Annotated in this window: 41 protein-coding genes, 1 tRNA gene and 1 other RNA gene (1 of these 43 running past the window's edge); 20 read left to right on the top strand and 23 right to left on the bottom strand. The window is 39.0% G+C overall.

Going from position 1 to position 57,671, the window contains the following annotated elements; genetic code table 11:
- From CFPU101_RS17195 to CFPU101_RS17175, 5 genes are all read right to left on the bottom strand, one after another.
- On the bottom strand, nt 1-806 hold the 5' portion of the coding sequence (locus CFPU101_RS17195; protein WP_206816562.1) for an efflux RND transporter periplasmic adaptor subunit. 664 nt of this gene lie to the left of the window's left edge; 806 of the gene's 1,470 nt are visible here — the first part of the coding sequence; the start codon lies at nt 804-806; its stop codon lies off the left edge, out of view.
- Nucleotides 807-925: 119 nt separating this feature from the next.
- Nucleotides 926-2,530: a ShlB/FhaC/HecB family hemolysin secretion/activation protein gene (locus CFPU101_RS17190; protein WP_206816561.1), complete on the bottom strand. Its 1,605-nt coding sequence runs from the start codon at nt 2,528-2,530 to the stop codon at nt 926-928.
- Between the two features lie 14 nt (nt 2,531-2,544).
- Nucleotides 2,545-6,474, bottom strand: a complete 3,930-nt coding sequence (locus tag CFPU101_RS17185; protein ID WP_206816560.1) for a filamentous hemagglutinin N-terminal domain-containing protein — start codon at nt 6,472-6,474, stop codon at nt 2,545-2,547.
- Nucleotides 6,475-6,641: 167 nt separating this feature from the next.
- Complete coding sequence (locus CFPU101_RS17180) at nt 6,642-8,912, bottom strand: filamentous hemagglutinin N-terminal domain-containing protein (RefSeq protein WP_206816559.1); 2,271 nt, start codon at nt 8,910-8,912, stop codon at nt 6,642-6,644.
- Nucleotides 8,913-9,034: 122 nt separating this feature from the next.
- On the bottom strand, nt 9,035-15,295 hold the full coding sequence (locus CFPU101_RS17175; RefSeq protein ID WP_206816558.1) for a filamentous hemagglutinin N-terminal domain-containing protein: 6,261 nt from the start codon (nt 15,293-15,295) through the stop codon (nt 9,035-9,037).
- 167 nt (nt 15,296-15,462) lie between these two features.
- On the opposite strand from CFPU101_RS17175, the gene CFPU101_RS17170 reads away from it, so the two are divergent.
- Both CFPU101_RS17170 and CFPU101_RS17165 read left to right on the top strand, forming a co-directional pair.
- Nucleotides 15,463-18,075 (top strand): CHAT domain-containing protein, encoded by a 2,613-nt coding sequence (locus CFPU101_RS17170; protein WP_206816557.1) that lies wholly within the window; start codon nt 15,463-15,465, stop codon nt 18,073-18,075.
- 168 nt (nt 18,076-18,243) lie between these two features.
- Nucleotides 18,244-18,906 carry a response regulator transcription factor gene (locus CFPU101_RS17165; protein WP_242578055.1) on the top strand — a complete coding sequence of 221 codons (663 nt, stop codon included), beginning with the start codon at nt 18,244-18,246 and terminating at the stop codon, nt 18,904-18,906.
- Here CFPU101_RS17165 and CFPU101_RS17160 read toward each other — a convergent pair.
- From CFPU101_RS17160 to CFPU101_RS17140, 5 genes are all read right to left on the bottom strand, one after another.
- A complete protein-coding gene (locus CFPU101_RS17160) occupies nt 18,903-19,061 on the bottom strand; it encodes a hypothetical protein (protein WP_206816556.1) in 159 nt (52 codons plus the stop codon). The genes CFPU101_RS17165 and CFPU101_RS17160 overlap by 4 nt on opposite strands.
- A 42-nt stretch (nt 19,062-19,103) precedes the next feature.
- Entirely contained in the window at nt 19,104-19,352 is a 249-nt protein-coding gene (locus CFPU101_RS17155) for a hypothetical protein (protein ID WP_206816555.1), read from the bottom strand.
- A gap of 205 nt (nt 19,353-19,557) precedes the next feature.
- Nucleotides 19,558-20,310 (bottom strand): peptidylprolyl isomerase, encoded by a 753-nt coding sequence (locus CFPU101_RS17150; RefSeq protein WP_206816554.1) that lies wholly within the window; start codon nt 20,308-20,310, stop codon nt 19,558-19,560.
- A gap of 107 nt (nt 20,311-20,417) precedes the next feature.
- The gene (locus CFPU101_RS17145) at nt 20,418-21,155 is read right to left on the bottom strand and encodes a pre-peptidase C-terminal domain-containing protein (RefSeq protein WP_206816553.1); all 738 of its coding nucleotides are present in this window, start codon (nt 21,153-21,155) and stop codon (nt 20,418-20,420) included.
- A 316-nt stretch (nt 21,156-21,471) separates the two neighbouring features.
- Nucleotides 21,472-22,209 carry a hypothetical protein gene (locus tag CFPU101_RS17140; RefSeq protein WP_206816552.1) on the bottom strand — a complete coding sequence of 246 codons (738 nt, stop codon included), beginning with the start codon at nt 22,207-22,209 and terminating at the stop codon, nt 21,472-21,474.
- 275 nt (nt 22,210-22,484) lie between these two features.
- Here CFPU101_RS17140 and CFPU101_RS17135 point away from each other — a divergent pair, with 275 nt between their 5' ends.
- The 3 genes from CFPU101_RS17135 (at nt 22,485) to CFPU101_RS17125 (ending at nt 26,029) form a co-directional block, all read left to right on the top strand.
- Nucleotides 22,485-24,365: a CHASE2 domain-containing protein gene (locus CFPU101_RS17135; RefSeq protein WP_206816551.1), complete on the top strand. Its 1,881-nt coding sequence runs from the start codon at nt 22,485-22,487 to the stop codon at nt 24,363-24,365.
- 15 nt (nt 24,366-24,380) lie between these two features.
- Nucleotides 24,381-25,034, top strand: a complete 654-nt coding sequence (locus CFPU101_RS17130) for a DUF928 domain-containing protein (protein ID WP_206816550.1) — start codon at nt 24,381-24,383, stop codon at nt 25,032-25,034.
- A 158-nt stretch (nt 25,035-25,192) separates the two neighbouring features.
- Nucleotides 25,193-26,029, top strand: a complete 837-nt coding sequence (locus tag CFPU101_RS17125; RefSeq protein ID WP_206816578.1) for a tetratricopeptide repeat protein — start codon at nt 25,193-25,195, stop codon at nt 26,027-26,029.
- 117 nt (nt 26,030-26,146) lie between these two features.
- On the opposite strand, the gene CFPU101_RS17120 is transcribed toward CFPU101_RS17125, so the two are convergent.
- The 7 genes from CFPU101_RS17120 to CFPU101_RS17090 all read right to left on the bottom strand — a co-directional run bounded on the left by CFPU101_RS17120 (nt 26,147) and on the right by CFPU101_RS17090 (nt 36,121).
- Nucleotides 26,147-27,538, bottom strand: a complete 1,392-nt coding sequence (locus CFPU101_RS17120) for a (Fe-S)-binding protein (protein ID WP_206816549.1) — start codon at nt 27,536-27,538, stop codon at nt 26,147-26,149.
- 51 nt (nt 27,539-27,589) lie between these two features.
- The gene (locus CFPU101_RS17115; protein ID WP_206816548.1) at nt 27,590-29,302 is read right to left on the bottom strand and encodes a diflavin flavoprotein; all 1,713 of its coding nucleotides are present in this window, start codon (nt 29,300-29,302) and stop codon (nt 27,590-27,592) included.
- 20 nt (nt 29,303-29,322) lie between these two features.
- Nucleotides 29,323-29,829: a phosphate-starvation-inducible PsiE family protein gene (locus CFPU101_RS17110; protein WP_206816547.1), complete on the bottom strand. Its 507-nt coding sequence runs from the start codon at nt 29,827-29,829 to the stop codon at nt 29,323-29,325.
- A gap of 27 nt (nt 29,830-29,856) precedes the next feature.
- The gene (locus tag CFPU101_RS17105; RefSeq protein ID WP_206816546.1) at nt 29,857-31,587 is read right to left on the bottom strand and encodes a diflavin flavoprotein; all 1,731 of its coding nucleotides are present in this window, start codon (nt 31,585-31,587) and stop codon (nt 29,857-29,859) included.
- 333 nt (nt 31,588-31,920) lie between these two features.
- The gene (locus CFPU101_RS17100) at nt 31,921-33,822 is read right to left on the bottom strand and encodes a GTPase family protein (protein ID WP_206816545.1); all 1,902 of its coding nucleotides are present in this window, start codon (nt 33,820-33,822) and stop codon (nt 31,921-31,923) included.
- 67 nt (nt 33,823-33,889) lie between these two features.
- Nucleotides 33,890-35,704 carry a fatty acyl-AMP ligase gene (locus CFPU101_RS17095; RefSeq protein WP_206816544.1) on the bottom strand — a complete coding sequence of 605 codons (1,815 nt, stop codon included), beginning with the start codon at nt 35,702-35,704 and terminating at the stop codon, nt 33,890-33,892.
- A gap of 225 nt (nt 35,705-35,929) precedes the next feature.
- Entirely contained in the window at nt 35,930-36,121 is a 192-nt protein-coding gene (locus CFPU101_RS17090; RefSeq protein ID WP_206816543.1) for a hypothetical protein, read from the bottom strand.
- A gap of 219 nt (nt 36,122-36,340) precedes the next feature.
- Here CFPU101_RS17090 and corA point away from each other — a divergent pair, with 219 nt between their 5' ends.
- From corA to crtO, 6 genes are all read left to right on the top strand, one after another.
- Complete coding sequence (corA, locus tag CFPU101_RS17085; RefSeq protein ID WP_206816542.1) at nt 36,341-37,474, top strand: magnesium/cobalt transporter CorA; 1,134 nt, start codon at nt 36,341-36,343, stop codon at nt 37,472-37,474.
- Between the two features lie 67 nt (nt 37,475-37,541).
- An RNA gene (gene rnpB / locus CFPU101_RS17080) (RNase P RNA component class A) lies at nt 37,542-37,920 on the top strand.
- A gap of 38 nt (nt 37,921-37,958) precedes the next feature.
- On the top strand, nt 37,959-38,669 hold the full coding sequence (gene rnc / locus CFPU101_RS17075) for a ribonuclease III (RefSeq protein ID WP_206816541.1): 711 nt from the start codon (nt 37,959-37,961) through the stop codon (nt 38,667-38,669).
- 260 nt (nt 38,670-38,929) lie between these two features.
- Nucleotides 38,930-41,728 (top strand): cation-translocating P-type ATPase, encoded by a 2,799-nt coding sequence (locus CFPU101_RS17070; RefSeq protein WP_206816540.1) that lies wholly within the window; start codon nt 38,930-38,932, stop codon nt 41,726-41,728.
- A gap of 318 nt (nt 41,729-42,046) precedes the next feature.
- Nucleotides 42,047-43,066: an SDR family oxidoreductase gene (locus CFPU101_RS17065; RefSeq protein WP_206816539.1), complete on the top strand. Its 1,020-nt coding sequence runs from the start codon at nt 42,047-42,049 to the stop codon at nt 43,064-43,066.
- Between the two features lie 44 nt (nt 43,067-43,110).
- Entirely contained in the window at nt 43,111-44,805 is a 1,695-nt protein-coding gene (gene crtO, locus CFPU101_RS17060; protein ID WP_206816538.1) for a beta-carotene ketolase CrtO, read from the top strand.
- Nucleotides 44,806-45,056: 251 nt separating this feature from the next.
- On the opposite strand, the gene CFPU101_RS17055 is transcribed toward crtO, so the two are convergent.
- Nucleotides 45,057-45,773, bottom strand: coding sequence for a DUF2993 domain-containing protein (locus CFPU101_RS17055; protein ID WP_206816537.1), 717 nt, complete (start codon nt 45,771-45,773; stop codon nt 45,057-45,059).
- Between the two features lie 68 nt (nt 45,774-45,841).
- Nucleotides 45,842-46,708: a rhodanese-related sulfurtransferase gene (locus CFPU101_RS17050; RefSeq protein ID WP_206816536.1), complete on the bottom strand. Its 867-nt coding sequence runs from the start codon at nt 46,706-46,708 to the stop codon at nt 45,842-45,844.
- A 75-nt stretch (nt 46,709-46,783) separates the two neighbouring features.
- Here CFPU101_RS17050 and CFPU101_RS17045 point away from each other — a divergent pair.
- A tRNA-Ala gene (locus CFPU101_RS17045) sits at nt 46,784-46,856 on the top strand.
- On the opposite strand, the gene CFPU101_RS17040 is transcribed toward CFPU101_RS17045, so the two are convergent.
- A complete protein-coding gene (locus tag CFPU101_RS17040) occupies nt 46,847-47,968 on the bottom strand; it encodes a precorrin-8X methylmutase (RefSeq protein WP_206816535.1) in 1,122 nt (373 codons plus the stop codon). The two genes, CFPU101_RS17045 and CFPU101_RS17040, sit on opposite strands and share 10 nt — an antisense overlap.
- Before the next feature lie 76 nt (nt 47,969-48,044).
- On the opposite strand from CFPU101_RS17040, the gene CFPU101_RS17035 reads away from it, so the two are divergent.
- A complete protein-coding gene (locus CFPU101_RS17035; RefSeq protein WP_206816534.1) occupies nt 48,045-49,955 on the top strand; it encodes a heavy metal translocating P-type ATPase in 1,911 nt (636 codons plus the stop codon).
- Between the two features lie 48 nt (nt 49,956-50,003).
- Here the strand turns inward: CFPU101_RS17035 and CFPU101_RS17030 are convergent, their stop codons facing one another.
- The gene (locus CFPU101_RS17030; protein ID WP_206816533.1) at nt 50,004-51,692 is read right to left on the bottom strand and encodes a CTP synthase; all 1,689 of its coding nucleotides are present in this window, start codon (nt 51,690-51,692) and stop codon (nt 50,004-50,006) included.
- Nucleotides 51,693-51,880: 188 nt separating this feature from the next.
- Here CFPU101_RS17030 and CFPU101_RS17025 point away from each other — a divergent pair, with 188 nt between their 5' ends.
- Both CFPU101_RS17025 and tatC read left to right on the top strand, forming a co-directional pair.
- On the top strand, nt 51,881-52,438 hold the full coding sequence (locus CFPU101_RS17025) for a Uma2 family endonuclease (RefSeq protein WP_206816532.1): 558 nt from the start codon (nt 51,881-51,883) through the stop codon (nt 52,436-52,438).
- A gap of 191 nt (nt 52,439-52,629) precedes the next feature.
- Nucleotides 52,630-53,394, top strand: a complete 765-nt coding sequence (tatC, locus tag CFPU101_RS17020) for a twin-arginine translocase subunit TatC (protein ID WP_206816531.1) — start codon at nt 52,630-52,632, stop codon at nt 53,392-53,394.
- Here the strand turns inward: tatC and CFPU101_RS17015 are convergent.
- Both CFPU101_RS17015 and CFPU101_RS17010 read right to left on the bottom strand, forming a co-directional pair.
- The gene (locus CFPU101_RS17015; RefSeq protein ID WP_206816530.1) at nt 53,391-53,708 is read right to left on the bottom strand and encodes a DUF3067 family protein; all 318 of its coding nucleotides are present in this window, start codon (nt 53,706-53,708) and stop codon (nt 53,391-53,393) included. The two genes, tatC and CFPU101_RS17015, sit on opposite strands and share 4 nt — an antisense overlap.
- Before the next feature lie 57 nt (nt 53,709-53,765).
- Nucleotides 53,766-54,014 carry a Ycf34 family protein gene (locus CFPU101_RS17010; protein ID WP_206816529.1) on the bottom strand — a complete coding sequence of 83 codons (249 nt, stop codon included), beginning with the start codon at nt 54,012-54,014 and terminating at the stop codon, nt 53,766-53,768.
- 86 nt (nt 54,015-54,100) lie between these two features.
- Between CFPU101_RS17010 and CFPU101_RS17005 the strand changes: the two genes are divergently transcribed.
- The 5 genes from CFPU101_RS17005 to CFPU101_RS16985 form a co-directional block, all read left to right on the top strand.
- A complete protein-coding gene (locus CFPU101_RS17005) occupies nt 54,101-55,333 on the top strand; it encodes a CCA tRNA nucleotidyltransferase (RefSeq protein ID WP_206816528.1) in 1,233 nt (410 codons plus the stop codon).
- A 6-nt stretch (nt 55,334-55,339) separates the two neighbouring features.
- Nucleotides 55,340-56,215: a hypothetical protein gene (locus CFPU101_RS17000; RefSeq protein ID WP_206816527.1), complete on the top strand. Its 876-nt coding sequence runs from the start codon at nt 55,340-55,342 to the stop codon at nt 56,213-56,215.
- A 248-nt stretch (nt 56,216-56,463) separates the two neighbouring features.
- A complete protein-coding gene (locus tag CFPU101_RS16995) occupies nt 56,464-56,730 on the top strand; it encodes a UPF0175 family protein (protein ID WP_206816526.1) in 267 nt (88 codons plus the stop codon).
- Nucleotides 56,727-57,206 (top strand): DUF3368 domain-containing protein, encoded by a 480-nt coding sequence (locus CFPU101_RS16990; protein WP_206816525.1) that lies wholly within the window; start codon nt 56,727-56,729, stop codon nt 57,204-57,206. The genes CFPU101_RS16995 and CFPU101_RS16990 overlap by 4 nt, the downstream gene beginning before the upstream one ends.
- A 69-nt stretch (nt 57,207-57,275) precedes the next feature.
- Nucleotides 57,276-57,671: Uma2 family endonuclease (locus CFPU101_RS16985; protein WP_206816524.1), on the top strand; the 396-nt coding region annotated here is incomplete at its 3' end.

Here is a 57,671-nt window from a genome sequence, read left to right as displayed (position 1 = left end):
TCAGTAGCTTGAGTTTTCGTCCGTTCATCGAGAGCAAACCTAGCTTCTGCGATCGCTGCTTGGGCTTCTATTCCTTGTTGTTTAATTCCTTCGACTTCGGGGGAGGCTGTATTACTGACTTGTGCTAGACGCTGTACCGCCTCATCTAAATTGGCTCTAGCATTAAGATACTCATTGAGAACCTCATCAAACTGATCTTGTGAAATTGCTCCCTCTTTCACAAGTGCCTCATTGCGTTTGACCCGATTTTCGGCTAGGCGAAAACGAGACTGTGCGCCTTGAACTTGAGCGTTTGCTTGATCAACATCTTTAGGTATTCTTTGTTGCGCTTGTTGAAATTGAGATTCAATTTCTTTAAAACGGGCTTGTGCTTGAACTAAACGGGTTTGATACTGACGAATTTCTTCGGGAATTCTGCGTTTTCCTGCTTCAAGATTTGCTAAGGCTTCTTTAAATTTAGCTTCGGCTTGAATTCCTTGGGCATAAACTTCTAGATTATCCATAACGGCTAGGGTTTGCCCCTGTTTGACCTGCATTCCCTGTTCTACTAACAATCTTTTTAATACGCCTGGATTTTTCGGGCTAATATTGACACTCTGAATGGGTTGAACTTTGCCGCTTGCTTCAATTTCGACGGCTATAGTTTGTCGTTGCGCTAGAACTGTCATTTTTTCTAACTCGACTAAGGGCGAAGGAGTCTGTACCATGCGATAAGTCATGACACCTAGCACAGTTAAACCAGTTGCGACCACTCCACTGATCCATATTAGAGGGCGATTAGATTTGTCGAACACAGTATAAGCCATTAGGTTATAAATTTTTCTAACTTAGTTTATACTAACGTTTACTCTTATCCAATCGTCTAGAGTCTTTAGGTTAATGTCACTAAAAACTTGTTTTTCGACTAAAGAATTCAATAAATCGTTTAAAACGGCTGATAACGAACGGAAAAGTAAAAACCATTGTCTTGTAAGCTATTTCCCTTATTTTGCTTAGAAATTAAAGGAACACCATAATCTAAACGAACACTTAATCCATTGGTAATTAACCAACGAACACCTAAACCAATACCGACTAATGTAGCATTTTCAGGATCGGGTAATAAATTATTCCATCCTGTTCCTGCTTCGATGAATGGGGTAATCTGAAATATACTGGGATCTCTGGTTAATGGTATCCGAAATTCTAAAGATGCAATCAAGGCATTATCTGTGACGAGTTGGTTCTGTACATATCCCCTAACAGTATCAATCCCACCGATGCTAAACTGTTCGATAATGGGGAGTGCATCGGGCGTTAGTTGAGCATAACCACGACCTACAACTAAGACTCTTGATGTGATTCTTTGCACCCATTGAAATTGACCTAACCAGCTAAAAAATTCGCTATCGGGTTCGATATCGATTTCTGTGGAATCAAAAGCGGCTATGCCAAAATTAAATTGCGAACGAGCCGCGATAATTCGGTTAGGATTACGATTGAGCCATTCTTGGGAAAAACGTAAGATTGATAGTTTGGTTGAACCGTTTTCACACGGAAGGGAAAGACAAAATGATTCACCTTCAAGGGTACTGCGACTACGCCTTAGATCAAAATCTAAGCCAACAGCCCATTCATTTTGAGGAGAACGGAATAAAGGTTGACGAATTCCGACGGTAAAGGTTTCGCTCTCATTACGGATATCAAATTCTCGAAACAGTGATTCAGTAATTACGGTCTGACTGTTGTAGTAACGAACGCTGATGGTTCCATCATAGGCGTTAATTGGAACAGTGTATCGTACATCATACAGATCGAGTCCTTCTGAAATCGAATATTCTCCGTAAATGCGATCGCCAAATCCCAATAAGTTATTATGTTCTAAAGAGATCGTACCTTGTTCGGAACCAATACTCGGAGGTCGATAGTTATTCCCTTCGATTCCTGCATGGAAGGCGTTTGCTTCTTTAAGTTGTAATTTTAAGATATTGCGTCCTGGTGCGCTTCCAACGGTTAATTCTGCGTTAACTTGTTCGAGAAGAGGATCGAGTTGCAGGAGTTCTAAAGATCTTTGTAAGTCTGCTTGATTAAAGGGTGTATCAATACCAATGGCTAAACGAGAACGGATGTAACCTTGTCTGAGTCGTCTTAGTCCACTAATTTCGACGTTTTCAATCTCTCCTTCAATGACTTGAATTTGGACGGTTCCGCTAGTAATATCTTGGTTATTGGGGAGAAAGGCACCTGATGTAATGTAGCCTCTTTGAACATAAAGTTGGGTAATTTCTGTCCGTAAACACAGCAATTCTTCAAAAGTAACATCGCGGTTTTCATAGCGGCTAACGAGGTCAGTAATTTCTTGATGTAAGATGGTATTTCCAACTATTTCTATTTTTTGAATCGAAATTTTTTCACTATTTTCGGCTACGGGACAATTTAAATTTGTCGTTGGAGATAATTCAAACGTTTGAGCGAGTGCTATTTCAGCATTTCCAAACCAAAAAAGACTATTAAATAAACCAAAAATCAGCCATTTATTATTAATTTTCATGATTTTTTTATTAATTAATTACATTTTGTGCTTAAAACCATCTTTCCATCATTAAGACGGTAAAACCCCTGCGGTTCATCAATTTTGGGTAGGGGAGATGGTTTGGGAATTGTAAGAATTGTTCCCGTCGGGTAGGGTGATGTTAAATTGTGGTTAGGGCGCGTTGGTAATCCATCTGGGCCAGTCAGAACAAATGTACCTGCTTGTTGTTGATGGGGAACAACGCAGCTATTAGCTAATAAATTTTCTGTATTAATTAGGGTTTCTGGGAACTCAAACAGACTATTTTGAATAAAGGTTAAATCTGGAACACTGATTACACCTGAAACGGCACCACTAGCATTGATATCGACTCGGTTGTTATTATCTAAGTTATCAGGATTTTGATTATTTTGCTCAGTTGGAGAATAGCCATTGCCGAAGAAAACAGGAGTATTGAGCGTAATATTACCGCCGATGCCGTCTTGAGCAAAAGCTAAGATATCGCTATCATTGAAAGCTAAAATCGAATCAGCATTTAGGTTTATATCACCACCACCACCTGCACCACTTGAAACATTGGTACGGATGTCGCTGTTACCTCGCAAACGGATGTCTTGTGCAGAGATAGTAATACTACCTCCCGATGCTTGCGTTGCTGAGGTAGAGATAGTGCTATTGTTGCTAGTCAGGGTATTTTGAACACGTATTGTGAGATTACCTGCATTTCCCGTTCCAATAGAACTAGCAGTAATATTAGAGTTGTCGGTTAGGGTGAGTGTATTCGTATTTAGTTGGAGGTTACCCGCAAGTCCTGCACCAGAAGCCGCCGCCGATACTCTGCTAAAATTGCTTAAATTGACTGTTTCTGCTTGGATTTTGAGGGTACCGCCTTCACCTTGATTGAGGGTAGCGATCGAAATTTCAGCACCAGCACTAAGGGATAACTCGCCAGTTTTAATCTCGATCCCACCACTGTTTCCAGTTGCTTGAGATGGATCTACTCCGAGTACTTGAACCAGAGATGATAAACCTTCGATCCCAGATCCTGCGGCTAAACCACTGGGTCGGCCATTTGGTGCTTGTCCACTCGCTTCAATCCGTCCCCTAGAGGTATTAACGATCAAGTTGCCACCATTCCCAGTCGCGTAGGTTGCTGCTGTAACTAATGCTCCATTACTAATGATTAAGCTTGGTGTGTTGATGGTTAAATCTTTGCCATGACCACTTCCTGCGGTTCCAGTTGAAAGACCACTGGGTATATTATCGCTTGCGGTTGAAAGCAGTTCGATTTCTCCAGTTGCATTAACCGTTAAATTCCCGCTATCTCCACTACCAGAGGTGGCTGTTAAGATTAGTGCGCCATTGTCTACACGCAAAGAATGAGTATCGATGTGCATATTCCCCGCATCACCACTACCTGTAGTTGCTGTGAGAAATGAACTGCGATTATCTAAAGAGGGGGATGTTCCTGTTAAAATAATTGTCTCACTTTCGATCAATAGATCTCCACCCTGTCCCTGAGTAAGTTCACCCGTTCCCGTTGAAATAATTCCGCCATCTTTGAGTAACAAAAAGGGCGATCGGATCGTGATATCTCCACCATTTCCTAGCGCGTTATCGAGTATTTCCGAAGCAATTAGACTCGGTAAAGGATCATACACGCTTTTCTGTGGCTCACCAAGCGTTAGATTATTTTCAGTAGTACCGATGATCTCAATTTTTTCAGTAGCAAGGATCGTAATTGAACCACCTTGGCCTTTTAGAAAAGTAGAAGCACTGATCGCCGCACCGTTTTGCAGGCTTAATCTTCCCGTGTTCAGGTTGATATTTCCTGCATCGCCATCCGATTGAGAGAAAGAAACTAAACCAAGTGGTGCTAGAATTGGTTCTTCGGCAAGGGGAAATGGAATTTCAATAACGGCATCGGGTAGGGTGTTAATCAATGTAATGGACTCTGTAGCCTCAATGTTCAAATTTCCTGCCAAACCTCCGCTTACGATCCCTGTTTCAAGATCGATCTCTTCACTGTCGAGTGTAGATGTTGCTCCGAGAGAGTTTTCTAAGATAACCTGTCTAGCATTGATTGAAAGATCGCCCGCGTTGCCTGTTCCTAGAGATAAGGTAGCTATAATACTTTGATCTTGTACGTTTAATCTTCCAGTGTTAATCAAAATCGTGCCACTTTTTCCAGCACCTGCGGTTATCGAAATGATTTGACCTTTTGTAATATTAATAGTGTCTGTTGCGTTCAGGGTAATATTTCCTGCATCACCCATCCCGAATGTCGAGGCGGAAATTGATGTATTTGGTTGAATTTCAATGTTTGCGGCTTGAAAATTGATCGCTCCACCTGTTCCAGATGCGGATAGATCGCTGTTGAGTTGTCCCTGTTCTAAGATAGTAATTGTTCCCGTTTGGCTTTTTAATGTAATATCACCTGAATTGCTGGCTCGTTCAATTCCAGGAAAACCGACTGGATTGAAGCTAGAAGTATTAATCGCACGGATAGTCAGATTTTCTTGTGCTAATAGCTTTACATCGCCTCCATTACCTAATATTTTGGATGTTTGCACAGTGTCAAGGGAAATAGCACCACGAGAATCGATTAACGCTGCACCTGCATTTCCTTGATAGATAGGAAGTCTGGGAGGAGAGATCGAAAAACCATCATCAAGTGCGATCAAACCTATTTCGATCTTGCCTCCATTTAGTGTGGTGTTAGGTTGATATTGATTGGTTATAAATACTAACCCATTGGCGTTACGATTGAAGACTGAGCCGATTGTAATATCTGCACTTGTCGGCACTTCTGAACTTCCAATACTGTTAGCATTAACTCCAGCGCGAATATCTAGGGTTGGCTGAAGATTACCGTTAATTTGAAGACTCGATCCATCGGATAAGGTGACGGTTTCTTGTATAGAATTAGCTGTTGTGTCTGCTCCAGTAATGACGATCGTTTCTGAGATTGTGACGCTACCACCCGCTATGATATGAAGGGATGCCCCACGATAGCTATTTAATAATACATCTCCAGATGATCGGATGGCTGGATCTTTTAAACTAACTAGATCTCCAATGCTTCCATCTAGTCTCTCTATACGAAAATGTCCGCCACTCCAGAAATGAGCATCACCTTCGATGGGGAATGCCGATCGCAAAATTAAATTACCACCCGCAAATAAGCCACTATCAGAATGGTTTAAAATATTTATCTTGACATTTTTTTCAGATTGTGCTTCAAATTGACCTCCCGCATAGGCAATAAAGGGATGAGTGATACTATCAGTAATTAAAATCGTGTTGAGGGCTTTTAGGGTTAGGTTACCACCTGCTGATAGTTGTCCATGTAAATCTAAATTTCCTGCACTGAGGGTTAAATCTTGCCCGACGACTAAATTACCGCGATTAATCAGTGTTGCATTGTTATTATCTGTTTGTAGACCAAGAGGTACACTAATGGTTAATAAAGCATTATTTTGCGGATTGATTGCACTAAAAACTGTCCCATCAGCAAACTTTACTGTGTCTGCTGTTGTCCCAACAAATGAGCCACGAATATCTAAACTAGAATGGGGGCCGAAAATAATCCCATAAGGGTTAAGAAAATATAAATTTGATTGACCCAATACGCCAAGGGTACCTAAGATCTGTGAAGGATTACCCCCAGTCACGCGAGAAAAAATATTCATCACTCCAGATGGATTGGCAAAATAAATGCCAAATCCTTCATTGATATTAAAGTTTTGAAAACTATGAAATAAGTTACCGCCACGTCTGGCACCTCCATCAATTCTTTCATTGAGTGCATCTATCTGATTAACTTTTGATTTTTCATTCCCCAAAGTTGAGTCAGGGATGACTTGTGCTTGAGTTTTTGCTGAATATAAGCTTTCTGTGAGCAGTAACGAGCCAAGTAATACAAATGTATTTAAGTAAAAGATATTGATTTTCCGTTTCATTTAATTAAAATTATGAGTATTAAAAGCAAAATTTTTAAAAATCAGGATAATGCGCTCAATTATAAAGCTGTTATTGAGAATACCAAATGAATAATAATATTTCTTTATTTTTTAAGTTGATCAACTGCTTCATATAGCTTATTTGATTAAATAAGACAATTTATTCATTAAAAACACTTTCTACTTAAAACCATTTTTCCATCATTAAGACGATAAAACCCTTGCGGTTCGTCGATTTTTGGTGGAGATGGTTCGGGAATGGTTTCTATTGTTCCAGTTGGGTAGGGTGATGTTAAATTATGGTTAGGGCGCGTTGGTAATCCATCTGGCCCCGTTAGAATAAATGTACCCGTTTGTTGTTGATTAGGAACAACGCAGCTAGAAGCAATCAGATTTTCTGTATTAATCAGAGTTTCTGGGAACTCAAACAGACTATTTTGAATAAAGGTTAAATCGGGAACATTGATTACCCCTGAGACGGCACCACTGGCATTAAGATCAACGCGATCGTTATTATTTAAGTTATCAGGATTTTGATTCATTTGATCAGTTGCTTGATAACCATTGCCGAAGAAAATCGGAGTATTGAGAGTAATATTACCTCCGATTCCATCTTTAGCAGAAGCTATAATATCGCTATCGTTAAAGGCTAAGATTGAATCAGCAGTCAGAGTAATATCGCCACCACCACCAGCACCACTAGCGACTGAGGTACGGAGATCGCTGTTACCTCGTAAACGAATATCTTTTGCAGATATCGTGATAATCCCTCCAGATGCTTCATTTGCTAAGGTAGAGATAGTGCCATTATTACTTTGTAGGGTATTTTGAACACGTATTGTGAGATTACCTGCATTTCCTGTTTCTTGAGAACTAGAGGTAGAGATTTCCGCACTATTTTGAATCGTTAAGTTTTGAGAATCAATTGATATATTACCGCCATTTCCTGTACCAATTAAAGGGTCTGGAAGATCATTGACTTTTAATTCTTGTCCTGTCTCTGCTACAATTCTGCTGCGGATGGGGTTATTGGGATTGTTGTTAGATACAGTACCATCCAAATATATTAAATCAGAAGCATTAATTATAATATCTCCTCCATCTCCAGTTCCAAAAGTAGAAGCGACAATCTCTGCACCCTCTTGAATTTCTAGCCGTTGTGTGTTGATGGTAATATCGCCAGCTTTTCCTTCTCCTCTGGTTTGTACTGATATTGCACTGGCACGATCTCTATCGTTTGCTCGTCCTCTCTGACTTGCCACCCCAATTAGTTCGACAGTTTCAGAAGCATTAATTAAAATACTACCGCCATCCGATCGCTTAATCGTTGAAGATGTGATCTTTCCGCCATCTTCTAAGCTTAAATGTCTGGTGTTGATGATTAAACCGCCCGCGCTACCTTCTCCTTGTGCATCACTCGAAAGTTTACTGGGTTTTGAATCTTGCTCATTTTTAGAGCTTCCAATCACTTCGACTCTCTCTGTGACATTAACGGTAATACCACCGCTATTTCCTTGACTTTTTTCTTTAGCTGTGCTAGTAATCTGTGAGCCATCTTGAATACTTAAATGAGAGGCATTAATGATCATGCGCTGACCATTTTTGTTATCTTGGATATCTGCAGCAATAGTTGAACTATCGGTGAGGGTGATTTTTTGTCCTGCTAAAATGACTGTACCGCTTGCTGTATCTACTTTAGCTTTTTGAGTTAGCGTAATATTGGCGAGTTGGATCTCGTTAGGTACACTCAGATGAAATTTTTCATCTAAACCAATTGTTCCTAAATCAAGAATTCCTACAAGTTCAACTCTGCCATCTAATGCGATCGCACTTCCTCCCATCATTTTAATTTCCCCACCTACGATTAACAAGCTTTTTTGATTGGGGACTTTCAAACTCGCTTGATTGACAATTGTTGCGCTCGGTTGTTGTGTAAATACTAAGGCATCTGGTTGAATCGTCAATAATGGCGGTGTTTCTGGATTTGTTGCGCTAAAAAAACCTTGATCGCCAAATTTAATACTATTTGCTGATGTTGTTAAAAATGAGCCATTAATATCGAGTTTTGCATTTTTACCAAAAATAATACCGTAAGGATTAAGCAAAAATAAATTTGATTGACCATTAACACCTAATTTCCCTAAAATTTGAGAAGGATTACCCCCAGTTACCCGCGTAAATATATTCATCACCCCTTGAGGGTTAGCAAATAAAACGCCTTTTCCTTCTTTAATATTAAATTCTTGGAAACTATGAAATAAATTTCCTCCTCGTCTAGCACCTCCATCTATTCTGTCATTGAGTGTATCTATTGGGTTGACGCTTGATTTTTCGTTACCCAGAGTTTGATCGGGAATGACTTGTGCTTGAGTATTGGCTGAAATTAAGCTTTCTATCAGTAGCAGAAATGCCAATATAACCAAGTTTTGAGGCTTCATTGTATTTAAGTGTTTTTGTTAAAAGATAAAAAGTCTAAAATTGAGAAGATGTCATTGATTATAGAGCCGTCATCAATCAAATTTAGACAAATAATCATAATTCTTGATTTTTGCTTTTTTCATTAATTACACTTTTTACTTAAAACCATCATACCATTAGAAAGACGATAAAACCCTTGCGGTTCATCGATTTTTGGTAGAGATGATTTGGGAATTGTTTCAACTGTTCCAGTGGGGTAGGGAGATGATAGATTATTGTTCGGACGAGTGGGTAATCCTTCTGCACCTGTTAGGATAAATGTACCTGTTTGTTGTTGATTGGGAACGACACAGCTAGAAGCAATCAGATTTTCTGTATTAATTAGGGTTTCTGGTAGTTCAAACAGGCTATTTTGAATAAATGTTAAATCGGGAACACTGATAACACCAGAGACGGCACCACTAGCATTAATATCGACTCGGTTATTATTCTCTAAGGTGTCGGGATTTTGTGTTTCATCGGTTAAGATATAACCACTACCGAAGAAAACAGGAGTATTAAGACTAATATTACCTCCGATTCCGTCTTTGGCAGAAGCTAAGATATCACTATCGTTGAAAGCTAGAATTGAATCAGCAGTTAGGGTAATATCGCCACCACCACCTGCACCAGTTGAAACATTGGTACGGAGATCGCTGTCATTTCGTAAACGGATATCTTGTGCAGAGACAGTGATGTTACCTCCAGATGCTTGCTCTGCTGAGGTAGAAATAGTGCTGTTGTTGCTGGTGAGAGAATTTTGGACACGTATTGTTAGATTTCCTGCATCTCCAGTTCCTATCGAACTAGCGGTAATATTTGAGTTGTTGAGGTTTAATGTATTTGTTTTGAGTGTAATATTACTCGCTTGTGTTGCTACTCCTTTTTCTTGAATTTCTGTAGAAATGGTGCTGTTATCGAGTGTAATCATTTGAGCATCTGGTACAGTGATACTTCCTGCATTTCCTGTGCCATCGGTACTAGAACTAATGCTTGAATTGTGTAAACTTAATTGAGGAGTCTTGAGTGTAATCGTTTGAGCATTTCCTGTTCCGTTTGTAAGGACGGCGTTACTAATTTCACTATTATTTGTTAATGTGATATTTTCGGTTCCTGTAAGATTGATGATTCCTGTGTCGCCAACTCCAGATGTAGAAGCTGTAATTTTGGATTGATTGAGACTAATATTTTGTGCGGTTGGTACGGTAATACTTCCTGCGTTTCCTTCAGCTGTAGTACTAACGCTAATGACTGATTGATTCAAACTGAGGTGTTGTGTAGAGGGTAGACTGATACTTCCTGCATTTCCTACTCCTGTGCTGATGGCATTGACAAAAGAGTTATTTAATTCTAGTTGTTGATTAATGAGTGTAATTTCTCCTGCATTACCTGTTCCATCTGTACTTGCACTGATGCTAGAGTTATCTAAGGTAAGTGTCTTTGATGTTAAGGTGATGTTACTCGGTTTGGTGGCGGTTCCTTGTGCTTGAATTTCTGTAGAAATACGGCTGTTATTGAGGTTAATCGTTTGAGCATTCGGTATATTTATACTTCCTGCATTGCCTCCACCATTTGTCAAAGCGGTGACGGTAGCTTGTTGCAAGTTGATTTGATTGGCATCTAAGTTGATGTCTCCTGCATTGCCTGTTCCTGTTGTACTAGCTGTAACCGTGACTCCTGATGTTAAAGAAAGTTGATTGGTTGTAAGATTGATTGTTCCTGCATTGCCTGTTCCAGATGTAGAGGTTGCAATAGTACCAATTCCTCTAAGATCTATATGATTGGGCGCACTGATGTTAATATTACCGCCATTTCCACTTGCTGATGTAGACGCTGAAATCAGTCCTTGTTCGATAAAACGGATGTTTAGGTTAGGATTAGTGTTATCAGGATTTAGTGTTAGGGTACCTGCGGGTGCTTGACTTTGTGTTTCTGCGAAAATTCCCAGTTTTCCAGCAATATTGAGGTTAGAGGCGTTAATGTTGATGCTGCCACCGTCAGATGTATTGGTAGCTGTGTTAGTAGCAGTAGCACTAATTTGTGCATCTTTACCAATGGTAACGGTATGAGATGTAATTTCGATGTTTCCTGCTTTACCTGCATCACTGGTTTCGACATTGAGTTGACTATTTTCGCCCAAGATTACGGATATAGGTGCATTAACGATGATGCTGCCTCCATTTCCACCCCCTGAGGTTGAAGCTTGTATTTTGGCTCCATCTGCTAAAGTAAATTGTAGAGAGTTAATAATTATATTTCCTGCTTGTCCACTGCTAGAGGTTTGAGCAAATAATCCGCTATTAGCATTCGTAATAGTGATTTGTTCGTTAGCATTAATCGTAATACTACCCGCATTGGCTGAACTTTGGGTTAGTGTTTCAATTTGCGAGTTTTGAGAAAGATTTAGGGTATTACTGTTAATATTGACGGAGCCTGCTGCTAAATTAGCTTCGGTTCTAGCACTGAGGAGAGAATTATTAGTCAGTGTAATGGTATCTGCATATATGCTAATATTACTCGGAGTTGCTTCAATGTTTGGATTAAGTTGTGCATTTTGTCGTATTTCCGTCGAAATCGTGCTGTGATCTAGATTAATTCTATTTGCGTTATTTCCTTGATAGGAAAGGTTGATACTACCTGCACTTCCAAGACCATTGGTATAAGCGTTAATGATGGCACCTTGTAGGTTAATTTGATTGGCGTTAAGGTTAATGCTACCTGCGTTATTAGTTCCAGTTGTAGAAGCTGTGATTTCGGTTTGATTGCCGATGTTTAATTGCTCAGTTGTAATGTTAATATTACCTGCAAGTCCGCTTCCTGTAGTTTCGACAGTAATTTTACCCTCCCCTGCAATATTAATAATTTGGGGTGAACGAATGTTGATGCTGCCTCCTGTTCCTTGATTGGTAGTTCGTGCAGAGATGAGGGCAGTATCGGTAAATTGTATATTTAGATTAGGTTGATTTCCATCTGGTTTTAGGGTGAGGTTACCTGCGGGTGATTGTCCTTGTGTTTCGGCGAAAATACCCAGTTTTCCCGATAAATTAAGGTTAGAGGCATTAATTGTGATGCTACCACCTCCAGTTGTGTTGGTAGCTGTTTCTGTGGCTGTGGCACTAATTTCGGCGTTTTTTTCAATGGTAACGGTATGCGATGTGATTTCGATGTTTCCTGCTTGACCTACGTTACTGGTTTCGACGTTGAGTTGACTGTTTTCGCCTAATGTTAGAGAGATGGGTGCATTAACGGTGATGCTGCCTCCGTTTCCTGATGCGGATGTTTGGGCTGTGATGATTGCTCCTTGTGTTAAATTAAGTTGAGGAGTATTTATTGTGATATTTCCTGCTTTTCCTTCTCCTGTGGTTTGAGCAATTAGGCTTGAATTGGATAAGGTTAAGGTATCAGCAATATTTAGGGTAATATCACCTGCATCGAAATTAGTTTCTGTATTGGTTTGAATTTGACTGCCATCAGTGCTTTCTAGAGTATTAGCGGTGATAGTAATGTTGCCTGCTGTTCCTATCCCCAAGGTTTTAGCCGATATTGTTGCTTTGTCGGTGAGGAAAAGAGAATTGGTGGTAATTTCAATTCCTCCTGCATCTCCTTCGGCTGTTGATGTTCTTACTTGAGAGTAAACGCCACTGTCATCACTCTCACTATCCTTACCAGTAATAGAGATCGTCTCAGTGGCTGTAATCCTAACGGCTCCTGAGTTCCCCTTACCTAAAGTACTAGCACTTACTACCCCCCCATCAGATAAGAAAAGAGAACCTGTCGTAATCTCAATTCCTCCTGAGTTTCCTTCACCTGTTGATGCTACTCGATTGAAAATGCCACCATCAAGGCCTTGATTATCTTCACCGACAGCAGAGATCGTCTCAGTGGCTGTAATCCTAACGGCTCCTGAGTTCCCCTTACCTAAAGTACTAGCACTTACTACTCCCCCATCAGATAAGAAAAGAGAACCTGTCGTAATCTCAATTCCTCCTGAGTTTCCTTCACCTGCTGATCCTACTTGAATGAAAATGCCACTAACAAAGCCATTACTTCTTTCACCTACGGCAGAGATAGCATCAGAAGCTGTAATTTTAATTGCACCTGCGTTCCCTCTACCAAAAGTACTAGCATCTACTACTGCTCCATCTATTAAAGAAAGAGAGCCTGTCGTAATCTCAATTCCTCCTGAGTTTCCTTCGGCTGTAGGTGCTACTTGACTGAAAATGCCACTAGCAAATCTTTTACTATCCTCACCCACTGCAGAGATAGTATCACTGGCTGTAATTCGAATGGCTCCTGCATTTCCCTTTCCAAAAGTACTCGCATTTACAACTGCTCCATCGGTTAGAGAAAAAGAACCTGTGAATATCTCAATGCCTCCAGAGTTCCCTTCGGCTGTGGAGCCTACTGTACTAAAAATGCCACTACCCAATCCTTGACTATCCTCACCCATTGTAGAGATAGTATCACTGGCTGTAATTCGAATGGCTCCTGCATTTCCCTTTCCAAAAGTACTCGCATCTACAACTGCTCCATCGGTTAGAGAAAGAGAACCTGTAGTAATCTCTATGCCTCCAGAGTTCCCTTCGGCTGTAAGTGCTACTTGACTGGCAATGTTACTAACATGGCTATTCTCACCTGTTAGAGAGATAGTATCACTTGCTGTAAGCTTGATCGCTCCCGAATTTCCCTTGCCAAGAGTATTAGTTGCTACACTTGCCCCATCGATTAAGGAAATAGTTTTAGCTGTAATAATGATGTCACCGCCTGTTGTATTTGCTACTTCGGTGTAAGTATTACTTCTAATAAAACCTTCAGTTATTGAGATTGCTTCATTACTACTTAGGAGAATGTTTCCTCCGAGTAAACCATTTGAGTTAATGCCAGAATCTACACTAAGTACAATATCTCCTTGAGAGAGTAGCCTGACATCTCCTCCATTCCCCAAATAACTCAGTACATCTGAATCCGATAAATCTAAAGCGGAAACATTGACCTGTCCAGTTAAATTAATGCCACCACGAGCATCGATAACGAGATAACCACCGCCATGTACATCTCTAGTGTCAATCGCTCCGATGGTAATTCCATTTATACTGGATAAAGCTGTATTAGGTTGATATTGGTTGGTTAAAAAGACTTGACCTCCCGTCCCATTAACAACATCAGTGTAGATTTCACCAATACTAATATCTGCACTCGTCGGTGTTCCTGTATCTATAGCATTCCCAACGGCTAATGTTCCTGCTCTAATATCAAGAGTCGGTTCTGCACTTCCATCAATAACGACTGTTGTACCATTAGAAAGGGTTACTGTCTCTGTGATGCTATTTTCGACATTTTCTACCTCTGTAATCAATACTGTACCGGGAATCGTCACACTGCCACCCGCAAAGATATGCAAGGATACTCCACTATAAGAATCTAAACTAACATCACCACTAGCACGAATCACAGGATCATTATTACTCGATAAACTCCCTAAACTTCCATCTAGCTTTTCTATTCTGAAACTTCCACCACTCGAATAATGTGCATCTCCCGCAATGGGAAAATCTGAGCGCAAAATCAAATCACCACCCGAAAACAAGCCACTATTCGGATGATTTAAGATAGATATCTTGACAAGTTGATTACCTTGTGCTATCAACTGTCCACCGGCAAAGGCGACAAAAGGATTAGTGATACTATCAGTAATAAGAAGAGTGTTAAAGGCTTCTAGAGAGAGATTACCACCTGCTATAATTTGTCCCTGTAAATCTAAATTTCCTGCACTAAGAGTAAAATCTTTCCCGACGACTAGATTACCGCGATTACTCAATGTTGATTCTAGATTTCCTGTTTGTAAACCGATGGGGACACTAATCGTTAATAAAGCGTTACTTTGCGGATTAATAGCACTAAAAACTGTCTCATCAGCAAACTTTACTGCGTTGGCTGTTGAAGAGACAAATGAGCCACGAATATCTAAACTAGAATTAGGGCCGAAAATAATTCCATAGGGATTAAGAAAAAATAAATTTGATTGACCAAGTACACCTAATCTTCCTAATATCTGTGAAGCATTTCCCCCTGTGACACGCGAAAAAATATTCATTATCCCTTGAGGATTAGCAAAATAAACGCCATTTCCTTGATTGATATTAAATTCTTGGAAACTGTGGAATAAATTGCCGCCTCGTCTAGCACCGCCATCAATTCTTTCATTGAGTGCATCTATCTGATTAACGCTTGATTTTTCGTTCCCCAAAGTTGAGTCAGGAATGACTTGTGCTTGAATAGGTCTTGAAAATAAGCTTTCTATGAGCAGCAGAAATATTAGTAAAACAAGGTTTTTAGACTGAAATGAATATTTTTTAGGTTCCATTCAATTTAAGTGTTCTTGTCAAAAGTTAAAAATTCCCTAAGATGCCATCGATTATAGAATCACCATCAGCGTAAATTCGATAAATAATAATATTTCTTTATTTTTTCTAGTTCAGGTTCTAGATCAGCTAAATTAGGTTATGGGAACGTTTAACAGCATTTTTGATTATGGCTAAAATTCGTTTACTAAGATATCTCGGACTATTATTGATTAGTTTACTTCTGAGTTTAGGATTAAATTTTGCTACATCTGCTTATTCAGTTGAACCAGAACAATTAGTCATACAGGGAGTTAACCGCTATCAAACTGGAGATTATCACGGAGCGATCACCGACTGGCAAAGTGCGTTAAAAGTTTACAAAAGCTCAAATAATTCCGAAAATATTGCGATTGTTTCCGAAAATATTGCCAGAACCTATCAACAATTGGGCGATCCGTCCACAGCTATTGCTTATTGGCAAGATGCGATTAATCATTATTCTAGAACGGGTAATCTGCAAAAAGTCGGACGCAATCTCACAGAACAAGCGCAAAGTTATGCAGCTTTGGGTCAATCTCGTAATAGTATTAATTTATTATGCGGCAATTCTGATGATTTAGATTCCTTAATGTCTTGTCTTCCGAATAGTGCTTTAGAAATTGCTCGACAACAACAAGACAAAAGCGGAGAAGTAGCAGCATTAGGGAGTTTAGGGGAAGCTTATCGAGCGATCGGACAATATCCACAAAGTATTATCATTTTAGAAAAAGCCGAGCAAATTTCTGATTCTTCCCATCAAGCAGCAATTTTAAATAGTTTGGGAAATACTTATACTAAACAAGCTGATCGCATGATGATCCAAGCTAATTCAGCCTTATTGCGTGGTTCAAGTCAAGGGAATATCTTTAAAGAACAGGCTAACCAATATTATCAAAAAGCGCAAGAATTTTTTAATAAAAGTATTGAAATTGCTCAACAACAAAATAATACAACAGGGCAACTGAAAGGACAACTCAATTTAATTCAATTGGGTAAGCAAATTTCAGCAACACAAAGGGATGCAGTCATTCAAGAAAGCTTAGAATTGTTAGAAAAAGTGTCGAATTCACCAGATAAAATTTATGCAGCAATCACTTTAGCGAATTTACCCGATGATGGCATCCCTCTAACTGAACCTTTAGCACAATGTCCGACAAAAAGAAAGTTATCTCAAAGTGAGGCGGAAAATTTATTAAAAACTGCCGAAGAAAATGCTAAACAATTACAAGATCCACGCTCACATTCTTTTGCTTTAGGTGCATTAGGACATTTTTATGAGTGCAACCAAGATTATGCTCAAGCTCTAGAATATACCAGACAAGCGAAATGGAATGCAGATCAAAATCAAGCAAATAAGGATAGTTTGTACTTGTGGGAATGGCAAACGGGAAGAATTCAAGAGACAAAAGGAGAAACTGAACCTGCGATCGCAGCTTACCAAAATGCAGTAACATCATTAGAACAGATTCGGAGCGATATTCTTTCATCCGAGCGAGATGTACAATTCGATTTCCGTGATCAAATTGAACCTGTTTACCGTCAATTAGCTAGATTAAGACTCCAAAAAGCCACTCAAGAGACGTTGAGTCTACCACAAAAAGAACAGGAATTAACCCAAGGTTTAGATACGATTGATCGTCTGAGATTAGCAGAATTACAAAATTATTTAGGAAATGATTGTTTTTTGGGTGATTCTCAAATTAATCAACAGACAGAACTCAATAACCCCAATACAGCGATTTTTAATTCAATTATTTTAGACGAAGAAACAGCAATTATTGTCAGTTTACCCAATGGAGAAAAAAAGATTCATTGGATTTTTAAACCCCGTTCCGAAGTGAACAGCACACTATCTCGTTTTCGTCAAGGACTAATTGAGAGCCGATTAGCAATTGATGATTATGATCTAACCCAAGCTAGGAATCTTTATGATTGGTTGATCCATCCTTTTGAAACCGATTTACAAAAACAACAAATTAATACACTTGTATTTGTTCAAGATGGACTGTTTAGAACAATTCCGATGTCTGCTCTCTATGATGGAGAAAAATTTCTAGTAGAAAATTATGCACTCGCTCTAACTCCTAGTTTAAGTTTAGTCTTACCTGAATCAGAGCAAAAACAAGAACGCGCTCTGATTTTGGGAGTGACTCAACCCACTGTAATCGATCAACAAAATTTCGAGAAATTAACAAATGTACCTTTAGAAGTCGCTCAGGTACAACTTAATTTTGCAAGTAATACACTATTGTTAGATGAGGCTTTTAATCGTGAAAACTTAGAAAAAGAACTCAATCAATCTAACTATAAAGTGATTCATGTAGCAACTCATGCCCAATTTGGCACAATTCCAGATGATACTTTTCTTGTTATTGGAAACAACAATAAATTAACCATCAAAGAATTAGAAAAAGTTTTACGGCAATTGGGAGGAGATTCTGAATCAATTGAACTATTAGCCTTAACAGCTTGTCAAACCGCAGAAGGTGATGAACGCTCAACATTAGGATTAGCGGGAGTAGCCGTTCAAGCGGGGGTTAAAAGCGTTTTAGCCTCATTATGGTCAATTCCAGATGAATCTACTTTACAACTCATTACCAATTTTTATCAAAACTTAGCCCAAAATAATGTTACTAAAGCCGAAGCTCTCCGCACTGCCCAAATAGCTTTAATTAAAGCTAAACAAAATGCTCAGATTAATGATCAATATGATAATCCTGCGTATTGGGCCCCTTTTATCTTAATTGGAAATTGGAATTAAACTTCACATTTTTGAAATTAAAGTCACCAAAAAATGGAAAAATTAGGCCAAAAAGTCACAATTTTAACCGAGTTTTAGAAAAATGAAAAAATTTTGTTAAGATTTTTGTCATGCTACTCAAAATCCTGCTATATCAAAGATACAGCAGAATAACACTAGGATTAGAACATGATTCCTGATACACGATCGCAAATGAGAATTTTAATCATCGATGACCATACATTAATACTCGATGGAACAGTTGAATTACTAAAGAAACAGCATCCTGAGGCAACAATTTTGACTGTACAAACGGCTCAAGAAGCACGTCAAGAAATCGAAGTATTTCAGCCAACTTTAGTTATTATGGATCTTTCTTTACCCGAAACGCTCGGCAAAACAGCTACAGTTGAAGTGGGACTACACTTATTACAAAACTTGATGAAAAAATATCCTTGTCTTAATTTGATGGTACAAAGTAGTTATGTTAAAGCCTTAGTTCGTCTTAAACATGAAATTGATGCTCATCAAGGAGGTTTTACAATTGCAGATAAAAGTCTATCAGAAAAAGAAATGTTAATGCGACTGAATTGGGCGATGCAAGGAGTAACTCACACAAAAGATTTAAAAAATGGTCTTGAAGTGAAGCCAGAATGGCTAGAGGTGTTGCGTTTAGCCTTTGAAGAGGGATTACAAGATAAAGCGATCGCAAAACAAATTAATGTTTCTGAACGGATGGTACGTCACTACTGGACAAAGTTGCAAGATATTCTAGGCATTTATCCCGAAGATGATAAAAATTTACGGGTACTAACTTTAAAACGTTCTCGTGAAGAAGGGTTGATCGATTAATGAATTTTTGCAATATTAATTACTGTAGAGGCATGATGAGATAAGATAAATTCTCCGTAATCTGCTAGATTGTCTAAACCTGAAAAATTTAAAACAATCTCGGATGCTAACCACATAAGACTCATTGTTACTAACTTTTTCCATTTAACTTTCATTGTCGTCACCTCATAAAATTCCCTAACTTTATCTTTTTTCTTTTATCTGTTGTTTGTTGTAATCTGAGGATTAATCTTTTGTATTTCATGTTGTGTTTGATTGAGAACAGAAAGAATTAAACCTTGTTTTAGTGCAGGATGTGGTAATAGATCAGCACAGAGAAAGACTACAAAAAGGGTTTTTAGAAACTCAATTAAAATTGATTTAATTGAAACTTGAGGATTTTCTACATCAAACAGATCATAAGTGGCAATTTTTTTATTTAGATATTTATTAAGTATTTTTAACATTGTTCTTACCTTCTAACTTGTATCTTTAGAATAGGAGAACTGAACAAACTAAACGTTAGTCATAGTAGTAATCATCAATACTTGATCCAGTTAACCTAATTGCACAAAAGTGAAATGTCCCCAAAAGAAAATTTCTAAGTAAACTCAAGAGCTTACCTAGAAAATCTGTTTCTCAAACTTAAAAAAACTGAATGTTAAATCCTGATTACTGAGGTGTTGGAACACCGAGCCAAATTCTTTCCTCGCCAGAAAGTTTTTCCATTTCAGAGCGAAACCAAAGTTCAAACTGTTCATTTAATAAACGTTGATACAGCGATCGATCTAGCTCGACTCCTATCCATTGTTCAAGTCGCACAATCACCCAATGTTGACCAAGACGAACGGGTAAATTGATTTGACCAACTGTACAACCTCGAAGCATATATGCAAAGCCTTCAGGAAGCGTACCCACTTCAACAGGCCCAACTAAACCACCAGTGATTGCCTCTGAGCCTTCAGAATAAAGGCGGGCTAATTCATCAAAAGATTGTTCCCCTTCCACTAAGCGAAAATATAATTCATGGGCAACCCCTTCATCAGCAAGACGTATCCAAGAGTAGATCACCCGATCTAGAAAACCTTTCCGTTTCAAGAAATAGCTAGGAATAAGCGTACCCCATCGGCTTTCTTTGTATTTTTCGATGCGTAACTTGCGAGTTGCCATTGCTTCTAGCTGTTCTGCACTCAACTGATATCGTTGTTGCCATGCTTGTTGTTGTGTTTCTTCCGTTAAACCCCAAAATTGATAGAAGCTAATGATGGCTTGTGCTGTTTCTTCTGGACTACACTGAATTGTGGCAATCTCTCGATCTAGGATTTGCTCGCCCAACAAATGAGGAATGAGTTGATAACTTGTTAATAAAGGAATGATGTTGGTATCGGTGAAAGTAAAAGAATCGAGAGAAAGTAGTGTAGTCATTTTAGGTACAGATTTTAATAATTATGGGAATATAATCTAGAGAAAAAGCGAGGGAATGGAAATAGGAGTAGGACACAACACCTATTTCCAGTAGCCGTTGAGGAAGATTAGGCAAAAGAAGTCGGGTAATGATCGAAGGTGACGGCATAACTCGTATTGCCACTGTATTGATAGACTTGTAGGAAGTAGTTGCCAGAATCATTAAAGTTATTAATGCTATCCGAGCTAGTACCGCCCAAGGTTGAGCTACGCAATACTTCACCACTATCAACGATACGGTTATTGTTGGAGTCTCTAATCAGACGAATATCTGCATCGCTGCTCAATCCAGTGAGTCGAATATTGACTCCTTCATAAAAACTCAGAGAGAAAGAATAAGTATCGGTGGTGTCTGTGCTGCCGACGTAATCATAAAAAGTGCGATCGTAATTTAAGTTACCAACACTTGTTTCATTGGGTAGTTGATTACTGGCTCCGTATGCCGCAGATAGGTTAATGCGATAGGGAAGGTATTGATCAGATCCTAGAGCATAACGATCAACGACTGCTAAATAATTACCCGCTCCTGCTTGATAGTTAATCGAGTCTTCGCCATTGCCACCTCTAGAAGAAGAAGATAAGAATTGATCGGAAGAATCTAGGTAGCCGTTGTTATTAGAATCGCGATATAATCTCAAGTCAGCATCATCACCATCTGCACTCATTCCAAAAAGATGTAAGTTAATATTGCTAGTACCACTGATGCTAAAGCGGCGTACATCTTGATGATAGGTGGTGTTGAGATAGTCACTTCTTTGAACGACTGTAGAACCAATATTTCCTAAGTTGTATGTTGTAGTAACCATTTGTTTTAATCTCCTGAACTGGTTTGTTTCTATGTTTTTAGAATAAAAAAAAATCAACAAGTAAACATTAGGTGTTTGTGTAGACCTGATTACGTTAATTAGCCGTTTCTTTTTCCGAAAACTGAAATGTCTGACTACTTTCTAACCTTTTAACCCAATTGACACAAATAATAGAGGCACTTCAGTCCGAAATGTCTCTACCACTACAACTATTGAAAATTGATATAAGAATTAGGGGGATATATTACAGAAAAAAAGCCAGAGAAGGAAATAGGAGTAGGACAAAACACCTATTTCCAATAGCAGTTAAGAATGATTAGACATCAAAAGTCGCGTAATGATCGAAGGTGACGGCATAACTGGTGTTGCCAGTGTATTGATAGACTTGTAAAAAGTAATTGCCTGAAAGATCATAGCTATTAATGCTATCGGAGCTAGTACCGCCCAAGGTTGAGCTACGCAACACTTCATCACTATCAACAATATGGTTATTGTTATAGTCTTGAATCAGACGGAGATCGGCATCGCTGCTCAATCCCGTGAGTTGAATATTGACTCCTTCATAAAAACCGAGGGAGAAAGAATAAGTATCGGTGGTGTCGGTGCTGCCAACGCTATCCCAAAAAGTCTGGTCATAATCTAAGTTACCAACATTGATTTCATTGGGAAGTAAATTACTGGTACCGTATGTCGATGATAGGTTGAGGTTATAGGGAAGGTATTGATCAGATCCTAGTGCGTAACGATCGACTACTGCTAAATAACTCCCGGTTCCTGCTTGATAGTTAATCGAGTCTTCGCCATTACCTCCTCTATTAGAAGATTGTAACCATTGGTCAGAAGCGTCTAGAATACCGTTGTTATTAGCATTCCAATATAAACTTAAGTCAGCATCATCGCCATCTGCACTCATGCCGAACAATTGTAAGTTAATGTTGCTCGTCCCACTGATGCTAAAGCTATAGGTATCTTGACTGAAATATGAGCTAAGAAAGGTACTTTCTTGAACGACGGTAGAACTTAGATTTCCTACGGTGTATGGAGTAGTAACCATTTATTTTTATCTCTAGAACTTGTTTATTTTTATATTTTTAGAATAAAAAAATATCCCTAAGTAAATATTAGTTATTTAAGCAAAATACATTTCTATAATTAACAAAATAATCTGTTAAAAAAATGAATTTATGAATTAATATATCATCGTTTTTATTCATTAAATAAAATCATCATTGCAGAAAAGTGTAATGAGTATTACAGAAAAGTTTATACTTGATTGACTTAAAGTTGAAGTATGATTTGAGATAAGACATCAATAGCTTGAATTAATGAATGATGTGGGAAATTCAGACAAGGTTTAAATTATGTCCATTCGGGATAATCCCTGGATTGACTTTAACGGGTTTAATCTTGCTCACTCGTTCTCTAGGACTATTTCAACTATTTGAATGGTCTGCTTTAGATATTTTTCTCCGCTCTCGTCCTTTTGAAAAGCTCGATCAACGGATTCTGATTGTGGGAATTAATGAAGAAGATATTAGACAACTTGGAAAATATCCGATTACTGATGCAGAACTCAGTACCCTGATTACAACATTACAACAGTATAAACCAAGAGCGATCGGTGTAGATATCGTCAGAGATCTGCCCGTTGAACCAGGATACTTAGAACGACAAAAAATCTTTCAAAATAGCAAAAATTTAATCGTCATCGAAAAAGTCTTAAAACCCTCTATTGCTCCCCCTCAAAACATTGACACTACACAAATTGGCTTTTCTGATGCTATACCTGATACTGATGGGCAATATCGACGCATTTTATTAGGAATGTATCACGGAGAAAACTATAAATTTTCCCTAAACTTACGTCTAGCTGAACTCTATTTAGCCAAAGAAAAAAAAACCTTAAAAAATGGTATTCATGATCCTGAAGCCATGCGTTTTGGTCAAACTGAATTACCTCGTTTTTATCCACATACAGGAGGCTATGTCGGAACTAAGGCGGGTGGTGTACAAATGCTGCTGAATTATCGCAATAGCCTAAACCCATTTCGGATCTTATCACTTCATGACATTAAAGCCCGTAAATTTGAGCCAAAGTGGTTAGAGGATAAAATTATTTTAATAGGGATTATGTCACCTAGTGTACCTGATATAGTTAATACAAATGCTCTGGCTTATTCAAAACTGAACGGACAAATTTACGGTATAGAATTTCAAGCACATGGTATCAGTCAAATTTTAAGCGTGGTTTTAGACAATAGACCGCTTTTACGAACCATGTCCGAAGGTTGGGAATATTTGTGGATCATTTTTTGGGGAATACTCGGTATTTATCTGAGTAGCGTCACTTCATTACCTTTTAAAAATTTACTGATGATTGTTTTGAGTAGTTTTAATCTGCTATTTGTTTGTTATTTAGTATTACTAGGTGGTTGGTGGCTGCCAGTCGTCCCGTCTGTACTCGCTCTTATAATTAATGGAGTCATTTTAACAGCGTTTTATCAGTATGAACAAAAAATACAAGTTCAGATCGAAGAACATCAACGAACCATAGAACATACTTTTACAGTAATTCATAATGGGCCATTACAAACTTTAGCCGTTGTTTTACGTTCCTTACGAGAAAAAGACGTACGTCAAGCTGAATTACTTCAACAACTTGAAACCCTAAATCAAGAAATTCGAGACATTGGGGACTATCTAAAACAAGAATCGATTACTCAAAATGATAGTATCAGACTTGGTAATGGCTTAAATCTTAATTTAATACGTCCGCTTCATGAACTTTTATATGAAGTTTTTAGTAATACACTAGAACGCGATTTTCCTTGTTTTGCTACTCTAAAAGTCAAAGTTCGCTCATTTGAACCAATTGAACCCGCTAAATTATCGAATGAGCAAAAACGACAAATCTGCCAATTTTTAGAGGAGGCTATTTGTAATGTCGGTAAACACGCATCTGGAGTTAAACGAATTAGTGCGATCGGCAGTTTAAAAAATGGCTGGTATACCCTCAGTATTCAAGATAACGGTCAAAACAGTCAAAACACGACGATGGGACGAGGTACCAAACAATGTCAACATCTGGCTAAACAACTTGGTGGAACCTTTAAGCGAGAATTTATTACACCAAACGGAATGTATTGCGAATTAAGCTGGCCTCTCAAAAGCAAGCGTTTATCCCAGTTTTTTCCCAAAAAACCTCATTAATTAGGAGTTTATGCTATGCACACTAAAAGCATTTTGTCAATTAGTTTAGGTGTTTTTCTAAGTTTATCTAATGTCGTTTGGGCGGGTTATGTACCACCTGCCAAACAAGAGCCACCGAGTGACTATTCTAGTTCTACTGGAATCCGTTCTGGATGCCCGAATCAAGAAATTAATAGCGAAATGTTGGTCATTCTGGCACCTCAGACCTATGTTGGAGAAACAACATCGGTGCGACCTCAGTTTACTTGGTGGACAGCAGTTCCATCCGATCTTGATTTTCGTTTATTTGAGTTTACTGCGAATGGTCAAGTCAAACAAAAAGGCAATCCGATTTCAATAAAAAGTTCTGCTGGCATTAATCAGCTATCCTTACCCACAGAACACCCCCCACTCACAGTAGGTCAAAAATATCTCTGGCAAGTGGCTCTGCGTTGTCCTAATGGCAATTATGTTTTAGAAAGGGCAGAATTTAAAGTAGTGACCGCCCCTTCTAATATCAATCCTAATCTCAATAGCTCAGAAAAAGTCAAACAGTATGCTCAAGATGGATTTTGGTATGATGCTTTGTCAGAAAGTTTACAAGAGTCATCTGGAAAACTAGGGAAATTAGGATCTGATCTTATATCATCATTAGCGATGTCGGAAAACCTTCTGATATCAGCACTTTGACGGACAATCAGCAAAAAATCATTTTAAAACGTATAGAAAGTTTAGAAGAGATTTCTAGCAATTGGCGTTAAGATGCTTGTAGAGACTGATCTGAATAAACATTTTTTGAGACTTTCATCGTGTCTAAACATTCTTGGTTATTCTTATTGTTAACTTGTATGGGCTTGTGGAGTGGTGGACAAGCCGTACAAGCACAAGCCTTATTACCTTATAATCCACAACTCAATTCTGAACAACTCGAACAAGCAGGTTTAGAAATGGCAGAAGAAGCCATTCAACTGATGCGCTTTGAGCGTCCCGATGCCGCCCTTTCGCGGGCAGAATTATCGACTCAACTAGCCCCAGAACGTTTTCAAACTTGGTTTATTTTGGGCAGTTTGTATCTACAGAGTGAAAAAGTTGATCAAGGTATTGAAGCCCTTAAAAAAGCTCAAACTCTAGCCCCAGAAGAAGCTGTAATTCGTTTTACCCTCGGTAGTGCTTATTTTGAGAAAGAGGATTATCAAACCGCAATCAATGAGATTAACGAAGGATTAAAATTAAAATCGGATGTTCCAACGGCTTATTTTGATCTAGGCAATTCTCACCTAAAATTAGGACAGTATGGGGAAGCTATTAACGCTTATAAAAAAGCCGTTACTATTGAAAAAAATTTTTGGCCAGCGATTAATAATATCGGTTTAGTTAAATACGAACAGGGGGATCTCACGGGCGCGTTAACTGAGTGGCAAGCCGCCCTAAAAATTGATCCTGAACAAGCAGAACCTAAACTAGCCCAAGCTGTAGCTATTTATACTCAAGGCAAAAAAGCTGAGGGTTTAAAATTAGGTGAAGCGGCTTTAATGATCGATGGTCGCTATGGAGATTTAGAATTTTTAAGAAAAAATCTTTGGGGAGAAAAACTTTTAGCCAATACAAAAAACTTTTTAGAAACCCCTGAAATGAACGCAGTTTTAACAAGGGTTCAAACTCAACCAACAGAGGAACAACCATAATCGATTTTTGTTTTGTTGTAGGGGTTTGGTTCAGTAAACAGTAAAACAGTCAAATCAATTTTAATACTGATTACTGGTCACTGATGACTGTCATGGGTTTGGTCGCCAAACCCTATTTTAATGATCTATCTTGATTCCCTGAATTGCATAATCTAACAATTCCATTGGATGATATAGAGGTATTTCTTTTTCTTGTATTGAAAGATGTTTTTTAATCTGTAATGAACAACCAGGGTTAGCGGAAGCAATTAAGTCTGCTCCAGTGTTGTACAGATTTTGTACTTTTGAACGTCCTAATTCGTCGGCGATTTCGGGCTGTAGCATATTATAAACCCCTGCACTGCCACAGCATAAAGCCGCATCAATCGGTTCTTTTAATTTCACATTGGGAATTTGTTGTAATAGCTGACGAGGTTGTAAACTGATTTTCTGTCCATGTAACAAATGGCACGCATCTTGATACACAATTGCCAATAGAGATTTATTACTAATTGGCGACAGGTTTGCGGTTAATCCGACTTCGGCTAAAAATTCTTGGACATCTCGGACTTTTGCGGAAAAATCTTTTGCTTTGGCTTGATATTCTAGATCATCTTCTAAAATATGGTCATAAATTTTGAGCGTATGCCCACAGCCTGCCGCATTGATAATAATATAATCGACATCCGTATCGGCAAAACTATCAATCATCTGACGGGCTAATGCTTTTGCTTGTTCTTCTTGTCCTTGGTGTGCGGGGAGTGCAGCGCAACAACCTTGAGTTTTTGGGATGACGACTTCACAACCATTCGCGGTTAAAACCCTTACTGTTGCTTCATTGACGGGTGAGAAAAATAAGCGTTGCACACAGCCTAAGATTACACCGACGCGATATCTTTTTTCTCCTTGTGCGGGAATCACATCAGGATAGTTTTTATTGATTGATGATAAATTGATTTCGGGTAAAATCGATTCCATTGCAGCTAAACGCGGGGAAATCAGTTTTAGTATACCTGTTGCTCTAACTAATTTCTGTAAGCCAATTTTTTGATAAATCCAAAATAAAGGTAATAAAAGCTTGAGACGGACGGGATAGGGAAAAAGATTAAAAATTAACCATCTAATCAGTTTATCGCCTAAACTACGGGGTTGATTTCGTTCAACTTGGGGACGAGTTGCATCGATTAATTGATCATATTTTACCCCCGATGGACAAGTGGTTACACAGGCCAAACACCCTAAACACGTATCAAAATGCTGTGTTGTCGTTTCATCGAGTGAAGCTTGTCCTGTTTTGATCGCATTCATCAGATAAATTCGGCCTCGTGGGGAGTCCATTTCTTTACCTATGACGCGATAACTTGGACAGGTAGATAAACAAAAACCACAGTGAACACAACTATCGATGATTTCTTGTTTGGGTGGTTTTCTCGTATCAAAACCTTTGATTTCTCGTTCTAGTTGTTCTTGATAATTAAAAGTGTTCAATGGTTCAGGGTTTGTGGTATTTGGATTATCTGAAAGTTGCATAGTCTAGGCTATCGATGAGCGACATATCTCTAAGATAGCCTAGTTCAGTTCTTAATAACCTGCGGACTTACGATGTTCAATAGCACTCACTCCCTCAGTTTCTAAGAGTTCTCCTTTTTCGACTATGGCATAAATTAACCAACGATCGCCACAAGCCATAATGTTTTCTACACGACATTCTAGATAGGCTAAGGCTTCTGAGAGGACAAGACAACCATTTTCAGCCGTTTTTGTCGGAATTTCGCTAAAAGGATTATCTAATGTACTATGACGGGAAAAATAACGGCGAACATTGCGACCTTCTTTGAGTATATTTAAAACAAAGCGATTTCCAGGGTGTCTCATCAGATCAGCGTTTTGGTCTTCGGCAATAGCAATCATTAAGCTAGGGGGATTGAAACTTGCTTGGCTGACCCACGATGTTAAAATTCCTTTGGGAGTATTATCGTTTTGGGTGGTAATAACGCATAGTGATCCAATAATACGACCGACTGCTTGTTCAGTGCGATTAATTTGAGCGTCTGTTACTGAACTTCGAGGGGTTCTGATTTTTTTGTTTTTCTTTAAGGCTTGAACAAAATCGGCACCCGCTTGATAACATTGTTCTATGTCTTCTAAAGTGGGACTAAAACGAACCCGAATCGCATCAAAACCGAATCGATAATTAGCATCCTGTAGTTTAGTTTCTAGAAGATCAACTGCTTCACCACTCCAACCATAGGAACCAAAGACCCCCGCTAATTTGGTTTTAGCAGCACTAGATAAGATCATACCGAGTGCGGTTTGAATTTGGACTGGTGCATGACCTCCCAGTGTCGGAGAACCGATAATAAAACCATCACAGGTTTCTATTGCTTTAAGAATTTGATTAACGTCGGCAAGTTCACAGTTAATTGATTCTATTTCTACACCATTATTGATCAATCCCTGTGCGATCGCATTAGCCAGTGTTGCCGTATTGCCATAAGCTGAAGCATACAACAAAGCAACCTTATAATCTTGGCGTTTTTGTTGTCCACACCAATAACGATAATCATAAGTGAGACGACTAACACTATGACGCACTAGACAACCATGACACGGTGCATAGCCTTTGACCGAAAAACGCGCTAATTTATCTAAAGCATCTTCAACTTGTTTCGCCTGGGGTGCGTGTAAACAGTCAAAATAGTAAAGACGATCACTATCTAAGGTTTTCCAGTCTTCATCCGTAATCGAATCTTCACAGACATGAACCCCAAATAATTTATCAGTGTATAACAGTTCCGTTACTGGATCGTAAGTACATCTTGCATCAGGCCAGCGTGGAGTCGGTACATTAATAAATTGTAAGTGATGACCTTGACCTAAATCTAGGGTGTCGGGACAACTGATTAATTGAGTTTCATTCAAGGTTGTTTTTAAAATATTAGCAGCAGGACGCGAACAAATCACGATCGCTTGTGGTGCTTTTGTGAGTAAAGCTTTGAGGGTAATTAAACGGTTAGGATTAACATGACTCAGAATAATATAGTTAATCTGGTTTAAATCGATGGTTTTACTCAGTTCATCGATAAAAATCTCCGTAAATGAGACCCCTGGGGGATCAATTAAGGCAACTTGGTCGCTTTGAATAAGATAAGAATTAGCCGTTGTACCGCGTTGACGAGAGTATTCTACTTCAAATTTCAGACGTTCCCATGTTCTTGAACGAAACATGATTGTATTTTTGGCGATCGCTGCAATTTGAACATCTCTGGTACGAGTGGGAGTTAATGTCATCATGGTAAAAATTCCTTTATTATTTAAAATTCTTCTTCATTTTTGGGGTGTCTGCTTTTATAGCGTTGTGTGATCGCTTGTTCTGGATCAATTCCTTCAAAAGTGGGTGGCAACCAAACCCGAATTACAAGGAGAAAACCTAAGACCATCAGAAAAGCACATGAGGCTAAAACTTGATGCCAATTGGTTTCTAGGACTCCGCGTACAATAACTTCTCGCAAGACGGAAACAATAGAAACTTCTACCGCGACTCCAATAGATACGCGATGTTCTTGGAGATAAATAATAAGTAGGCGAAATAATTCAACTAAAATCAGGAGGAATAAAAAGTCAGCCGTAACGATGTGATAATCAAGAGGTGGTAGCAAAGATAGAAACATATGCCATGTTTGGAGTACCATTAGGCTAAATAGACCCATACAAAGCAAAATAACGATTAAATCTTGAATCAATTCTAAGCTACGCACGATGAGAACTCGGTTTAATTGACTTCCAGATAGAGGTGTCTTGTCGTCAAGAGGTTTGTACATGATTTTTTTCTCTTTGGGGTGAATTAATTAATAATGATTTCCGACTTTGCGATGATGAATTGCAGTTAAAGCATTAACATCCGCGACTCTACCTGCTTCAACGGTGCTATAAATAACCCAATGATCGTTACAATCGAGACGGCTAGTCACTTCACATTCGAGATAAGCTAAAGCATCGGCTAGAATAGGTGAACCGTTATTTGCGGAATAGGTTTTAATACCAGCAAAACGATCGTCACCTGGTGCAAACCGTTTCAGGAAATGCTTCATCAAATGTTGATAGTTGCCTTCCCCTAAAATATTGAGAATAAAACGATCTCCAATTTGGAGTAAGTCAATAATGGCGCGATCTTTAGAGACTGCGATCGCAATACCCAACGGACTTAAGCTTGCTTGTGTCACCCAAGACGCTAACATCGCACTGCTGAGATCTTCTTTTTGGGTGGTTAGAATATAAAGTCCACTGCTAATACGTCCTAATGCTTTTTCTAAGTCTGGATTAATCGATTTAATTTGTTTTATATTACGATCGCGGGTTAATTCTTGTCCTAAGTCGGTTCCTGCTTCATGACACCGTTGTTCAATCGCTAAAGTCGGCGGTTCTTTGATTAAAATGGGGGGAAACGCTTCCATGAGTCCATTACTAAAAAACTGACTCCGTAAAGGGAACAGGGGTTCATCTTCTCCACCACCCGACTCGAATAAACCCATCACTTGTTTAGGGTGTGTCGCGGCAATAATCGTTTTGAGGGCGGCTTGTGCTTGTGATGCTGACTGGGGCGGCATTCCAACTACTATCCCCTTGGCATCGATCACCCATTCACGAACTTCTGAGAGATCAACGCTAGCGAGATCAATCTTTTCGACGATGACACCAGTACGACTAATTCCTTCGGCGATGGCTGTTGCGATCGCGTTACTATAGCCATAGTCTTCGGCGTAAAATAGAGCAACTAGCGTTTCGGTTTTAGTCTGTTCTTCACTCCAAACTCGATAGCAATCCATCCATTGTGGGATATGATGTTTGAGTAAAGGCCCGTGTCCAGTCGCAATAATATTAAACTCTAATCCTTCAATTCGTTTTAAAGCACTGAGAACCGATCGCGCATTTGGCCCCATTAAGCAATCATAGTAATATTTAAAATCTGCTTCGAGTCGTCCTGTGTCTTCATCATACGTATGATCATCACAGTAGTGCATCCCAAAGGCATCACAAGTATACAGAATTTGGGTTTTCGCATCATAGGTAAAAATCGTATCAGGCCAGTGGAGATTCGGCGCAGAATAAAAGCTTAATTCGTGTCCATTTCCTAGATCCAGTTTATCCCCATTTTTGACCTGCATCGATTTAAAGGGACGATGCACCATATTTTCTAAAAACTGAATCGCTACTTTCGCCCCAACAATTATAATATCGGGTGCGAGATCTAAGATATCTGCAACTAAACCACTATGATCGGGTTCGGTATGGCTGATGATTAAATAATCGATTGATTTAGGATCAACGAGTTTTGTTAAAGTTTCTTTATATAAAGTTTCAAATTTACGATGAGAGGTATCGACTAAAGCAATCTTTTCACCTTGAATGAGAAAAGAGTTATAAGTTGTGCCATTGCGTAAACCGAATTCGATATCAAAGCGATCGCGATCCCAGTCTAATGAACGCATCGCCGTTGTTTCAGCTGCAATACCAACTGTTTGTAAGGTTAGACGTTTAACCTCAGAAGTTGAATTAAGACGATTTGTGATAGCAACCATAGTTTCTTGCTCGTTGAGACATCAGTGGTACTGATCTGTATAGTCGCCTAGTAATTAAATTTTGTAAAATGTCAATGTTTTAAGCCTTATATAAGAAATTTATATTAATTTTTGATAATTATAATATTTTATTTAATATATTTACTATAGTCTATGTATAATTAAATTTACATTTAAAAAAGTGTATATAAATTCAGCTTTTTTTGCCTCATTTTAATCTTCTTCTGTCTAGGAGAGGATGAAGACGCACTTAAACGAATGTAGCCCGTTTAAACGGAATTTAAGTTTAAAATGCGATAATTTATTCTAGATTCGGGATTAATTACGATTAAATCAAACCTTAGCTTGTTTTAGATAATACTCATACCGTCCTTTAAGCTGATCAATGGTTAGATCTTGTGACCAATATTCGACTAAAGCATGACCAAACGCCCAAGCATTAAGATCTGGCGCAACGGGATTTTCTAATAGTAAGGGCCAAAGCGATCGCAAATCAAAATAGGCATCAGTTTGATCCGAAGTCAGTAGCGAAAACAAATCATATGCCATTTGCAGTTTACCAATCACTACGGGTAATTGCTCAATGGGGATTTGTTGGGCTAAGATATATGCTGCCGTTGGGGTACCTGTGGTCAAAGTAGCAATAAAAGAAAGAATTGGACTTTTAAGAAAAGTGGCGAGTCCCTGTGTTGTTGCCATTTGGAGGGTATAGCGATCAATAATTTTAGCCGCCCCCACAATGCGAGATTCTTGATCTTTAAGAAAACGCGCTAGACGAATTTGTTTACTCGGTGCGATCGCTTCAATTAAGGTTAAAGATAAGATATCGATATTCCAAGGGGAACGATCTGAATTTACATCACTTGTAACAATTGGTACAGTTTTGTTGACAAATTCACCAAGTAGTCGATTTCGATATTCAGTGGCTTCTCGAATTGAAACTTCTTTTGGACGATCTCCCCATTGCCAGTCATAAGGGGGTTGCCATTCTCGAAGGGGGCGCAGTCGATCTACTTGAGTCACGACTGCAATCATCGGTATTGTCTCATTTTCGGCTTTCATTTCTTTAAGAAAATCCACATCCATCTGTAGGGCTGGATCGAGGGCTGGAGTGACTAAAATGAGTAAATCTGCATTAGTGGCGTAGTCTATGACGATATTGCGTAAATCTTGGCGGTTTACTTGTTCGTACCCTGGCGTATCCCAAAGCGTTAGGGTTTCACCAGTAGCCGTTCGATAATGATAACTTTTAATCTGATCTGTGCTGGGTAGGACATCGACTTCGGCTTTATCTGCTTGAAAGAGGGTATTAATCAGACTACTTTTTCCCGCCCCAGTTCGCCCAATAAGTAGAATATTAACGGGCTTTTGCTGAACTTCTGTCACGGGTTCGGCTTGAATAATAATATCTCGTAAGGTTTGGGTTCTTGCTTCGGGTACAGTATCTTGAGTAACCGCAATTTTTTTACCGCTATAAAGTGCGATCGCTTGTTGTGCTAAATTTTTTAAAGCCGCTTCCCGTAGGACTTGCCCTAAATTGACGATCAGTTGTTGAGTTGCCTTATCACTGGTTTTTTTGGTCGCTTGTTTAGCAACAGCAGCAGCAGGGTTGAGTAACCATTGCGCCCAGTTCCATACTTGCCACAGTTTACGCGCCGATGGTTCTAATTTTTGATAAACTTCATAGGCTTCGTACGCTTGTCCTACTGTAACTTGATTTAATGCGGGGCCTAATTTTTGCATCCATTGATCGAGATCATCAACGGTTCCTCTAATTAAAGTGTAGGCTTGAGGAACATAAATATTCAGTAACGGATATTTAACTTCAGGATAATAGATTTGTGAGATCGCTGTAACAATTTCCTGACAGCGTTTCCAGAAAGTTGTCCAGTCTTGCCAAAAAGGTTGATCGTTTTTCGCTTTTTCTAAAATATCTTTGAGGATCGATGATGCTTTTTGACTTGGATCATCATTTGTGGTTAACTGATTCGATTCTAGACTTGATTCTAACTCTTGATTAACTTCAGCAATAGCCGCTTCAATCTGTTTAACAGCAGGATTCGTCCATTGTACGATTAACCAACGCCAACCAACAAAAACTAACGTAAAAATCGCCCAGATCCAGCTTAATCCCCATTCGTGAATCTGCCATCCCGCAGCAAACAGGATAAATAGAATTATAGAAGCGATCGGAAGGGCTAAGATTACCCACTGCCAAGGTTTTAATCGTACCATTGCTCAAGTTTTCCTCTGTATCAAAGTAGAGTGAGTCTCAATTAGCCCACTCTATCTCTGATTTTAATTATTCCTCGTCTTCTACATCACTAGAACCAAATTTACTGACTAATTCAGGATTTTCACTCCAAGCACTTACAATATTAATCGTGCCATCGAGGAAGTTTTGCCGACAAGCGCGACGCTGGATCTTACCACTGGCTGTTTTAAGAATGGTTCCAGGTTTGGCTAAAACGATCGCATAAGTCATAATTTCGTGTTGTTCGGCGATTTCTTGGCGAATATCTCCTAAAAGTTTCTCCGCATCAATCTCACCGCTACGACGTTCGACTTCTTGGACAATTACTAATTGTTCTTCTCCATTATCTTCAATGGAAAAAGCCGCACCATAGTCGGGACGGAAAACCGAGTTAAGATGTTGGACAGACCATTCTAAATCTTGGGGATAGTGATTTGTACCGCGAACGATGATTAAATCTTTAATACGACCTGTAATAAATAATTCCCCATCTTTAAGGAAACCTAGATCACCCGTTCGTAAAAATGGGCCTTCGTTAGTATCTTGAAGATAAGCTTGAAAGGTTTCTTTGGTTTCTTCTCTACGTTGCCAGTAACCTTGTGCCATACTCGGATCAGATGCCCAAACTTCTCCCACTTCATCAGGCGCACAACGGGACAAACTAACAGGATTAACGATCGCAATATTCGTTTCACAAACACGTTGACCACAACCTGCTATATATCTTACACCAGTCGTTTGATCGGGTTTTGCATCAACAATTTTATTGCGTTCAATAGAAGCAGCATCAACCGCAGCAATAACGGGTTTAGTCCCTCTCGGTGAAGTAGAAACCAGTAATGTATATTCCGCTAAACCATAAGAGGGGGCGAATGCTTCCCAAGAGAAACCACACTGACTAAAAATCTCAACAAACCTTTCCATCACTCTAGGGTTAATCGGTTCGGCGGCGTTTCCTGCGGCCTGCCAACTGCTAAGATCTAATTCAGCAAGATCTTTTTCTTTAACCCGACGAATACACAGATCATAAGCAAAGTTAGGGGCTTGGCTATGGGTTCCGCCATATTTCGTCATATTCCGTAGCCATTGTACAGGACGTTTAATAAAAGCGAAGGGCGACATCAAATAACAAGGTGTTCCATTGTATAAAGGAACCATCATCCCTTCCACTAAACCGTAATCGTGAAAATAGGGCATCCAGGTTACAGATACGCTATCAGCATCATAACCGCAGGCTTTTTTAAGATATTTACAGTGGTGCATCAGATTAAAATGACTGAGCATCACCCCTTTAGGAATTGCGGTCGAACCAGATGTATACTGTAGGTAAGCTAGGATATCTTTATCCACTTCTGGATCTACCCACTGCTCGGCTAAAGATAGATCAACTGTATCAGTATCGATCCAGCGCATCTGATCGAATTCTGGAAATTCATCTTTAACAGTTTCAATGAGTCCTAAGATACTCGCTGTCGTTAGTGCAAAGGTAGCATTTGCATCTTTAACAATTGAACGAAGTCGAGGTAATGTCCTTTTCAGTCGCCCTGACTCTGGAGGAGGAACGGGAATTGCTATCACACCTGCATATAAACAGCCACAGAAAGCCGCTAAAACTTCTAACCCTTGGGGATATAGAAGTAGGACGCGTTCTCCTTTTGCGTTATATTTCTGGAATAGAGCAGCGATCGCTCTTGCTTGTCGATCCAGTTCCCCATAGGTTAACGGTTCGCTAGGAGTCTTGCCATCAATTAAAAACGTGTATGCGTGTCCATCACTTTGATGTTGCGCCCGATATCGTAATAATTCGACTATTGTAGAAAATTCAACAGGATTCGCAGAGTTTTGTATTAAGGCTTGAGTCATCTTTATATCTAGGTTTTTACGCTATTAAAACAATATATTGAGAAAGATTACAATATACTCTCTGGCGATAGGATAAATCTAGAACAAAGATTGGTCAAGTTAGATTATTTTTCAGGTTTTTCTTAGCCAAAACACAATTACATATATTATTCTGTATAATATAATACATTTAATTAATAAACTTAAAACTGCCTGAGATTCAGACAGTTTCAGGTTTAGACTATACTACACGTTAGATGAAGGGTTTTCTTCTTGAGACATTTGACGCTCCATCGTTTCGATCGCTGCATTTAAGCCCGCTAATCTTGTTTCTAGTTCATCACGCATCGATTTAAGGAACCGTAGCTTTTGTTGACGATATTCCCGACGCGAAACAGTTTGACCACCCCAACAAGGATTACCAAAGAAAGGAAACATAAAAATCGTCCTCCACGCTTGTAATTACTATTGTGCCGAAATTCCAGAAACTCTGGCTATCGAGATTACCGAACCTTGAATGACGACTCAATCCAATCAAAAATAGATCAGCGCGTTTTATTGCAATCAACTATACAATTAACAGTATCTTCTCCTTTGAAACAAGAGAAAACACCAAGAATGATCGCTTAAATTTTTCTTAACCTTTTGACCTTGTTTATGATTCCATTTCAGCCTTATTCCTTTGCTGCCCCAACGACTGAAGAAACGGATTATTTTGATTATTTTTATGATGAACCTGGAAGTGAGCCTGGCACACTAAACATTGAACCGACGGCTAAACCTTCTCGGATTATTTTAATCGATTATGACGAAAATGATGCGATCCGAAAAGTTGATATGACTCCTAATGCTTTGTTGCCTTATTTGGGTAAAAATAGCATTTCTTGGATGGATGTTCAGGGTTTAGGGAGTGAAGATGTTCTGCGAGAAGTTGGGGATATTTTTGATTTACATCCACTTTTATTAGAAGATATTGTTAATGTTCCGCAACGCCCTAAATTAGATGAGTATCAAGATAAATTGATGTTTATTGCTCATATGGTTCGACGGCATGAAGAAGAAGATGGATTTGTCACGGAGCAAGTTAGTTTTATCTTAGGAAAAAATTATTTAGTCACCTTTCAAGAAGAAGAGTTAGAAGATTGTTTTGATATTGTTCGAGAACGAATACGGAACAATCAAGGAAAAGTCCGTCAACAGAAAGTAGATTATTTAGCTTATCTTCTTTTAGATTCATTAATTGATGGTTATTTCCCCATTTTAGAACACTATGAAGAAAGAATAGAAGATTTAGAAGAAAAAATTCTGGCTACTCCTGAGCGAAAGTTAATGCAGGAAATTTACAGTATTCGTCGAGAATTACTGGCTTTAAGACGTTTACTTTGGCCTTTAAGGAATGTTTTAAATTTAATGATTAGAGATGATAGTGATCTTCTAACACAAGAGGTACAAATCTATTTTAGAGATTGCTATGACCACGTTATACAGTTACTTGATATTTTAGAAGCTTATCGAGAATTAGCATCAAGCTTAATGGATGTTTATATGTCCGCCGTTGGTAATAAAATGAATGAAATAATGAAATTTCTAACCGTTTTTACCGCTATTTTTAATCCTTTAACTTTTATTGTTGGCGTTTATGGGATGAACTTTGAAAATATGCCCGAATTACAGACACGTTGGGGATATTATATTGTCTGGGTGGTGATGCTCTTCATCGCAGTTACCATGATTTTGATCTTTTGGAAAAAAGGTTGGTTTAAAACAACTTATTCTCTTGATGAGAAATAGCCCTGTAGGTCATTGTTTAATTATTTTGAAGAATTGACCCAAGGACTGTGTACTATAGAAACAGAAGAGAGTTAGCGAGAAGGTTGCGGGTTGAAAAGATCCGAGGAAAGTCCGGGCTTCCGAAAGACCAAACTTGCTGGATAACGCCCAGTGCGTGTGAACGCGAGGAAAGTGCCACAGAAAAATACCGCCAGTGAGTGAAAGTTCATCTGGTAAGGGTGCAAAGGTGTGGTAAGAGCGCACCAGCAGTATTGTGAAATACTGGCTCGGTAAACCCCGGTTGGAAGCAAGGTGGAGGAACAAAGGTTGGTCTTTTTCCTGTTCCGTTGATAGAACCGCTTGAGATGTTTGGTAACAAATGTCCTAGATAGATAACCTTCCTCTCCAAGTTTAGTCATTGACTAATCTTGGTTAGAACAGAACCCGGCTTATGTCTAACTCTCTTCTGTTAAGCTTTAAAAATAGGTCAATAGATCAAGTACCGATGTTAGATGATGTGCGGCGGCAAAAAGAGTTACAAACTTTAGTACAAAAATTAGGACTAGCAAAAACAGATCGAGTTAATTGGTCGCTACTTAATTTAGCCTTAATTCATCCGAGTTTTTCAAGGGAAAAAAACTATCAACAATTAGAATTTGTTGGGGATGCAGTGGTGAGGTTAGCGGCGGCTGAAGTGTTGCTAGAATCTTATCCTAACGCGATGGTTGGGGAATTTGCCGCGTTACGATCCATTATGGTTAGCGATCGTAGTCTAGCAGAAATTGCCGAACGCTATGGCATCGAACGCTATCTACTCGCCTCAAGTAGTGCCGCCCTAGATAAAGAAGGAAAAATATCTCGTTTAGCAGATGCGTTTGAAGCTATTTTAGGTGCATTATATCTTAGCACCCATACTATGGAATTAGTCCGCCCTTGGTTGGATGAGCATTTACAAATTAAAGCAACCGAAATTTTGCAAGATCCAGCCCGACAAAATTATAAAGATGCACTGCAAGAATGGACGCAAGCACAATACAAAAAGTTGCCAATTTATCAGGTACAAGAAGTCGTAAATTTTATCCATGAAGAAGAACGATTTATCGCTGAAGTTTGGATGAATAATCAAAAATTGGGAGCAGGTAAAGGTCGTTCTAAAAAAGCCGCAGAACAAGCTGCTGCTAAAGAAGCTTTTATCTTAATTCTTCAGGCTCAATAATTATTATTTTCTATTTCAAATGTTCCTTAAGATAACATAATAAGTATAAATTACTAAAATAAAGTAACCTTAAGATAAATTTACTTTTAAATTTTGTAAAATAAATCTAAATTGATTAAATATACAGTTAAAATAGCTAAAGCAAGTACTATCTATAAAAGATTTTTAAATTCTAAAAGAATAGAAGAATTAAGTCTAACATTTATAGAATAATTAGCTAAATTCCTGTAAAAACCTGCTGCTAACTGTTAAATATTGCTATGACCTTTCCGATAACTTCTAATCCTTCCCATCAGTTCCCAAATTCCCTACAAGCGTGGCATAATTTGACGGCTGAACAGGCCATAGATAGTCTAGAAAGTGATTCAGAAAAAGGCTTATCATCAGAAAAAATTGTATCTAGACAACAGTATTATGGGTTAAATGAACTTCAAGAAGGAAAAGGCAGAACAACTTTAGAAATTTTGTGGGAGCAGTTCACTAACATTATGCTAGTGATGCTGATCCTAGTAGCGGTTGTCTCAGCCGTATTGGATCTAAAAAAAGCTGTTTTTCCCAAAGATGCAGTAGCTATTTTTGCCATTGTTATTCTAAATGGGATTTTGGGATATTTACAAGAAAGTAGAGCAGAAAAAGCTTTAGCCGCCCTGAAAAAGCTCTCCTCTCCCAAAGTGCGAGTGATTCGCAATGGAAACCCCTTAGAAGTAGCAGCCAAAGAACTGGTACCAGGCGATATTATGTTGCTAGAAGCAGGCGTACAAATAGCGGCTGATGGACGGTTAATCGAAGCACAAAACCTACAAGTTAGAGAAGCAGCTTTAACAGGGGAAGCAGAAGCAGTCACCAAACAAGCAAACCGTTTACTCGAAGAAGATGCCTCATTAGGCGATCGCGTTAATCTCGTTTATCAAGGAACCGAAGTAGTACAAGGTAGAGGAAAAGTTGTTGTTACTAAAACAGCAATGGAAACCGAGATCGGAAAGATCGCCGCCATGCTGCAAGCCGTCGAAACTGAACCCACTCCTCTACAACAAAGAATGAGTCAGTTAGGTAATGTTTTAGTATCGGGAGCCTTGCTTTTAGTCGCAGTAGTAGTATTAGGTGGTGTACTGAGATCGGGTTGGGGTCAGTTTGAAAATCTATTAGAAACTTCTTTGAGTATGGCAGTCGCCGTCGTTCCAGAAGGTTTACCCGCCGTCGTCACCGTCACCCTAGCCATCGGTACACAGCGCATGGTAAGACGAAACGCCCTCATCCGTAAACTTCCTGCCGTAGAAACATTAGGATCGGTTACGAACATTTGTTCTGATAAAACAGGAACCCTGACTCAGAATAAAATGGTCGTGCAGCAGATCGAAACCCTCAGTTTTAGCCTAAAAGTCACGGGGGATGGATACGCACCCGTCGGAGAATTTCAGAGTGCTACTACCCCCTATAATGCCACTGCACAACTCGAAGTTGATCGACTCCTCAAAGAGTGTGTTCTGTGTAATGACGCGATTTTACAGCAACAGCAGGGAGACTGGACGATTTTAGGCGATCCAACAGAAGGCGCGTTACTGACCCTCGCAGGAAAAGGCGGTTTTTATCGAGAAACTTTAAATCAAACGATGCCCCGTGTCGGTGAAATTCCTTTTTCTTCAGAACGCAAGCGAATGAGTGTCATTTGTCAAGACTCAGAAGATTGGGATAAAGGCGTAGACTATATTCTGTTTAGTAAAGGTTCACCAGAATTAGTTTTAGAACGGTGTACATCCATCCAACAAGGCGAGAAACTCGTTCCAATAACAGACGCACAACGCAACCAAATTTTAGAGCAGAATAATCAAATGGCGGGAAATGGCTTACGGGTGTTGGGTTTTGCCTATCGTCCAGTGGCAAACATTCCAGACATTGAAACCGCAGAAGAAGCAGAAAGTCAACTCGTTTGGTTAGGTTTAATAGGAATGCTCGATGCACCCCGCAAAGAAGTTAGGGAGGCGGTCTTGCGCTGTCGTGAAGCGGGAATTCGTCCAATTATGATCACTGGAGATCACCAATTAACCGCTAAAGCGATCGCTTATGATTTAGGAATTGCTCAACCTAGCGACCTTGTTCTAACAGGGCAAGAATTAGAAAAACTCTCTCAAACCGACTTAGAAAAAGAAGTAGATCATGTTAGCGTCTATGCGCGAGTATCTCCAGAACACAAACTCCGCATCGTCCAAGCTTTACAAAAACAGGGAAAATTTGTAGCGATGACGGGAGATGGGGTTAATGATGCACCTGCACTTAAACAAGCCGATATCGGTATTGCAATGGGTATTACAGGAACTGATGTCAGTAAAGAAGCCAGTGACATGATTTTACTCGATGATAACTTTGCAACGATCGTAGCTGCAACTGAAGAAGGTCGGGTTGTTTATGATAATATTCGACGCTTTATTAAATATATTCTCGGTAGTAATATTGGTGAAGTTCTAGTAATTGCAGCAGCACCCATCTTAGGCTTAGGTGGCGTTCCCCTGTCTCCTCTACAAATCTTGTGGATGAACTTAGTTACGGATGGTTTACCCGCTTTAGCCCTAGCGATGGAACCCGCCGAACCGAATGTCATGCAGCGTCTGCCTTACAGTCCTAAAGAAAGTATTTTTTCGAGGGGCTTAGGCTTATACATGGTGCGTATTGGCATTGTGTTCGCCATTTTAACGATTATTTTGATGGAATGGGCTTACTTTCACGCTCAAAATACACCAGGTAACGACCAACGTTGGAAAACGATGGTTTTCACGACATTATGTTTAGCTCAAATGGGCCATGCTTTAGCCATTCGCTCGGATACTCGGCTTACCATCCAAATGAATCCATTTTCTAATCCCTATGTTTTGGCAGCAGTGGTATTTACAACAGTCTTACAGTTACTTCTAATTTATGTTGAACCCTTACGGAATTTCTTTGGGACTCATGTTCTCGATGGAACAGAATTAGCCATTTGTTTTGGTTTTAGTGCTTTGATGTTTGTCTGGATCGAGGCAGAAAAGCTAGTCTATCGATTATTTCTCGCCAAACGAGCGCAATAATATTTAAACTTTGGACATTTTCTACCGTTTCCAGTTGCTTCCTTTAGTGGCTGGAAATTTTGTTTGATTAACACAAAACAAATTATTAATCAATTGATCAGTCGCAACTTTACTTTAACTTCGGTATTTGGTACTAAAAATGACCACAACTTCTTAATTTACCTCTTGAGAAAGATAAAAAAATTGTCAACTTATTTTTAATAGAAGAAGGAGCGCAAAATCACAGATAGTGGACGATCGCTTTGTCATGAATAATCCAGACATCGCCGCACAAGTAAGAAACCGCTAATCAAGATCACCACAAGAAGGAGTTATCGAATGCAGCTAAAATCAATTGACCAGCAGGTAGTCGCCGTCGTCGGTGCTTCCAGTGGTATTGGGCGCGAAACAGCCCTGAAATTTGGTCAGCGCGGCGCAAAATTGGTGGTTGCTGCTCGTTCTGAATCTGGATTAAACTCTTTAGTAGAGGAGATCCGACAGGGTGGGGGTGAAGCAATTTCCATCGTTGCTGATGTCTCGAACTTTGAATCAGTAAAAGCGATCGCAGATCTAGTAGTAACTCAATACGGACGACTCGATACTTGGGTACACGCAGCCGCTACCAGTATTTTGGCCCCATTTGATCAAATCACACCCCAAGAGTTTGAGCGCGTGATTCAAGTTGACTTGATGGGACAAGTTTACGGAGCAATGGCTGCACTACCTTATTTAAAACAAACTGGACGTGGCGCATTAATTCACGTCTCTTCTGTGGAAGGTCGGCGCAGTCTTCCCCTACAAAGTGCCTATTCTTCTGCAAAACACGGTATTGAGGGCTTTCTGGACTCTTTACGGGTTGAGCTACAGCATGAGGGCATCCCGATTAGTGTAACGAGTATCCTACCTGCTGTCATTAATACTCCTTTTTACAACAAAGCTCTGACTAAACTAGGCGTAAAACCGACTGGAGTACCACCGTACTATTCACCAAGTCTGGTCGCCGATGCGATTCTTTATGTCGCTCAACATCCAACTCGTAACTACATCGTGGGTGATGTTGGCAGAGTATTAGATTTACTGCAACGTATTTCGCCGTCTCTAGTCGATAACTTATTACTGCTCATCGGCTTTGCAGGACAACGTACCAATGAGCCAAAATCAGAGGACGCACCAAATAACCTTTATGCCCCAATTCAAGGCTATGACCACGTTGAAGGTGATTTTAGTCATTTGACAATACCCAGTTTTACAGACTGGTTGACCAAAAATCCTAAAGCCCAGTGGAGTGCGATCGCATTAGGGTCTCTAGCATTAGGAATACTGGCAGTACAAGCCTTTAAAAATGGGGTACGAACTTAGATCGAGATTGTTCTGGTGTGATTTACGAACTTTAAGGAAAAAAAATGGAAGATTATGATGTAGTGATTATCGGTGCAGGACATAATGGACTTGTATGTGCTGCCTATTTGCTCAAAGCAGGGTATCGGGTGTTGTTACTTGAAAGACGAAGTATTCCAGGGGGTGCAGCAACAACAGAAGAATTGATGCCTGATGCGGCTCCCAATTTTAAATTTAGTCCTTGTGCGATCGATCATGTATTTATTCATCTTGGCCCAGTCGTTCAAGAGCTAGAGTTAAATAAATACGGGTTAGAATATCTTTTCTGTGACCCCGTTGTGTTTTGTCCTAACCCCAATGGTCAATATTTTTTAGCCCATCGCTCAGTGGAAAAAACCTGTGCTGAAATTGCCCGCTACAATGCTCGTGATGCTAAAAAATACCAAGAATTTAACGACTTTTGGCAACGGCTAATTAGTGCAGTCGCACCCGTGTTTAATGCTCCGCCAAAATCGATCTTAGATATGGCAGGCAATTATAAGTTCTCTCAACTAAAAGATCTCTTTTCTTTAGTGGGGTCAAGTGATGAAACACTGGACTTAGTACGGACAATGTTGACCAGTCCACTTGATTTAATTAACGAGTACTTTGATTCAGAATTTCTCAAAGCTCCTTTAGCTAGACTCGCATCAGAACTAAGCTCACCACCCTCTCAAAAAACCATGACCGTTGGCTCAATGATGATGAGCTTGCGTCATCATCCAGGGATGGCACGTCCAAAAGGAGGAACAGGGGCTTTATCCGCCGCTTTGGTTAGGTGTGTCCAAAGTTTAGGCGGAGTGATCCTGACGGAGCAAGCGGTTAAACGGGTTTTAATTAACGATGGTCGTGCAGTTGGTGTAGAACTAACCAATGGTCAAGAATATCGCGCTCCTAAAGGGGTTATTTCTAGCCTAGATGCCAAGCGATTGTTTTTGCAGTTGATCGATCCTTGGGATGTCGATAAAGCTGATCCCAAGTTACGAGAACGGGTTGATCGTCGCATCACGAATCACAATGAAGCCATTTTGAAGATTGACTGTGCTTTGAGTGAACCCCCGCGTTTTATCAATCATAACCATCAAGACGAGTATCTCATTGGTGCCGTGTTAATTGCTGATTCTGTGACTCAGGTTGAGCTTGCCCATACTGAGCCAGAAATCGGTAGAATTCCCCTTGACGATCCATCAATGTATGTGGTGGTACCAAGCGTACTTGATCCTACCCTAGCACCTGAAGGAAAACATACTCTGTGGATTGAATTCTTTGCCCCCTATCAAATAGCGGGAGCCGAAGGGACTGGAATGAAGGGAACGGGATGGACGGAGGAACTAAAAGAGCGAGTGGCCGATCGCGTTCTTGAAAAACTCGCCGACTACGCCCCAAACCTCAAATCTGCTATTATCGCTCGTCGCGTGGAAAGCCCTCCAGAATTAGAAGAACGAATAGGAGTCCTCAAGGGGAATTACTACCATTTAGATATGACCTTCGATCAAATGATGTTTTTCCGTCCTCTGCCAGAATTAGCAAATTATCAAACTCCCATTGAAGGATTATTTCTGACAGGTGCAGGGACTCATCCAGGCGGGTCAATTTCTGGAATGCCAGGAAGAAACTGCGCTCATGTTTTTCTCCAAAAGCAAAAACCGATCACTCAAAAACTAGCGGATGTAGGGGATGCTCTCAAATCTACTGCCAAATCGGTTTTAAAAAAGCTGTAGTTTCACGATCTGTCTAAAAATGTGAGTCGTCTTTCTATCTTTGCTATTGTTATTACAGGTGCTTTTAATAGTATGGATATAATGACGGCACAATTAGACTGATCTTGCCTTCTTTCCAAGTTGATGATTAAACAATGATAGATTAGTTTTCAAGAGTCAACTATCAAAACAGCATTAATATAATCTAGAACAAGAAAATTTAGAAAACTGCGATTTTAGGTCAATGACATCAACAAAAGGGATTAATTATTTTAATTTCTAATCATGACCTGACCATAACAGATTAATAATCCTTCTGTTAAATTAATTTTCTCTAAAGCGACATCGGTTCCTAAATCAATTTGAAATGCTTGGAAAGTCACGTGAGAAAATTCAGGCATCAGTTGAATGGTTTTCGGAAAGAACCAGAGGATATTTGGGGGTTCTAGTTTTAATCCTGCACTAATTTTTAGAGGTGATTTATTACCCTGTTGATCGATACTGAAACCCTCTAAGGTAAATAGATTATCGCCCATCGTCACTTTTTGCCATTCTATCTGATAGGCGGATAACAAAGCTTTTGCGTCTTTTATGCCCTGAAACTTTAAGAGTAAAATTAATAAATCTATACAGGCATTTGATAGTAAAGGAGAAGACAAAGAAGTATTAATATCTTCTTCAACGAATCGAATTTCTCCAGTAATGGGGATGGGTTCTAATAATTGTAGAGGTTTTCCTTTAAGAACTTGTCCGATATTAATTCGTATATTATCCCCTTGTAAGTTCAGTTTGCGTAGATGTAAACCTCGATAAACTGCTTTGTGACTCGATAAAGATACACTAGGGATATAACCTTTGATAATTTGTCCATCTTGCCCAGTGATACGGAGATCTAATTCTTCAATTTGTTCAACTTGCGATCGTAACCAAAATTTGATAGCAGGTGGTAATACGCTACTAATAATTTTACTTTTTGGACTGACTTGCATCTGACGCTCACCCTCTCACACATTTAACCAATAGGACTTTCAAAAGTCCTATCACTATAACATTCTTATTACTGTTGTTGTTTTCTCGCTTGTTGACGAGCATATTTTTCGGGTGTTAGACTTTCGTAGCAGTATGGACAAGATATGCCATCTTCGTAGTGTGGCGACGTTTGATCAGTATCATTAATAGGATGTCCACAAGCTAGACACATTTCATGACTTCCTTGCGCTAAACCATGTGTGACTGCAACTCGTTCATCAAAGACAAAACATTCCCCTTCCCATAAACTTTCATCTGGCGTTATTTCTTCTAAATATTTCAATATCCCGCCTTTGAGGTGATAAACTTCAGCAAATCCTTGTTTTAGCATAAAAGATGAGGCTTTCTCACAGCGTATGCCTCCAGTACAAAACATAGCAACTTTTTTGTATTGATTTGGGTTAAGGTGATGGTTTACATAGTCGGGAAATTCTCGAAATGAATGAGTATTCGGGTTCATTGCATTTTTAAAGGTTCCGATATCGACTTCATAACTGTTGCGGGTGTCGATCACTAATACGTCTGGATCTTCAATTAAATTATTCCACTCTTGCGGTGTAACATAGGTTCCTACCTGTTCATTGGGGTTAACTTCACTGACTCCGAGGGTTACAATTTCTTCTTTAAGTTTAACTTTCATCCGTTCAAAGGGTGGTTCTGTCGCACTTGATTCCCGATGAGTAAGATCTGCTAAACGCGGATCGGATTTTAAGTACAATAAAACTTGATCGATTCCATGACGAGAGGCAGCGATCGTTCCATTAATTCCTTCAGATGCCAATAAGATAGTACCTTTGACCTGATGAGTTTGGCAATAATTGAGTAAAGAGGCTTGTTTTTCTTGGTAGTCGGGCAAATCAACAAATTTATAAAAAGTGGCGACAACTTGAGTCATGGAATTTGAAAAAAGGTATTGATTTTTATTTAGGGATATGTGTATAATAGCAAAGGCGATTCAAAAAAGCCTCACGGGGGTTTAGCTCAGTTGGTAGAGCGCCTGCTTTGCAAGCAGGATGTCAGCGGTTCGAGTCCGCTAACCTCCATAAATTAAATCATTAGCCTCATTAGATTTAAGATAACAATGACAGTTTGGCTTTTCAATCACAGATCTAGCCAAAGCATTTAGTGTGACTGCGGCTAAAAGACCACCGCCGAGGGTTCGATCAATGGTAATATAAGGAACACCCGATCGCATTAAGCGACGTTTAGCGGCAGGAGCATGACTAAAACCGATCGGCATACCAATAATTAACGCAGGTTGTATATGTTGTTGTTCCACTGCTTCACAAACCGACATCAAAACTGATGGCGCATAACCAATTACTAATACAGACTGTGGTTCTATATTTTGTAAAGTTTTAGACTGCCAGAAAGCTCGCTCGGCTTCTACAACATCAGTGACATGGGGATCATTGATTAAAGTTGTTGTAATTTGGCATTTTAGATGAGCTAATCGTGTTTGATCAAGAGTTGCAATAACGCTTTTAACATCGCCTATAATTGGACACTGAGCCACAAGAGCATGACGAGCAGCAGCGATCGCATCATGACTCATTCTAACAAAATTCACGATACTGACATCACCACAGGCTAAAACCAATGATATTAGCAGATCGATTTCAATTTCAGATCGCATAGACAGATCAGGTAATAAGTGTTGTAATGATTCTGTGAAAGCTTCAGGATGAGACGATACAGCCGCGTCTAGATTTTGCCAAAGTTGTTCTAACTGTCTCTTACCATCTTCTGTTTCTACATCAAGCCGTTTGAGTTGGGCTAGTACATTTGCTTGACAATGTTGATCGCGTCCCAAAACTCCCTCTAATGCGGCTGCCGTTTGTCGAAGACGGGAAATTTGATCGATAACGGATTGATATTGCTTCTGTAAATGTATCATTAGCGTCGAATTACTCTCTAGATCAGGGTCATTTTTAAGTAATTGCTGAATATGGGATAGCTGGAACCCTTGTTCTTTAAGCGCGACAATTCGCCCCAACCGTTGCGCGTCTTGTTGGGTATAGAGACGATAATTACCTGATGATCGTTGTGCGGGTGGCATTAACCCTAAAGTGTGATAGTGACGTACCATACGGGGGGTTACTTTCCCACCGACATTTTCTGTGAGTTCTTTAATCGTTAGATATTGATTATTCATTCTTTATATTTTAAAGGTTGACATTGACATTAATGTCAAGGTTTAGAGTAAAAGAGTTGTTTTTGCTCCGTTCAAAATGATCATCTCATCGACTTCTTTTCCAAACTTGTTTAAAGAACATCCAGACGCTGTAACGGCGATCGTTTGTGCTATTTTAGTCTTCTGTGGTTGGCTCACCCTTAACCTCGGTTGGTTGGGGATCAGTTTATTAATTTTGCCTGTTGCTTATGTCGTTGGGGGATACAACAGCGCAAAAGATGGCTTAATGACTTTGTTGCAAGAAAAAGAATTAGATGTAGACTTGCTGATGATTGTCGCAGCATTAGGGGCGGCTATTCTGGGTTTGTGGCAACGGGAATACTCTTTTATTGTCGATGGAGCAGTATTAATCTTAATCTTTGCTATTAGTGGTGCATTAGAAAGCTATGCCATGCAACGCACCGATCGCAGTATCCGAGGTTTAATGAGTTTAACACCAGATACCGCCAGAAAGCTCGTCAATGATCAAGAACAAATGATCTCTGTTGCTCAACTTCAGATCGGGGATATGGTATTAGTTAAACCAGGTGAATTAGTGCCCACCGATGGCGTAGTCATTGAGGGATACAGCACTCTTAACCAAGCCTCCATTACTGGAGAGTCGCTCCCCGTCGAAAAAACAGTCGGTGATGAAGTCTTTGGGGGAACTCTTAACGGAAATGGGGCTTTAAAATTAAAGATTCATCAACCCCCCGAAAGTAGTTTAATCCAACGTGTGATCCGTCTCGTTGAACAAGCACAAACCGCAACCCCTCCCTCACAACAATTCATTGAACGCTTTGAACGAGGCTATGCTAAAGTCATCGTTATTATTGGTTTGTTGCTCGGAACTTTACCACCTTTGTTTTTGGGTTGGACTTGGGAAAATACCATTTATAAAACACTGATTTTTCTAGTCGTCGCTTCACCCTGTGCTTTGATGGCTGCCATTATGCCAACGCTTTTATCTGGAATGGCTAACGGCGCACGTTCTGGAATTTTATTCAAAAATGGCGCACAGTTAGAAAATATGGGACGAGTTAGAGCGATCGCATTCGACAAAACAGGGACACTCACCACAGGTAAGCTAGAAGTCGTTCAAACAATGGCATTAAATCAAGATGAAGCGCAATTACTTAAAGTTGCTGCGGCTGTAGAAAGTTTATCAGAACATCTGATCGCTGAAGCAATTTTTAAAGCGGCTCATCAATTACAACCAAAGAATGCAGTGAATGTACAAGCTCATGTCGGACAGGGTATTACAGGCTTTTTAGATGGACAAAAGGTTATCATCGGTAAAGCGTCATTTATTCAAGATCAAACGCATCAAAACAATGAAACCTTGCACCAAATGAGTCAACAATGGGAACGGATGGGAAAAACGGTGGTTTGGGTGGCTTATGGTGAAGAAATCCTAGGAATCATCGGAATTGCTGATACAGTACGTCCTACAGTTAGTAAAATGATTACAGGGTTACAACGTTTGGGAATTAAATCTATTTCTCTATTAACGGGAGATAATGAGCAAACTGCCCATAGTATCGCTTTAGCAATCGGAATTAATCAAGTCTATGCAGGATTATTACCCGAAGATAAAGTAAATGTGATTCAAAAACTCCAAAAGCAATATAACACTGTCGCAATGGTGGGAGATGGAATTAATGATGCTCCTGCACTTGCTACTGCATCAGTTGGAATTGCAATGGGAACAACGGGAAGTGATGTAGCCCTTGAAACAGCAGATATTGTCTTGATGAGCGATCGTATAGAAAAATTAGAAGATGCCATACGTTTAGGCGATCGTGCAGGACGAATTATCAAACAAAATATTATCTTTGCTTTGAGTTTTATTGTACTACTGCTAATCGCTAACTTTACTAATCAGATTACTCTACCTTTAGGGGTTTTAGGACATGAGGGATCTACCGTTTTAGTCACACTCAATGGTTTACGACTACTGAGAAATTAAAAATAAAAAGGGTAAAGGGAAATTTTAAACCCTAAACCCTCATCTTAACTAAATTAAACTTTCTACAGGAGTCCACAGATCTGAATTGATGTTCTTATTCGCGTTAGATTCAATTTCTTCCTCAGTAACCAAATCATCCAAAATAGAATTAAGACAAGCTGTTGCAAATCCTAAAAACAGAGGATGAGCATGACTTGGACGTGAGAGGAATTCAGGATGGAATTGTGTGGCAATAAAGAAAGGATGATCTTTCAATTCTATAATTTCTACCAAACGCCCATCAGGTGAAGTCCCACTTATCGTATATCCAGACTCATACAAAAGATTACGATAAGCATTATTAAACTCATAACGATGGCGATGGCGTTCGTAGACTACTTCCTGACCATACAATGAATAAGTTAGCGTATTTGGGGTCAAACGACAGGCATATAAACCTAAACGCATTGTTCCCCCTAAATCAACCACGTCCTCTTGTTCTGGCAGAAGATTAATGACGGGATTTGGTGTTTCTGGCTCAAATTCTGCACTATTGGCGTGATCGATTTTTGCTACATGACGCGCCCATTCAATGATACTACACTGCATTCCTAAACACAGTCCAAGGAACGGAATTTTATTCTCACGGGCATATTGAATCGCTTTAACTTTACCATCAACACCCCGTATCCCAAAACCACCAGGAACAACGATCCCACTAACACCACTTAAATGAAGCTCAAGATCTTCTGTTTCTAAATCTTCTGCATTGATCCAACGCAATTTGATTTCGCTATTAACTGCGATCGCTGCATGACGTAACGCTTCAACAACCGATAAATAAGCATCACTCAATTGAACATATTTACCAACGATCGCCACTTCGATTTCATGTTTAGGCGACTTCATGCGTTGTACTAAAGTTTCCCAATGAAATAAATCGGGTTGTCTTTGTTCTAGATTAAACAATTCTAGAGTTTGTTGGGCTAATCCTTCTTGTTCTAGCATCAACGGCACTTCATAGATACTGCTGGCATCTTGTGAAGTAATTACCGATTCTACAGGAACATCACAAAAAGCCGATAGTTTTTCTTTAATGCCACTTTGTAAAGGTAGATGGCTACGACAAACTAAAATATCGGGTTGGATGCCAATGGATCTGAGTTCTTTCACCGAATGTTGTGTCGGTTTTGTTTTCATCTCTTTAGCGGCAGGAATCCAAGGAATTAGGGTAACGTGTAGATAAATCACATTATTTCGTCCTACTTCCTTACGAAATTGCCGAATTGCTTCAAGAAACGGCAATGATTCAATATCCCCCACTGTTCCCCCAATTTCAGTAATCACAATATCGGGGTTTGTATCTTTGGCAACTCGTAAAATCCGTTCTTTGATTTCATTGGTAATGTGAGGAATAACTTGAACCGTTCCCCCCATATACGCCCCGCGACGTTCTTTATTAATAACTGCTTGATAAATTGATCCCGTCGTCACACTATTAAGACGAGACATCGCAGTATCGGTGAAGCGTTCATAATGTCCTAAGTCTAAATCGGTTTCAGCCCCATCATCGGTTACAAAAACTTCACCATGCTGAAAAGGACTCATCGTACCAGGATCAACATTAATATAAGGATCGAGTTTGAGAATTGATACCGAATAATTCCGTGATTTCAATAATCGCCCTAAACTAGCCGCTACAATACCTTTTCCGATACTGGAGACAACTCCCCCAGTAACAAATACAAACTTACTCATAATACTTAACTTCTGACTTAGCCCTCGATACTATCTTAGCTCCCTCGTTTATTTTGCCATAGGTTTTCTCAAATCGGAGTAGTCTTTGTTGCTATCTTATTTAGCTTAAAATCATAATTAAATTGATCGCGTTAGACAAAGAGTTTTTTAAATGCGATCATACTCTTAGATTATGGAGATGATCAACCATGACATCAATCATCAAATCCTTTCTTACTCTAGAAGAATTTTTAACTCTAAGCGATACTGATATTACCTATGAATTTGTTGATGGAGAAGCAGTACCTAAAAGGTTGCCATTACGCTTTCATTCTCGCCTTACAGGGCAAATGTGTCTTATTCTTGACAATTGGAATACACGCGGTGAAGTCGGGATCGAGTGGGCAATTAAACTAAAACGACGGGGTAAAGATTGGTGTCCTGTACCTGATTTATTATATATTTCCTACGATCGTTTAGGCGATATTCCTTTAGCTGATGAAGCTTGTCCCGTTCCTCCAGAATTAGTCATTGAAATTATTTCACCTGAGCAATCTTTTAGTGATTTAAGCGAGAAAGCGGTTGACTATCTCAATGCAGGTGTAGACAGAGTTTGGTTAGTAGATTCTAAGGTTAAGAAAATTACGGTTTTTTATCCCGATGCGCCACCACAAACCAAAAAAGATGATGATAGCTTAGAAGATTCCATTTTACCTAATTTGAAACTGACACCCCGTCAAATCTTTGAAAAAGCGAGTTTGCTCTAAAAAAAACTGGAGTAAGCGGCTCAGGCTTCCCCAGTGCTGTCACGGAATTCAATTCTGTATCTAATTTAACATATTAGTGACCATTATTAAAAGATTTTCTTAACGTTTTGAGAAAAAGGCTTAAAGGAAATCCTAAACCTATAAGTTCAATAGAACCGATAGAATAAGGAAAAGCGTTATTAATTGCTTGTATGGCCTCTACAGAAGTTAAAATCCCTCCTGAAACAGACCGTGACACTTATCTCGACGAGCTTCCTGATGAGGTCGAAATGTCTTTGTTCGATCACCTAGAAGAGTTACGTCTGCGTATTTTCTATTGTCTCATTGCCGCAGGTTTTGGGATGGTCGGCTGTTTTATTTTTGTTAAACCGTTGGTGAAATTGCTCCAAGTTCCAGCCAATGGTGTTAAATTTTTACAATTAGCCCCTGGTGAATTCTTTTTTGTCTCGCTTAAGGTTGCAGGATACAGTGGAATACTTGTAGCGAGTCCTTTTATTCTCTATCAGATTGCTCAATTTGTCTTACCTGGGTTAACACGTCGGGAACGTCGTTTACTGGCTCCCATATTTTTAGGTTCAAGTGTACTGTTTTTTGCAGGATTAGCTTTTGCTTATCTTGCACTAATTCCTGCCGCGCTACAATTTTTTATTAACTACGGTGCGGATGTAGTTGAACAAGCATGGTCAATTGATCGCTATTTTGAACTGGTTTTATTATTGATGTTTAGTACGGGTTTAGCGTTTCAGATTCCGATCGTACAATTAATTTTAGGCTTTTTGAATATTATTTCCTCACAACAAATGATATCGGGTTGGCGTTTTGTGGTACTCGGTTCAGTCGTTTTAGGTGCAATTTTAACCCCATCGACTGATCCTCTAACCCAATCTCTCTTAGCAGGAGCCGTTTTAGGATTATACTTTGGAGGAATTGGCATGGTTAAATTGACGGGACATTAACCATCATCTAAAATCCATTCTGAGGCACGTTCACCTAAATCTAAAGGAATACTGACTGCTTTACCCAGTCGGGGACGTTCGCGGGTTTTTTCAATAAACGAGGTGACTTGTTCCACCCCTCCCCAAGCATTGAGATAATTAGTAATGGTGTTAAGATGTTCGATGTATTCCAGTCTAGACAAAGGAAAGGAAACTTGTTCTAAGTATTTCCACATGACTTGAATAAAGATCCTTCCCTTGATGCGTCTAACTTGAATATCGTAGGAATATCCCCATTTATTAAGCAAAAGTTGATGAAGTTCTTCTCCGGTCATGAGGCTGCATTAGAATTGATTACAATAGTTTATCTACTATGTGATAGATGGTCAATCCTAAGTCGGTACAGCTTCACCAGGTCGAAGTTTAGCCCATTTACCAGTTTCACGCAAAAAACTATTGCAACCAACGACATCCCATTCCATCTCGATATAGTCTTCTTTGGGGCGAATGTTCACATTAATCGTCGGTTCTGTTGCTTCAAAATCAGGATTTTCAGTTAAATGGGGTTGTTGATGTTGAATCTCAACTGCGTGATAGGTGGTGCAGCGATCTACAAAATAGCAGTTTACACAAATACACATAGTTCTACTACTCTCCTACTTTTCTGTTAATCTAACTCAAACGGGAGGGTTATGGCTTGATCTTTATTTAGATTTTTGTAACATAAATGGTTCGATACGATAATATAGATGCTCTGACATTGACTGAATTACCGTTTAGTTTAGACTGGCTATCACCTGAGACATATTTAGTTGGTGGGGCGGTACGAGATGCGCTTTTAGGTCGTAAAAAAGAATATATAGACTTAGATTTTGTCATTCCAAAATTAGCTATTGAAACAGCGCGAAAAATTGCGAATCACTATCATGCTGGTTTTGTGGTTTTAGATCCAACTAGGCAAATTGCTAGAGTGATTTTTCCTCAAGGAACCGTTGATTTTGCTCAACAAGAAGGAAATAGTCTAGAAAAAGATTTACAACGACGCGACTTTACAATTAATGCGATCGCCTATAATTTTCATAGTCAAACGCTGATTGATCCACTTAACGGATTGGGTGATTTAAAACGTAGTCTAATTAAAATGGTATCACCTACTAATTTAGAAGACGATCCATTACGTTTATTACGAGCCTATCGTCAAGCTGCACAACTCAATTTTAAAATCGATTGTGAGACTCGCTCAACGATTTGTCATTTAGCTCCACTGGTTCGCCAAGTGGCTGCGGAAAGAGTGCAATCTGAATTAAATTATTTATTAAGAAATGCACTCGGAAATTATTGGTTAGCAGTTGCTTGGCAAGATAAAGTATTACAAAGTTGGCTCAACAATATCACACCTAATCGATTAAATAAACTCGCTCAAATTGAATCATCAGCACACCTTTTAGAGCAACAATTGGCGACTCCTTTTGAGTTTAGCTCAGACATGATCCTCACAGTAAAATTAACGTGTTTAGTCTCTAATATTCCCGAAGAAGCAGAAATAGAATTAAATCAATTAAAATATTCTCGCAATGATATTCGGACAATTACAACCCTTTTAAGAACATTTTCTCAACTTAAACAGTCGATTATAGATAAAAATCTAAGAGAGCAATATTTTTTATTTCAAGCAACTAAAAATATCTTTCCCTATTTAGCTCTTTTTGCTATGGTGAATCAGAGCAATCTAGACTGGATTACTCTCTTAATGAATCGTTACTTAGATCCATTAGATCCCATTGCACATCCTAAACCATTAGTCAAAGGAAATGACTTAATTCAGTGTCTCAAAATTCCTCCTAGTCCAAAAATCGGTCAATTATTGACTGAACTCCAGATTGCTCAAATTGAAGGTAAAATATCAACTGCTGATGATGCAATGCAGTTAGCAAAAAATTGGTTAAATTTAAAGCCTTAGCTCGTCATGAAAAAAATTATACAAGTATTATCTCTTTTGTCATTTTTAATCAGTATTCCAGTTCTAGCAAAAACAAGTTTAGAACTTAATGGAGATCAGATTGTACAAAATAAAGAAATTAAGTCTGGATTGATTAAAGTTATAGTTAATTACAAACCTGGAAATTTTGCACAAGATAATCAAGATGAACCAAGTGAAAACTTAACTTATAAAATTTATTATAAAGATGTTTTATCTGTTAATGATAAAGCCTATAATATGTTCGCACCTGTTGGAATTGATTTACAAGTCTTAGATAATAATGGCACAGATGAAGTCATTATTAGAACTTTTAGCGGTGGGGCGCATTGTTGCACAAGTTATGCTATTTATACTTGGCAAAACAATAAATTTGTGAAAACAGATACAGGATTTATCGATGGCGAGGGTGGTGTTTTTGAAGACTTGAATAATGATAAGAAAATAGAATTTATTACATCTGATAATTCTTTTCTATATCAATTCAGTTCCTATGCAGGTTCTTATCCACCTACACTCATTTATCAGTTTGAGAATGGTAAATTGATTGATGTCACTCGCAATCATCCAAAACTTTTGAGAGAAAGATTACAAGATATGTATCAAGCTGTTTTAACCGTGAAGAAAGAAGATTATGAACGGAATGGAGTCTTATCAGGCTATGTCGCTCAAAAAATTCTTTTAGGTGAATATGAATCAGGTTGGAAATTTATGTTAGCTAATTACGATCGCGCATCCGATTGGGGATTAGATATTTATAAAGGTGAAAATATTGTTGGTAGATATACTGATTATCCCACTGCTTTAAAATCTTTTTTAATTGACAGAGGATATTTAGATAAAAATGGCAATCCTAAACAATAAATCTTATAATCATTGCTGAGAAAAACCTTATGATTAGTATGTTGTCTAAATATTTTGGGTAGGATTTTATGACATTCTCAGAATCTTCAATTATTGAACCGATTCGACTAGATTTCAGTACGCTCCATCTCACTGACGAACAATAGTTAAAATTAAGACAATTAAAAGCCCGAAATTTAATTAATCCGTCGATTTGCGCTATAATATTCTCAATTAAATTTAGAAATTTATTAATTAAAAACAAAACCATGCAGATTACCATTGAACTACCAGACAATCTGACTACGATCATGGAACAAAAATGGGGAAATTTATCCAAAAAAATTCTTTCTAACCTCGCTATAGAAGCCTACCAAAATCATCTCATTACTACTGCGGAAATAGGAGAAATCTTAAACCTTCCATCCCGTTTAAAAACTCATGCTTTTCTCAAAGAAGCTGGTATTTATATTAATTATGATGAGGAAGAACTTCAAAGAGATTTAGAGACTCTTCAACAATTGAGACATCAATGATTATTATTTCTGACACTTCTCCCTTGTGTTATTTAATCTTAATTGACTGTATTGATATTTTACCTAAACTGTATGGAAATGTGATTATTCCTCAAGCTGTCTATCAAGAACTACAAGCACAAGCAACACCTGAAACTGTCAAAGAATGGATACAAAACTATCCGAATTGGTTGGCTGTTGAAACTATCAGTTGTCCTGCTGCACCAGAACTTGAGCAACTCGATCAAGGAGAAAAAGAGGCAATTATTCTAGCTCAACAAATTAACGCCAATTTAATTATATTAGATGATAAAATTGCTCGAACCATTGCTATTGAGCGAGGCTTAAATATTATTGGTTTATTAGGTATTCTCTGTGATGCAGTACAAGCCAATCTGATTGATTTGTCAAGCAAATTTTATGAATTGCAACAAACCAGCTTTTTTGTTTCTCCTCAATTACTAGAATCCCTTCTTAAAAAATTTAATAGTACATAATTAATTGCCATTGAAATTAGAACGATTAAAACAAAGTTTGATAAAACTTTAGATGATTAATAAGATGTTATGACTTTATCAGAATTTGAAATTGTGGAACCCATTCGACTTGATTTTAGTATGCTCCATCTCACTGACGAACAATTTTATCAATTATGTTTAGCTAATCCAGAACAACCTTTAGAACTAACCGCAAAAGGAGTATTAATCGTCATGTCCCCAGTTGGTGGAGAAAGTGGAAATTATGAATTAGAGCTAGGGACGGACTTAACCATCTGGAACCGCAAGACTAAGCTAGGGAAAGTTTTTAGCTCTTCTACGGTGTTTCGACTTCCTCTGGGTGGACAACGCTCCCCTGATGTCTCTTGGGTAGAACTCTCACGGTGGAATGCACTGACTGCTGAACAACAGCAAAAATTCCCCCCCATTGCACCCGATTTTGTCATTGATACCAAGTTGCGAATT

This window comes from Chroococcus sp. FPU101 (assembly GCF_017312365.1).
Lineage (GTDB): Bacteria > Cyanobacteriota > Cyanobacteriia > Cyanobacteriales > Microcystaceae > Chroococcus.
The sequence above is the reverse complement of the archived record's forward strand: the minus strand, read 5'-3'. Positions and strand labels throughout refer to the sequence as shown.

Bases quoted from the DNA above. Each gene is read 5' to 3' on its own strand.
- CFPU101_RS17015 (WP_206816530.1), bottom strand. From the start codon at position 53,708: ATGACCGGAGAAGAACTTCATCAACTTTTGCTTAATAAATGGGGATAT.
- CFPU101_RS17010 (WP_206816529.1), bottom strand. From the start codon at position 54,014: ATGTGTATTTGTGTAAACTGCTATTTTGTAGATCGCTGCACCACCTAT.
- CFPU101_RS17030 (WP_206816533.1), bottom strand. From the start codon at position 51,692: ATGAGTAAGTTTGTATTTGTTACTGGGGGAGTTGTCTCCAGTATCGGA.
- CFPU101_RS17145 (WP_206816553.1), bottom strand. From the start codon at position 21,155: ATGGTTACTACAACATACAACTTAGGAAATATTGGTTCTACAGTCGTT.
- crtO (WP_206816538.1), top strand. From the start codon at position 43,111: ATGGAAGATTATGATGTAGTGATTATCGGTGCAGGACATAATGGACTT.
- CFPU101_RS17115 (WP_206816548.1), bottom strand. From the start codon at position 29,302: ATGATGACATTAACTCCCACTCGTACCAGAGATGTTCAAATTGCAGCG.
- CFPU101_RS17105 (WP_206816546.1), bottom strand. From the start codon at position 31,587: ATGGTTGCTATCACAAATCGTCTTAATTCAACTTCTGAGGTTAAACGT.
- CFPU101_RS17035 (WP_206816534.1), top strand. From the start codon at position 48,045: ATGATCATCTCATCGACTTCTTTTCCAAACTTGTTTAAAGAACATCCA.
- CFPU101_RS17050 (WP_206816536.1), bottom strand. From the start codon at position 46,708: ATGACTCAAGTTGTCGCCACTTTTTATAAATTTGTTGATTTGCCCGAC.
- rnc (WP_206816541.1), top strand. From the start codon at position 37,959: ATGTTAGATGATGTGCGGCGGCAAAAAGAGTTACAAACTTTAGTACAA.
- CFPU101_RS17170 (WP_206816557.1), top strand. From the start codon at position 15,463: ATGGCTAAAATTCGTTTACTAAGATATCTCGGACTATTATTGATTAGT.
- CFPU101_RS17160 (WP_206816556.1), bottom strand. From the start codon at position 19,061: ATGAAAGTTAAATGGAAAAAGTTAGTAACAATGAGTCTTATGTGGTTA.
- CFPU101_RS17190 (WP_206816561.1), bottom strand. From the start codon at position 2,530: ATGAAAATTAATAATAAATGGCTGATTTTTGGTTTATTTAATAGTCTT.
- CFPU101_RS17005 (WP_206816528.1), top strand. From the start codon at position 54,101: ATGGTTCGATACGATAATATAGATGCTCTGACATTGACTGAATTACCG.
- CFPU101_RS17110 (WP_206816547.1), bottom strand. From the start codon at position 29,829: ATGTACAAACCTCTTGACGACAAGACACCTCTATCTGGAAGTCAATTA.
- CFPU101_RS17130 (WP_206816550.1), top strand. From the start codon at position 24,381: ATGCACACTAAAAGCATTTTGTCAATTAGTTTAGGTGTTTTTCTAAGT.
- CFPU101_RS16995 (WP_206816526.1), top strand. From the start codon at position 56,464: ATGCAGATTACCATTGAACTACCAGACAATCTGACTACGATCATGGAA.
- CFPU101_RS17175 (WP_206816558.1), bottom strand. From the start codon at position 15,295: ATGGAACCTAAAAAATATTCATTTCAGTCTAAAAACCTTGTTTTACTA.
- CFPU101_RS17185 (WP_206816560.1), bottom strand. From the start codon at position 6,474: ATGAAACGGAAAATCAATATCTTTTACTTAAATACATTTGTATTACTT.
- CFPU101_RS17040 (WP_206816535.1), bottom strand. From the start codon at position 47,968: ATGAATAATCAATATCTAACGATTAAAGAACTCACAGAAAATGTCGGT.
- CFPU101_RS17055 (WP_206816537.1), bottom strand. From the start codon at position 45,773: ATGCAAGTCAGTCCAAAAAGTAAAATTATTAGTAGCGTATTACCACCT.
- CFPU101_RS17065 (WP_206816539.1), top strand. From the start codon at position 42,047: ATGCAGCTAAAATCAATTGACCAGCAGGTAGTCGCCGTCGTCGGTGCT.
- CFPU101_RS17140 (WP_206816552.1), bottom strand. From the start codon at position 22,209: ATGGTTACTACTCCATACACCGTAGGAAATCTAAGTTCTACCGTCGTT.
- CFPU101_RS17000 (WP_206816527.1), top strand. From the start codon at position 55,340: ATGAAAAAAATTATACAAGTATTATCTCTTTTGTCATTTTTAATCAGT.
- CFPU101_RS17095 (WP_206816544.1), bottom strand. From the start codon at position 35,704: ATGACTCAAGCCTTAATACAAAACTCTGCGAATCCTGTTGAATTTTCT.
- CFPU101_RS17120 (WP_206816549.1), bottom strand. From the start codon at position 27,538: ATGCAACTTTCAGATAATCCAAATACCACAAACCCTGAACCATTGAAC.
- CFPU101_RS17070 (WP_206816540.1), top strand. From the start codon at position 38,930: ATGACCTTTCCGATAACTTCTAATCCTTCCCATCAGTTCCCAAATTCC.
- CFPU101_RS17135 (WP_206816551.1), top strand. From the start codon at position 22,485: ATGATGTGGGAAATTCAGACAAGGTTTAAATTATGTCCATTCGGGATA.
- CFPU101_RS17025 (WP_206816532.1), top strand. From the start codon at position 51,881: ATGACATCAATCATCAAATCCTTTCTTACTCTAGAAGAATTTTTAACT.
- CFPU101_RS17100 (WP_206816545.1), bottom strand. From the start codon at position 33,822: ATGGTACGATTAAAACCTTGGCAGTGGGTAATCTTAGCCCTTCCGATC.
- CFPU101_RS17125 (WP_206816578.1), top strand. From the start codon at position 25,193: ATGGGCTTGTGGAGTGGTGGACAAGCCGTACAAGCACAAGCCTTATTA.
- CFPU101_RS17150 (WP_206816554.1), bottom strand. From the start codon at position 20,310: ATGACTACACTACTTTCTCTCGATTCTTTTACTTTCACCGATACCAAC.
- CFPU101_RS17090 (WP_206816543.1), bottom strand. From the start codon at position 36,121: ATGTTTCCTTTCTTTGGTAATCCTTGTTGGGGTGGTCAAACTGTTTCG.
- CFPU101_RS17155 (WP_206816555.1), bottom strand. From the start codon at position 19,352: ATGTTAAAAATACTTAATAAATATCTAAATAAAAAAATTGCCACTTAT.
- corA (WP_206816542.1), top strand. From the start codon at position 36,341: ATGATTCCATTTCAGCCTTATTCCTTTGCTGCCCCAACGACTGAAGAA.
- CFPU101_RS16990 (WP_206816525.1), top strand. From the start codon at position 56,727: ATGATTATTATTTCTGACACTTCTCCCTTGTGTTATTTAATCTTAATT.
- tatC (WP_206816531.1), top strand. From the start codon at position 52,630: ATGGCCTCTACAGAAGTTAAAATCCCTCCTGAAACAGACCGTGACACT.
- CFPU101_RS17165 (WP_242578055.1), top strand. From the start codon at position 18,244: ATGATTCCTGATACACGATCGCAAATGAGAATTTTAATCATCGATGAC.
- CFPU101_RS17180 (WP_206816559.1), bottom strand. From the start codon at position 8,912: ATGAAGCCTCAAAACTTGGTTATATTGGCATTTCTGCTACTGATAGAA.